The sequence below is a fragment of the Nonomuraea sp. NPDC049480 genome, from assembly GCF_044465905.1.
Lineage (GTDB): Bacteria > Actinomycetota > Actinomycetes > Streptosporangiales > Streptosporangiaceae > Nonomuraea.
Map to the genome: position 1 here is coordinate 451,820 of NZ_JBITMD010000004.1, position 56,101 is coordinate 507,920.

The 56,101-nt window shown below is 70.8% G+C and carries 53 protein-coding genes (2 of these 53 cut by a window edge); 25 read left to right on the forward strand and 28 right to left on the reverse strand.

What is annotated here, in order from left to right:
• The 6 genes in view from ACIBX3_RS15255 to ACIBX3_RS15280 are tightly spaced (at most 10 nt apart) and all read right to left on the reverse strand, a layout consistent with a single transcriptional unit that may run on beyond the window.
• Positions 1-133, reverse strand: partial view of an aldose 1-epimerase family protein gene (locus tag ACIBX3_RS15255; RefSeq protein ID WP_397117107.1) — the start only. Its footprint begins 908 nt before the window's first position; the window shows 133 of its 1,041 coding nt (coding positions 1-133); its start codon is at positions 131-133; the stop codon falls past the left edge of the window.
• Positions 130-828, reverse strand: a complete 699-nt coding sequence (locus ACIBX3_RS15260) for an SDR family NAD(P)-dependent oxidoreductase (RefSeq protein ID WP_397117109.1) — start codon at positions 826-828, stop codon at positions 130-132. Before ACIBX3_RS15260 ends, ACIBX3_RS15255 begins: the two co-directional genes overlap by 4 nt.
• Positions 825-1,904, reverse strand: a complete 1,080-nt coding sequence (locus ACIBX3_RS15265) for a hypothetical protein (RefSeq protein WP_397117111.1) — start codon at positions 1,902-1,904, stop codon at positions 825-827. Before ACIBX3_RS15265 ends, ACIBX3_RS15260 begins: the two co-directional genes overlap by 4 nt.
• A complete protein-coding gene (locus ACIBX3_RS15270) occupies positions 1,892-3,070 on the reverse strand; it encodes a CaiB/BaiF CoA transferase family protein (protein WP_397117113.1) in 1,179 nt (392 codons plus the stop codon). Before ACIBX3_RS15270 ends, ACIBX3_RS15265 begins: the two co-directional genes overlap by 13 nt.
• Positions 3,070-3,834 carry an enoyl-CoA hydratase/isomerase family protein gene (locus ACIBX3_RS15275; RefSeq protein WP_397117115.1) on the reverse strand — a complete coding sequence of 255 codons (765 nt, stop codon included), beginning with the start codon at positions 3,832-3,834 and terminating at the stop codon, positions 3,070-3,072. Before ACIBX3_RS15275 ends, ACIBX3_RS15270 begins: the two co-directional genes overlap by 1 nt.
• A gap of 10 nt (positions 3,835-3,844) precedes the next feature.
• Positions 3,845-4,561, reverse strand: a complete 717-nt coding sequence (locus ACIBX3_RS15280) for a FadR/GntR family transcriptional regulator (RefSeq protein ID WP_397117117.1) — start codon at positions 4,559-4,561, stop codon at positions 3,845-3,847.
• A gap of 91 nt (positions 4,562-4,652) precedes the next feature.
• Between ACIBX3_RS15280 and ACIBX3_RS15285 the strand changes: the two genes are divergently transcribed.
• The 8 genes from ACIBX3_RS15285 (at position 4,653) to ACIBX3_RS15320 (ending at position 14,766) form a co-directional block, all read left to right on the forward strand.
• Positions 4,653-5,300 carry an aspartate/glutamate racemase family protein gene (locus ACIBX3_RS15285; RefSeq protein WP_397117119.1) on the forward strand — a complete coding sequence of 216 codons (648 nt, stop codon included), beginning with the start codon at positions 4,653-4,655 and terminating at the stop codon, positions 5,298-5,300.
• Entirely contained in the window at positions 5,288-6,535 is a 1,248-nt protein-coding gene (locus ACIBX3_RS15290; protein ID WP_397117121.1) for a RuBisCO large subunit C-terminal-like domain-containing protein, read from the forward strand. Before ACIBX3_RS15285 ends, ACIBX3_RS15290 begins: the two co-directional genes overlap by 13 nt.
• 34 nt (positions 6,536-6,569) lie before the next feature.
• Positions 6,570-7,832, forward strand: coding sequence for a four-carbon acid sugar kinase family protein (locus ACIBX3_RS15295; RefSeq protein ID WP_397117123.1), 1,263 nt, complete (start codon positions 6,570-6,572; stop codon positions 7,830-7,832).
• A gap of 448 nt (positions 7,833-8,280) precedes the next feature.
• Complete coding sequence (locus tag ACIBX3_RS15300) at positions 8,281-9,258, forward strand: ABC transporter permease (RefSeq protein WP_397117125.1); 978 nt, start codon at positions 8,281-8,283, stop codon at positions 9,256-9,258.
• A 1-nt stretch (position 9,259) separates the two neighbouring features.
• Positions 9,260-10,099, forward strand: coding sequence for an ABC transporter permease (locus ACIBX3_RS15305; protein ID WP_397117127.1), 840 nt, complete (start codon positions 9,260-9,262; stop codon positions 10,097-10,099).
• Entirely contained in the window at positions 10,096-12,165 is a 2,070-nt protein-coding gene (locus ACIBX3_RS15310) for a dipeptide ABC transporter ATP-binding protein (protein ID WP_397117129.1), read from the forward strand. Before ACIBX3_RS15305 ends, ACIBX3_RS15310 begins: the two co-directional genes overlap by 4 nt.
• A complete protein-coding gene (locus ACIBX3_RS15315; RefSeq protein ID WP_397117130.1) occupies positions 12,162-13,874 on the forward strand; it encodes an ABC transporter family substrate-binding protein in 1,713 nt (570 codons plus the stop codon). The genes ACIBX3_RS15310 and ACIBX3_RS15315 overlap by 4 nt, the downstream gene beginning before the upstream one ends.
• Positions 13,875-14,259: 385 nt before the next feature.
• On the forward strand, positions 14,260-14,766 hold the full coding sequence (locus tag ACIBX3_RS15320) for a tetratricopeptide repeat protein (protein ID WP_397117132.1): 507 nt from the start codon (positions 14,260-14,262) through the stop codon (positions 14,764-14,766).
• A gap of 6 nt (positions 14,767-14,772) precedes the next feature.
• Here ACIBX3_RS15320 and ACIBX3_RS15325 read toward each other — a convergent pair whose 3' ends face one another.
• The 5 genes from ACIBX3_RS15325 to ACIBX3_RS15345 all read right to left on the reverse strand — a co-directional run bounded on the left by ACIBX3_RS15325 (position 14,773) and on the right by ACIBX3_RS15345 (position 17,832).
• A complete protein-coding gene (locus tag ACIBX3_RS15325; protein ID WP_397117134.1) occupies positions 14,773-15,042 on the reverse strand; it encodes a hypothetical protein in 270 nt (89 codons plus the stop codon).
• A gap of 29 nt (positions 15,043-15,071) precedes the next feature.
• Positions 15,072-15,464, reverse strand: a complete 393-nt coding sequence (locus tag ACIBX3_RS15330) for a type II toxin-antitoxin system VapC family toxin (RefSeq protein WP_397117136.1) — start codon at positions 15,462-15,464, stop codon at positions 15,072-15,074.
• Positions 15,461-15,721, reverse strand: a complete 261-nt coding sequence (locus tag ACIBX3_RS15335) for a type II toxin-antitoxin system VapB family antitoxin (protein ID WP_397117138.1) — start codon at positions 15,719-15,721, stop codon at positions 15,461-15,463. The genes ACIBX3_RS15330 and ACIBX3_RS15335 overlap by 4 nt, the downstream gene beginning before the upstream one ends.
• A gap of 213 nt (positions 15,722-15,934) precedes the next feature.
• Positions 15,935-16,789: an NAD(P)H-binding protein gene (locus ACIBX3_RS15340; RefSeq protein ID WP_397117140.1), complete on the reverse strand. Its 855-nt coding sequence runs from the start codon at positions 16,787-16,789 to the stop codon at positions 15,935-15,937.
• On the reverse strand, positions 16,786-17,832 hold the full coding sequence (locus tag ACIBX3_RS15345) for a saccharopine dehydrogenase NADP-binding domain-containing protein (protein WP_397117142.1): 1,047 nt from the start codon (positions 17,830-17,832) through the stop codon (positions 16,786-16,788). Before ACIBX3_RS15345 ends, ACIBX3_RS15340 begins: the two co-directional genes overlap by 4 nt.
• A gap of 83 nt (positions 17,833-17,915) precedes the next feature.
• On the opposite strand from ACIBX3_RS15345, the gene ACIBX3_RS15350 reads away from it, so the two are divergent.
• Entirely contained in the window at positions 17,916-18,500 is a 585-nt protein-coding gene (locus ACIBX3_RS15350; protein WP_397117144.1) for a TetR/AcrR family transcriptional regulator, read from the forward strand.
• 73 nt (positions 18,501-18,573) lie between these two features.
• On the opposite strand, the gene ACIBX3_RS15355 is transcribed toward ACIBX3_RS15350, so the two are convergent.
• Positions 18,574-19,575, reverse strand: coding sequence for a polysaccharide lyase family 1 protein (locus ACIBX3_RS15355; RefSeq protein ID WP_397117146.1), 1,002 nt, complete (start codon positions 19,573-19,575; stop codon positions 18,574-18,576).
• Between the two features lie 267 nt (positions 19,576-19,842).
• Here ACIBX3_RS15355 and ACIBX3_RS15360 point away from each other — a divergent pair, with 267 nt between their 5' ends.
• The gene (locus ACIBX3_RS15360; RefSeq protein ID WP_397117148.1) at positions 19,843-22,287 is read left to right on the forward strand and encodes a glycoside hydrolase family 3 N-terminal domain-containing protein; all 2,445 of its coding nucleotides are present in this window, start codon (positions 19,843-19,845) and stop codon (positions 22,285-22,287) included.
• A 523-nt stretch (positions 22,288-22,810) separates the two neighbouring features.
• On the opposite strand, the gene ACIBX3_RS15365 is transcribed toward ACIBX3_RS15360, so the two are convergent.
• Positions 22,811-23,332 (reverse strand): snapalysin family zinc-dependent metalloprotease, encoded by a 522-nt coding sequence (locus tag ACIBX3_RS15365; RefSeq protein ID WP_397117150.1) that lies wholly within the window; start codon positions 23,330-23,332, stop codon positions 22,811-22,813.
• A gap of 101 nt (positions 23,333-23,433) precedes the next feature.
• The gene (locus ACIBX3_RS15370; RefSeq protein ID WP_397117152.1) at positions 23,434-24,627 is read right to left on the reverse strand and encodes a hypothetical protein; all 1,194 of its coding nucleotides are present in this window, start codon (positions 24,625-24,627) and stop codon (positions 23,434-23,436) included.
• Positions 24,628-24,817: 190 nt separating this feature from the next.
• Between ACIBX3_RS15370 and ACIBX3_RS15375 the strand changes: the two genes are divergently transcribed.
• The 3 genes from ACIBX3_RS15375 to ACIBX3_RS15385 all read left to right on the forward strand — a co-directional run bounded on the left by ACIBX3_RS15375 (position 24,818) and on the right by ACIBX3_RS15385 (position 28,366).
• Positions 24,818-25,294, forward strand: a complete 477-nt coding sequence (locus ACIBX3_RS15375) for a GbsR/MarR family transcriptional regulator (protein WP_397117154.1) — start codon at positions 24,818-24,820, stop codon at positions 25,292-25,294.
• Positions 25,291-26,433, forward strand: coding sequence for an alpha/beta fold hydrolase (locus ACIBX3_RS15380; protein ID WP_397117156.1), 1,143 nt, complete (start codon positions 25,291-25,293; stop codon positions 26,431-26,433). The genes ACIBX3_RS15375 and ACIBX3_RS15380 overlap by 4 nt, the downstream gene beginning before the upstream one ends.
• 70 nt (positions 26,434-26,503) lie before the next feature.
• A complete protein-coding gene (locus tag ACIBX3_RS15385; protein WP_397117158.1) occupies positions 26,504-28,366 on the forward strand; it encodes an ABC transporter ATP-binding protein in 1,863 nt (620 codons plus the stop codon).
• Between the two features lie 183 nt (positions 28,367-28,549).
• Here the strand turns inward: ACIBX3_RS15385 and ACIBX3_RS15390 are convergent, their stop codons facing one another.
• Positions 28,550-29,734 (reverse strand): MFS transporter, encoded by a 1,185-nt coding sequence (locus ACIBX3_RS15390; protein ID WP_397117160.1) that lies wholly within the window; start codon positions 29,732-29,734, stop codon positions 28,550-28,552.
• 722 nt (positions 29,735-30,456) lie between these two features.
• On the opposite strand from ACIBX3_RS15390, the gene ACIBX3_RS15395 reads away from it, so the two are divergent.
• On the forward strand, positions 30,457-30,924 hold the full coding sequence (locus ACIBX3_RS15395; protein ID WP_397117162.1) for a hypothetical protein: 468 nt from the start codon (positions 30,457-30,459) through the stop codon (positions 30,922-30,924).
• Between the two features lie 3 nt (positions 30,925-30,927).
• Here ACIBX3_RS15395 and ACIBX3_RS15400 read toward each other — a convergent pair whose 3' ends face one another.
• From ACIBX3_RS15400 to ACIBX3_RS15410, 3 genes are read right to left on the reverse strand one after another with little or no spacing between them, the layout of a single operon-like run.
• Positions 30,928-31,818, reverse strand: coding sequence for a carbohydrate ABC transporter permease (locus tag ACIBX3_RS15400; protein ID WP_397117164.1), 891 nt, complete (start codon positions 31,816-31,818; stop codon positions 30,928-30,930).
• Position 31,819: 1 nt separating this feature from the next.
• On the reverse strand, positions 31,820-32,746 hold the full coding sequence (locus ACIBX3_RS15405; RefSeq protein ID WP_397117166.1) for a carbohydrate ABC transporter permease: 927 nt from the start codon (positions 32,744-32,746) through the stop codon (positions 31,820-31,822).
• Complete coding sequence (locus ACIBX3_RS15410; RefSeq protein WP_397117168.1) at positions 32,743-34,107, reverse strand: extracellular solute-binding protein; 1,365 nt, start codon at positions 34,105-34,107, stop codon at positions 32,743-32,745. Before ACIBX3_RS15410 ends, ACIBX3_RS15405 begins: the two co-directional genes overlap by 4 nt.
• 347 nt (positions 34,108-34,454) lie before the next feature.
• Here ACIBX3_RS15410 and ACIBX3_RS15415 point away from each other — a divergent pair, with 347 nt between their 5' ends.
• From ACIBX3_RS15415 to ACIBX3_RS15430, 4 genes are read left to right on the forward strand one after another with little or no spacing between them, the layout of a single operon-like run.
• Entirely contained in the window at positions 34,455-36,863 is a 2,409-nt protein-coding gene (locus tag ACIBX3_RS15415; RefSeq protein ID WP_397117170.1) for a glycoside hydrolase family 3 N-terminal domain-containing protein, read from the forward strand.
• A complete protein-coding gene (locus ACIBX3_RS15420; protein ID WP_397117172.1) occupies positions 36,847-37,881 on the forward strand; it encodes a LacI family DNA-binding transcriptional regulator in 1,035 nt (344 codons plus the stop codon). Before ACIBX3_RS15415 ends, ACIBX3_RS15420 begins: the two co-directional genes overlap by 17 nt.
• 42 nt (positions 37,882-37,923) lie before the next feature.
• The gene (locus ACIBX3_RS15425; protein WP_397117174.1) at positions 37,924-39,237 is read left to right on the forward strand and encodes a PP2C family protein-serine/threonine phosphatase; all 1,314 of its coding nucleotides are present in this window, start codon (positions 37,924-37,926) and stop codon (positions 39,235-39,237) included.
• 21 nt (positions 39,238-39,258) lie between these two features.
• Entirely contained in the window at positions 39,259-40,431 is a 1,173-nt protein-coding gene (locus tag ACIBX3_RS15430; RefSeq protein WP_397117176.1) for an ROK family protein, read from the forward strand.
• A gap of 62 nt (positions 40,432-40,493) precedes the next feature.
• Here ACIBX3_RS15430 and ACIBX3_RS15435 read toward each other — a convergent pair whose 3' ends face one another.
• From ACIBX3_RS15435 to ACIBX3_RS15450, 4 genes are all read right to left on the reverse strand, one after another.
• Positions 40,494-41,861: a hypothetical protein gene (locus ACIBX3_RS15435; RefSeq protein ID WP_397117178.1), complete on the reverse strand. Its 1,368-nt coding sequence runs from the start codon at positions 41,859-41,861 to the stop codon at positions 40,494-40,496.
• Positions 41,862-41,905: 44 nt separating this feature from the next.
• On the reverse strand, positions 41,906-42,091 hold the full coding sequence (locus ACIBX3_RS15440; protein ID WP_397117180.1) for a hypothetical protein: 186 nt from the start codon (positions 42,089-42,091) through the stop codon (positions 41,906-41,908).
• 284 nt (positions 42,092-42,375) lie between these two features.
• On the reverse strand, positions 42,376-43,734 hold the full coding sequence (locus ACIBX3_RS15445) for a xylan 1,4-beta-xylosidase (protein ID WP_397117182.1): 1,359 nt from the start codon (positions 43,732-43,734) through the stop codon (positions 42,376-42,378).
• A 122-nt stretch (positions 43,735-43,856) separates the two neighbouring features.
• Positions 43,857-44,849, reverse strand: a complete 993-nt coding sequence (locus tag ACIBX3_RS15450; RefSeq protein ID WP_397117184.1) for an endonuclease/exonuclease/phosphatase family protein — start codon at positions 44,847-44,849, stop codon at positions 43,857-43,859.
• A gap of 212 nt (positions 44,850-45,061) precedes the next feature.
• Between ACIBX3_RS15450 and ACIBX3_RS15455 the strand changes: the two genes are divergently transcribed.
• A complete protein-coding gene (locus ACIBX3_RS15455; RefSeq protein WP_397117186.1) occupies positions 45,062-46,000 on the forward strand; it encodes a ThuA domain-containing protein in 939 nt (312 codons plus the stop codon).
• On the opposite strand, the gene ACIBX3_RS15460 is transcribed toward ACIBX3_RS15455, so the two are convergent.
• On the reverse strand, positions 45,997-47,442 hold the full coding sequence (locus ACIBX3_RS15460) for an amidohydrolase family protein (RefSeq protein WP_397117188.1): 1,446 nt from the start codon (positions 47,440-47,442) through the stop codon (positions 45,997-45,999). The genes ACIBX3_RS15455 and ACIBX3_RS15460 overlap by 4 nt on opposite strands.
• Positions 47,443-47,634: 192 nt before the next feature.
• On the opposite strand from ACIBX3_RS15460, the gene ACIBX3_RS15465 reads away from it, so the two are divergent.
• The 6 genes from ACIBX3_RS15465 to ACIBX3_RS15490 all read left to right on the forward strand — a co-directional run bounded on the left by ACIBX3_RS15465 (position 47,635) and on the right by ACIBX3_RS15490 (position 51,836).
• Positions 47,635-48,861 (forward strand): CaiB/BaiF CoA transferase family protein, encoded by a 1,227-nt coding sequence (locus ACIBX3_RS15465; protein WP_397117190.1) that lies wholly within the window; start codon positions 47,635-47,637, stop codon positions 48,859-48,861.
• The gene (locus tag ACIBX3_RS15470) at positions 48,858-49,802 is read left to right on the forward strand and encodes a citryl-CoA lyase (protein WP_397117192.1); all 945 of its coding nucleotides are present in this window, start codon (positions 48,858-48,860) and stop codon (positions 49,800-49,802) included. Before ACIBX3_RS15465 ends, ACIBX3_RS15470 begins: the two co-directional genes overlap by 4 nt.
• Positions 49,795-50,661: an extradiol ring-cleavage dioxygenase gene (locus ACIBX3_RS15475; RefSeq protein WP_397117194.1), complete on the forward strand. Its 867-nt coding sequence runs from the start codon at positions 49,795-49,797 to the stop codon at positions 50,659-50,661. Before ACIBX3_RS15470 ends, ACIBX3_RS15475 begins: the two co-directional genes overlap by 8 nt.
• Positions 50,658-51,020 carry a hypothetical protein gene (locus tag ACIBX3_RS15480; protein WP_397117196.1) on the forward strand — a complete coding sequence of 121 codons (363 nt, stop codon included), beginning with the start codon at positions 50,658-50,660 and terminating at the stop codon, positions 51,018-51,020. Before ACIBX3_RS15475 ends, ACIBX3_RS15480 begins: the two co-directional genes overlap by 4 nt.
• Positions 51,021-51,303: 283 nt before the next feature.
• Entirely contained in the window at positions 51,304-51,666 is a 363-nt protein-coding gene (locus tag ACIBX3_RS15485; protein ID WP_397117198.1) for a hypothetical protein, read from the forward strand.
• Positions 51,639-51,836 (forward strand): hypothetical protein, encoded by a 198-nt coding sequence (locus tag ACIBX3_RS15490; protein WP_397117200.1) that lies wholly within the window; start codon positions 51,639-51,641, stop codon positions 51,834-51,836. Before ACIBX3_RS15485 ends, ACIBX3_RS15490 begins: the two co-directional genes overlap by 28 nt.
• A 58-nt stretch (positions 51,837-51,894) precedes the next feature.
• Here the strand turns inward: ACIBX3_RS15490 and ACIBX3_RS15495 are convergent, their stop codons facing one another.
• The 5 genes from ACIBX3_RS15495 to ACIBX3_RS15515 form a co-directional block, all read right to left on the reverse strand.
• Complete coding sequence (locus ACIBX3_RS15495) at positions 51,895-52,698, reverse strand: IclR family transcriptional regulator C-terminal domain-containing protein (protein ID WP_397117202.1); 804 nt, start codon at positions 52,696-52,698, stop codon at positions 51,895-51,897.
• A gap of 180 nt (positions 52,699-52,878) precedes the next feature.
• A complete protein-coding gene (locus ACIBX3_RS15500) occupies positions 52,879-53,340 on the reverse strand; it encodes a hypothetical protein (protein WP_397117204.1) in 462 nt (153 codons plus the stop codon).
• Between the two features lie 72 nt (positions 53,341-53,412).
• Positions 53,413-55,014 (reverse strand): GMC oxidoreductase, encoded by a 1,602-nt coding sequence (locus ACIBX3_RS15505; RefSeq protein WP_397117206.1) that lies wholly within the window; start codon positions 55,012-55,014, stop codon positions 53,413-53,415.
• A 13-nt stretch (positions 55,015-55,027) separates the two neighbouring features.
• Positions 55,028-55,531 carry a carboxymuconolactone decarboxylase family protein gene (locus ACIBX3_RS15510; protein ID WP_397117208.1) on the reverse strand — a complete coding sequence of 168 codons (504 nt, stop codon included), beginning with the start codon at positions 55,529-55,531 and terminating at the stop codon, positions 55,028-55,030.
• Positions 55,528-56,101: the 3' portion of a dihydrodipicolinate reductase gene (locus ACIBX3_RS15515; RefSeq protein ID WP_397117210.1), read on the reverse strand. Its footprint extends 509 nt past the window's final position; 574 of the gene's 1,083 nt are visible here — the last part of the coding sequence; the start codon falls outside the window, past its right edge — the gene reads right to left on this strand; its stop codon occupies positions 55,528-55,530. The genes ACIBX3_RS15510 and ACIBX3_RS15515 overlap by 4 nt, the downstream gene beginning before the upstream one ends.

The following is a 56,101-nucleotide window of genomic DNA, read 5'->3' on the forward strand; positions in this document are numbered from 1 at the left end:
GCCCCGACCCGGTCCTGAACTCCAGCGTCCGGATGCCGCGCTCCAGTCCGTCGCCGAGCGTCACCAGCCGGACCCCGCCGGCCGCGCTCAGGTCCCCGGTCAGCTCCGCCAGCCGCCTGCGGTCCGGCGTCATGCCATCACCCACCCTCCGTTGACTTCGATGGTCTGGCCCGTGACGAACGAGGCGTCCGGGCCGGCGAGGAACGACACCACGGCGGCCAGCTCCTCGGGGGTGCCGCGCCGCTGGAGCGACTGCCGCTCCAGGACGAACCGGTTGTACGCCTCCGGATCCGGATGGATCTCCTCGGCCGCCGTGGGGAACGCGCCCGGCGAGACGCAGTTGACCCGGATCTCGCGCGGCCCGAGCTCTCGGGCGAGCGCTCTGGTCAGCGCCGCCGCGGCGCCTTTCGTGGCGACGTAGGCGGCCAGGTCGGCCCAGCCGCCGTGCATGGTGATCGAGGCGATGTTGACGATCGCGCCGCCGCCGGTCATCTGCCTGGCGGCGTGCTGGGCGGCCAGCCAGTAGGCGCGCTGGTTGACCGCGTGCACCTCGTCGTACTCGGCCAGCGGCACCTCCAGGAACGGCCTGCTCGGGTAGATCGCCGCGTTGTTGACGAGGATGCCGACCGGGCCGAGCCGGGCCGCCGTCTCGGCGAACGCCTGCTCGACGGCGGCCGGGTCCCGTAGGTCGGCCTTGAGGTTGAGCGCGCCGTCGAGCGCGCCGGCGTCGAGGTCGAGCGCCGCGACCTGGTGGCCGTCGGCGGCCAGGCGGCGGACGATCGCCTTGCCGAGCGCTCCGGCGGCGCCGGTGACGAGCGCCGTGGTCATGCGTGCCTCCATTCGTCGTGCAGGTCCCTGAGCAGGTCGCGGGCCGGGACGCGGGCCAGCAGGCCCTCGCGGATCAGCGCCGACGACCGTTCCTGCAGGGCGATGTAGCCGGGGAAGCGCGGCCTGATCCAGGCGGCCTCCATGGTGGCGCGGGTGCCGCGGCAGAAGGCCGCGGAGGTGTGGGCGTCGCCCCCGGCCTCCCGGGCGGTGGGCGGCTCCCACGCGGCCCGCGCGGCCGGTTGCCCGCCGGTGGCCGGGAACAGCCGTGTCTGCACCGGCTCGGACAGAAGCCGCCGCAACTGGACGCGGACCGTGTCGCGGATCGCGCCGATGCGCCGCCCGGAGACGGCGAGGCCGGTGCCGCCGAGCACGCTCCCCGGCGGCCTCCCCGGCCAGGAGGGCGCGTCGGAGAAGGTCAGCGGGTAGGTGACGTAGCCGTAGACCAGCGGGCAGTACTCCGGTCCGCCCGCCGCCATGGCGTCCAGCACGCCGATCGGGTTGAGCGGCGACACCTTCCGGTCGGCCAGGCCGAGCAGCTCGGCCATGAGCTCCAGCGCGCGGATCCCTTCCTCGGCGTCGAGGAAGTCGCCCGAGCACAGCGCGCAGAACATGAGGAACGCGTGCGGCCCGCCCAGGCACAGCGCCGTCCGCGTGCCCTTCGCGAACTCCACCGTTTCCAGCCATGTCGCGGGCGTCTCGACGCCGGGGCGGGCGACCGCGACCTGGGTGGCCGCGTCGAGCGGCAGCGCCCACTGGCGTCCCTCCAGGTGGTAGCTGTCCCAGGTGCGGCCGACCGCGCCCGCCCTGAACCCGGCCAGCTCGTCCGGCTCGAACAGCTCCTCCATCGGCACCAGCGCGTCCACGGCCGCGCCCAGCCCGGGGTGGTCGATCACGAGCACGTCGTACGTCTCGCACAGCTTCGCGATCGGCTCCGACTCGAACCCTTCGAGCGGCTGACGGTCCCACACGATCGGCTCGGGCACGTCGCCGTACGGGTTGCTGCCGGCCAGGTCGAGCCGGGTCAGCTCGTCCAGCGGGGCGTACCCGCGCGGGTGGTCCCAGGTCAGTCCGCGCATGCCAGCACGCCTCTCGCCACCAGCTCGGCCGTGCGCTCGGCCGGGTAGCCGAGCTCGTCCAGCAGCTCGCGCGTGTGCTCGCCGACCAGCGGGGCGCCCGTGCGGACCGACGGCGGGCCGGCGCTCATGCGGTACGGGAAGCCGGGGGTGGTGACCGTGCCCTCGGTACGGTGCTCGTAGGTGACGAACGAGCCGTTGTGCGCGACCTGCGGATCGGCCACCAGCTCCGCGTAGCCGTACACGGGGCCCGCCCACAGGTCGTGGCGGGCGCAGATCTCCAGCCACTCGGCCGTGGTGCGGCCGGGCAGACGGCGGGCCACGGCCGTGGTGATCTCGTCCCGTTGGGCGTGGCCGTCCATGTCCGCGACTTCGGGCAGGTCGAGCGCCACGGCCAGCGCGTCGAGCCGGGGCATGCCGAGCGCGAGATGGCCGTCCTTCGTGGCGAACACGCCGTACGGCGCGCGGATGTAGGTGTGGCCGTGCGGCTCGCGCCCGCGCCGCTGCGGCACCTTGCCCACCGTGAAGACCGACAGCTCCTGCATCTGCACGGCGATGGCCGCGTCCAGCATGTTCACGCTCACCCGCTGGCCCTCGCCGGTGCGCTCGCGGTGCAGCAGCGCGGCCAGCGCGCCCTCGAACGCGCTGTAGGCGGTGATGGCGTCGATCGCGTACGTCCCCGCGGGCGCCGGCGGGTCGCCTTCGCGGCCCGTGCTGAACATGGCCCCGCTCATGGCCTGCAGCAGCAGATCCTGCCCCGGCCTCGACGCGTACGGGCCGCTCTCCCCGTATCCCGACATGGAGACGTAGACGATGGCGGGGTTGATGCCGCTGATCGTCGCGTAGTCCATGCCGAGCCGCTCGGCCACCCCGGGCCGGTAGTTCTGCAGGAAGACGTCCGCCGTCGCGGCCAGCCTGTGCACGATGTCGCGGCCCTCGCCGGACTTGAGGTTCACGGCGAGGCTGCGCTTGTTGCGGTTGAGCGACAGGAATGAGGCGTTGACCTGGTTGCCCGTGGCGCCGCCCGCGGGCGCGTGCCGCTGCCACTCGCCGGTCACCGGCTCCACCTTGACCACGTCCGCGCCCAGGTCGCCCAGCCGCATGGCGGCCAGCGGGCCGGCCATCGCGATGGACAGGTCGATGACGCGGTAGCCGTCCAGCGCGCCCATCAGCGCCCCTCGAAGACGGGCGTGCGGCGGGCGGCGAACGCGGCCCTGCCCTCGGCGGCGTCGGCGGTGGCGAAGCAGACGGTCTGCAGGTCGCGCTCGTACTGGATGGCCTGGTCGAGCGGCATCGAGTAGGCGGCCTTCAGGTTGGCCTTGGCGGTCTGCGCGGCGATGGGCGGGCGTTCGGCGATCTTCCCGGCCAGCTCGCGAGCGGCCGGCAGCAGCTCGTCCTGGGGATGGACGTCGGTGACCAGCCCCCACGCCTTCGCCCGGGTCGCGTCGATGGGGTCGCCGGTCAGCAGCATCGTGGCCGCGTTGCCCGGCCCGACCGCGTGGGCGAGCAGCGCGGACTGGCCGCTGCCGCCGATCCAGCCGAGCTTGATCTCGGGCGCGGCGAACGTCGCCGTCCCGGCGGCCAGCCGGATGTCGCAGGCCATGGCCAGCTCCAGGCCGCCGCCGTACGCGTAGCCGTTGACGGCCGCGATGATCGGCTTGCGCAGGGCGCGGACGGCGTCGCCGTAGTCGCCCCGGTTGCGGAACTCCCACGGCGTGTCGTACGCGTCCAGCTCGCTGATGTCGCTGCCGACGCAGAACGAGCGCTCGCCCGCGCCCGTGAGCACCGCCACCCGGATTGCCGGGTCGGCGTCGATCCGGTCCAGGCACGAACGCAGCGCGGCGGCCATGCCGGGGGTGATCGCGTTGAGCTTGGCGGGTCTGTTGAGGGTGACGACGGCCACCGGGCCGTCGACGTCGAGGAGGACGTCCAAGTGAGGGCTCCTAGCAGCAGAGACGGATGTGCTGCTCGGCGTCGGCGCGGGCGACCTCCACCACCTCGCGCATGGCCTCCTCGGCCTTGCGGTGGTGGCGGCGCCTGATCGCCACCGCCACGCGCTCGTGGCCGGGCAGCGTTTCCTTGTTGTGCGCCACCGAGCGGGTGTGCACCTGGCGCACGGACCGCAGGGCGATGCTGATCATGTCGTAGATGTAGAGCAGCAGGTCGTTGTCCGCCGCGGCGAACACCGCCTTGTGGAAGGCCAGGTCGGCCTCGATGAACGGCTCGGGGTCGTCGGCGGTGGCGTAGAGCGCGGCCAGGGCTTCGTCGACGCGTTGCACGGCGGTCGCGTCCGCCCGCTCGGCCGCCACCCTGGCGGCCCCCGGCTCCAGCGCGACCCGCAGGTCGGCCAGCACCCGGATGTCCTCAGGGCGCGGCTCCGGCTCGAACCGCCAGCTCAGCACGTCGGCGTCGAGCAGGTTCCAGGACGCGCGAGGGCGGACCCGGGTGCCGGCGCTCCTCCTGGTCTCCAGCAGGCCCTTGCCGGCCAGGACCTTGACGCCTTCCCGCACGGCCGAGCGGCCTATGCCCAGCTCGCCGACGAGGTCCTCCTCGATGGGGATGGACGTGCCGGGAGCCAGCTCGCCGCCGACGATGCGGGCGCCGAGGGCGTGCACCACCTGGACGTTCCGGGCGGCGTCCCTTTGAGGATCAGTTGCCACGCCTCCGCACGCTAGTAGGTGAGTCCGAATTTTCATAGTGCTTCATCAGATGAAACTGGAATTTCATCTGATGAAGTGATACGACCGGATCATGACAAAGACGCTGGGACTGATCCACACCTCGGCGACGCTGGTCGAGGTGTTCGCCCGGCTGTGCGGCGAGCACCTGCCGGGCGTCGAGACGTTCAACATCGTCGACGACAGTCTGATCAAGAACACGATCGCCGCCGGCCGTCTGACCCCGTCCACCGCGCGCCGCGTCAGCGGCCACATCGCCTCGGCCGAGGCCGCCGGGGCGGACCACATCCTGGTGACCTGCTCCTCCATCGGCGCCGCCGTCGAGGCGGCCGAGCCGCTGACCGGTGTCCCCGTGACCCGCGTGGACCGTCCCATGGCCGACCGGGCCGTCGCGCTGGGCCCCAGGATCGGCGTGCTCGCCACGCTGTCCACCACCCTCGAACCCACCGCCGACCTGGTACGCCGGCGCGCCCAGGCGGCCGGCCGGGAGATCGGGCTGACCGCCCGGGTGTGCGAGGGCGCGTTCGAGGCCCTGATGGGCGGCGACGCCGCGACCCACGACACACGCGTGGCCGGAGCGCTCGCCGAGCTGGGCGGCGAAGTGGACGTGATCGTGCTGGCCCAGGCGTCGATGGCGCGCGTGGCCGGAACGGCCGAGGCCGGGGTGCCGATCCTGGCCAGCCCGCCGCTCGCCATGGAGTACCTGGCATGCGCGATCTGACCGTCGCCACGTACCGGATCCTCACCCGGCTGCCGCTGGAGCAGGCGGCTAGCGCGATCGCTGGGGAGCAGAGCACCGGCACGTTCGTCAGCGTGCGCGGCGAGACCGACGACCTGCGCGCCCGGCACGGCGCCGTCGTGCTGGAGCTCACCGAGATCCCCGCCGCCGCCTCCGAGAGCCTGCCGGGGGCGCGCGGTGACGGGCCGCCGCGCGCCGCCCTGGTGAAGATCGGGTTTCCGCTGGAGAACACCGGGCCCTCGCTCACGAACCTGTTCCCCGTGGTCGCGGGCAACCTGTACGAGCTGCGGGAGTTGGCCGGACTGAAGCTGGTCGACCTGGATCTGCCCGCCGCGTTCGGGGAGGCGTACCTGCCGGCGCGGTTCGCGGTGGAGGGCACCCGGAGACTGGCGGGACGGCCCGGAGGCGTGCTGATCGGCACCATCGTCAAGCCGAACGTCGGCCTGCGCCCCGCCGACTACGTGGACCTGGTGCGGGAGCTCGGCCTGGCCGGCGCCGACTTCATCAAGGACGACGAGGTGAACGCCGACTGCCCGCCCGCGCCACTCCCGCAGCGGATACGCGCGGTGACCGCCGCGCTCGACGAGGTGGAGCGGCGGACCGGGCGGCGGCCCATGTACGCCTTCAACATCAGCGACGAGCCCGACCGCATGCTCCGCAACCACGACCTGGTGGTCGCCTCCGGCGGCACCTGCGTGATGGTCAACCTGAACGTCGTCGGCTTCCCCTCCGCCGCGATGCTGCGCCGTCACGCCCGGGTGCCGATCCACGCCCACGTCACCGGGCTCGGCGCGCTGGCCCGCCATCCGGGGATCGGCGTCGGCCACGTCGCGTACCAGAAGCTGGCCCGCCTGACCGGCATCGACCACCTGCACTGCGGCGGCTTCCACAGCAAGTTCTACGTCACCGACGACGAGGTGGCTCTTATGGTGCAGGCCGTGCGCGAGCCGCTGCTCGGCGGCTTCCCCTGCCTGCCCGTGTTGTCGTCCGCCCAGTGGGCCGGGACGGCTCCGGTGGCCTTTGAGCGGACCGGGACCACCGACCTGCTGGTGCTGGCCGGCGGGGGCGTGCTCGGTCACCCGGACGGGCCGGCTGCCGGGATCGCGAGCATCAGGCAGGCGTGGGCCGCGGCGACGGCGGGCGTCCCGCTGCACGAGGTGGACTCGCCGGAGCTGGTCAGGGCCCTGGAGCACTTCGGCGGGGTGGTGCCGCGGTGACGCGGCGGGGAGGGACGGCGCCGGAGGTGCGCTCGTGACGCTGTTCGCGTTCGTGGCCGACGACTTCACGGGCGCGACGGACGCCTTGTGGCAGTTCCGGCGGTTCGGGCTAACGGGGTCGCTGGTGATGGACGTGGCGCACCTGCACGGCGGCGGCGACGTGATCGGCCTGGCCACCACGGCGCGGGCGGCCGCGGACCCGGCCTCGGTGGTGATGCCGGCGTTCGAAGCCATGGCGGCGCTGGGGCCGCTGGTCGTCCAGTACAAGATCTGCTCGACCTTCGACTCCTCCCCTGAGGTGGGGAGCATCGGCGCGGTCGTCGCGGCCCTGCACCGGACGGGACTGGCGGGCCGCCGCCCGGTGCCCGTGCTGGCCGCACAGCCCGAACTCGGCCGCTACACATGGTTCGCCAACCACTTCGTACGGGCCGGGGGCCGGGTGCACCGGCTCGACCGGTACCCGCCGGCGCGCGACCACCCGGTCACCCCGGCGACGGAGGCCGACCTGCGGGTACGGCTCGCCGAGCAGGGCGCCGGGCGCGTCGGATGGCTGCCCGCCGAGCCATCGGAGGAGGCGTACCTGGCCAGGGCCGCGGACGCGGCATTCGTCGCCGACGTGCTGACCGACCGGCACCTCCGGACACTCGGCCGTCTCCTGCTCGCCGACGCCGAGCGCCGCGGCCCGTTGTACTGCGTGGGCTCCGGCGGCCTCAGCTACGCCCTGGCCTCGACCGGCCTCGGCGAACCCGGCGCGACGGAGAGCCGCGGGGAAGGATCGCCCAGGACGGAAGGCCCGCCGCTGAGCGGGCCGCTCGCGGTGGCCGGGCCGGTGCTGGTCGTGTCCGGGAGCCGATCGCCGATCACCGCCCGCCAGATCGACTCGGCCGAGCGGGCGGGATGGCCGGTGCTGGACACCTCCGAAACGGTCTTCGCCCAGGTGGAGGAGCACCTGCGCGCGGGCCGCCACACGATCGTCCAGTCCACCCGTGGCCCGGCCCGGGACCCGGCCGGGATCGGGGAACTGCTCGGCCGGATCGCCGCGGCCGCCGTGCGGGGCGGGCTGGCGCGGCGGCTGGTGGTCGCCGGCGGCGACACCTCGGGCGAGGTCGTGGCCGCCCTCGGCGCGCGTTCGCTGGACGTGGTCACCGTGCTCGCCCCCGGCGGCCCGGTGTGCGTGCTGGCCTCGGACGATCCCGCGTGCGACGGGCTGGAGGTGGCGTTGAAGGGCGGTCAGGTGGGCGGCGACGACTACTTTCTCCGCGCCTCCGGCGCGCACCCCGTACGCCGTCCGGAGTAGGACACGCCCCTGGATCACCGGGCTCACGATCGACGTCGCGGGAGGCGAGTGGATGCCCTGACCCGATGAGGACCAAAGTCCCCAGGCGCCGCGGGGGCCTCACAATCCGCAGATCCACCCCATGATGTGGATCACTTTGGCCGACCGTCAATTAATGTCCGGATTCTGTGACATAAGGGCTTCTCTGGCGGCGGTAGAAGACCCTAATTGGTCGCATTTATGCAGGTCGGAGCCCTATGTGTGGGCCATCTGGCGAATGTCACGATCTATTGCAAGTGATCTGACTGTTATATCGAGCAGTTTCTGACTGTTACATCTTTACATATATTCTGCGCCTTGATCGCCATCTCACGGGTCATCGGGATTTCCCGATGCGGGATGGCTTTACGTTGCGGGAGCCGCCTCTCCAGCCCGAGGCACTGCCCCCAGTCAGCGCGAACGGAGAGTAATGGGCAAGTACCTGCTTCGCAGGTTCGCAACAAATGTGATCTTGGTGGCGATCGCGGCCAGTCTCGCGTACATGCTCGCCGCCAGCACCATGAACCCGCGGGCCACGTACCAGGCGCGTCAGCCGCCCATCGCCGAGTCGGTGATCGACGCCACGCTCGACGCGTACAACCTGAACGACAAGACCCCTGTGCTCGTGCGCTACGGGACCTGGGCCAAGGGCGTCATCGCGGGAGACTTCGGCAAGACCTGGAACGGCGGCTCGGTCAACGCGGAGATGGGCCGGCGGATCTTCGTCAGCCTGCGCCTGCTGCTGATCGGCACGCTGGTGGGCTTCGCCCTCGGGGTGGCGTTCGGGGCACTCTCGGCGGTGCGGCAGTACAAGATCAGCGACCGGTTAATCGGTGTCAGCTCATTCGTGATCATGGCCCTTCCCGTCTTCCTCCTGGCCACGCTGCTGGCGATGGCGACGTACACCCTGAACGACGGGCTCGGGTTCACGCTGATCGAGTACACCGGTGAGTACAACCCGAAGCTGGAGGGCTGGGACCAGTTCGTCAACCGGCTCAACCACCTGATCCTGCCGACCATCTCCCTAGGCCTCGGCTCGATCGCCTTCTACAGTCGCATCCAGCGCAACATGATGCTCGACGTGCTCGGCCAGGACTTCGTCCGCACGGCCATGGCCAAGGGACTGCGACGCAGGACCGCGCTGATCAAGCACGCGCTCCGTACGGCGCTGATCCCGTCCGCCACCTACTTCGCTTTCGCGTTCGGAACGATGTTCACCGGAGCCATCTTCACCGAGAAGATCTTCGCCTGGCACGGCATGGGCGCCTGGCTGGTCGACGCGATCAACGCCAACGACGTCAACTCCGTGGCCGCGGTGACCCTCTTCACCGCCGTCTGTGTCCTGTTCGCCGCCTTCCTGTCGGATCTGCTGGTGGCGGCGCTCGATCCGCGGGTGAGGGTGAGCTGACATGCGCTCGAAAGTCGTCCTCAGGCGCCTGTTCCGCAACAGGCAGGCCCGCTACGGCATCACGGCCCTGGTCCTCCTGATCCTCCTGGCGTACATCGGCCCGTACGCCGGCGCGTACGAGTGGACCGACAAGGACTTCCTGGCCTTCATGTCGCCGCCCGACGGCGACCACTGGTGGGGCACCGGTGCCATCGGGCAGGACATGTACGCGGTCACGCTCCGCGGCATGCAGAAGTCCATCATCATCGGCCTGCTGGTGGCGCTGATCGCCACCGGCCTCGCCGCGGTGGTGGGCGCGTTCGCCGGATACTTCGGCGGCTGGTTGGACAGGGTGCTCATGTGGGGTGTGGACCTGCTGCTGGTCCTCCCCAGCTTCCTGATCATCGCGATCATCTCGCCGAGATTGAAGGGCGGCACCTGGCTCTGGTTCGTGGTGCTGCTCGCCGCGTTCACCTGGATGATCACCTCCAGGGTGGTCCGCAGCATGACGCTCTCGCTTCGTGAGCGCGAATACGTCCAGGCGGCCCTCTATATGGGCATCCCGCGCTGGAAGATCATCTTTCGGCACATCGTTCCCAACCTGTCCTCCTTGCTGATCATCGACGCGACGCTCAACGTCAGTGGCGCGATCATCGGCGAGGCGGCGCTGTCCTTCTTCGGGTTCGGCATCCAGCCGCCCGACGTCTCGCTCGGCACGCTCATCGCGGAGGGCTCGCGCAACGCCACCGGCTACCCGTGGCTGTTCGTTTTCCCCGCCGGTTTGCTGGTGCTCCTGGTACTGAGCATCAACCTGATCGGCGACGGCCTGCGTGACGCACTCGACCCGGGGAGCAACTCGTGAGCATCTTGGAGGTCAGCGACCTCACCGTCACCTTCTCCGGCGGCATCCAGGCGGTGCGCGGGGTCTCGTACGAGGTCGAGCGCGGCGAGGTGCTCGGCATCGTCGGCGAGTCCGGCTCCGGCAAGTCCGTCACCTCGCTCGCCATCATGGGCCTGCTGCCGAGGAACGCCGTGGTCAGCGGCTCGGTCAAGCTGCACGGTCGCGAGCTGCTCAGCATGGACGAAGACGAGCTGATCAAGGTGCGCGGCAAGGCGATCAGCATGATCTTCCAGGATCCGCTGTCGGCGTTCACGCCCGTCTACACCATCGGAGACCAGGTCGCCGAGGCCGTCCGCGTGCACCAGAAGATGCCCAAGGACAAGGCCGCCAAGCGCGCTGTGGAGCTGCTCGACCTGGTCGGCATCCCGAACCCGCACCTGCGCGCCAAGGCGTTCCCGCACGAGTTCTCCGGCGGCATGCGCCAGCGCGCGATGATCGCCATGGCCATCGCCAACGACCCCGACCTGCTGATCTGCGACGAGCCCACCACGGCGCTGGACGTGACCATCCAGGCGCAGGTTCTGGAGGTGCTCAAGACCGCGCAGCAGGAGACGGGCGCCGGCATCGTGATGATCACCCACGACCTGGGGGTCATCGCGGGCATCGCCGACCGCGTGCTCGTCATGTACGCGGGCCGGCCGGTCGAGCAGGGGTCGGTGGACGACATCTACTACCGGCCGCGGATGCCGTACACGATGGGCCTGCTCGCCTCGATCCCCAGGATCGACGGCGAGGAGGGGCCGCTGGTGCCCATCGAGGGCAACCCGCCTTCGCCGTCGGCGCTGCCGCCCGGCTGCCCGTTCGCGCCGCGCTGTCCGATGAAGGTCGACATGTGCGACGACGAGGAGCCGCCGCTCACGCCGTTCGCCGGCGGCAGGCACGTCGCCTGCATCCGCTCGCACGAGATCGAGCACAAGGGCCTGACCGGCGCCGACGTGTTCCCCGTCCCGGTCATCCCGCCGAGCGACGTGGTCCGCGTGCCGCGCGCAGAACGCTCCACGGTGCTGCAGCTGGACAACATGATCAGGCACTACCCGCTGATGAAGGGCGCGGTTTTCAAGCGCCGCGTCGGCACCGTGCACGCGGTCGACGGCATCAGCCTCGACATCGCGGAAGGCGAGACGCTGGCCCTGGTGGGCGAGTCCGGCTGCGGCAAGACCACCACCCTGCAGCAGATCATGCAGCTGGCCCCGCCACAGGGCGGCCGGGTCGTCGTGCTCGGCAAGGACAGCGCCAAGCTGGACAAGGCGGGACGCCGGGCGCTCCGGCGCGACCTGCAGATCGTCTTCCAGGACCCGATGGCCGCGCTCGACCCGCGCATGCCGGTCGGCGACATCATCGCCGAGCCGCTGCGCGCGCACGGCAGGACGAACGTGCCGTCCCGGGTCGCCGAGTTGCTGGAGCTGGTCGGGCTGTCGCCCGAGCACGCCGAGCGCTACCCGCAGCAGTTCTCCGGCGGGCAGCGCCAGCGCATCGGCATCGCCCGCGCACTCGCGCTGGAGCCGAAGCTGCTCGTCCTGGACGAGCCGGTGTCGGCACTCGACGTCTCCATCCAGGCAGGTGTGATCAACCTGCTGGAGGAGCTGAAGAACACGCTGGGGCTGTCGTATCTGTTCGTGGCCCACGACCTGGCGGTGGTCAGGCACCTGGCCGACCGGGTCGCCGTGATGTACCTCGGCAGGATCGCCGAGATCGGCACGGTCGAGAACGTCTACGACCACCCGGCGCACCCCTACACGCAGGCTCTGTTGTCGGCGATCCCGCTGCCGGACCCGGAGATGGAACGCACCCGGAAGCGGATCCTGCTCGAAGGCGACCTGCCCAGTCCGGCCGACCCGCCATCGGGTTGCCGGTTCCGTACCCGCTGTCCCAAGTTCGCCGTGCTCAGCGAGGCGGACCGGCAGCTCTGTGTGGACGAAGAGCCCTCGGTTGCTCGGCTCGCGAACGCCGTGGACCACGGCGCAGCCTGCCACTACGCGGAGGAGATCGAGGTCATCACGGCCTCGGACGATCAGGAGGAAAAGTGAAGGTTCGATACCGGGCAGCCGCGGGAATCGCGGTCCTGGCCATGGCTGTCGCGGCCTGCGGCGGGGGCGCCAGTGAGAGCAAGCAGCCCACTGCGCAGAAGTCGCAGCAGGCGCAGCAGCAGATGGCGGAGACCCCGGCCATCAGCATCAACCCGGTCGCCTATGAGCAGGTCAAGGACGGCGGCACCCTGACGCTCGCGATCGGCCAGTGGCCGAGCCAGTGGAACGGCAACCACGTCGACGGCAACCAGGCCGACACGGCCGACATGCTCGACGTGTTCATGCCCCAGCTGATGATGGCGGACGCGGACGCCAACTTCACGCCGAACAAGGACTACGTGACCGACGTCAAGAACGACATGTCGTCGGGCAAGCAGGTCGTCACCTACACGATCAACGACAAGGCCACGTGGTCGGACGGCACGCCGATGACGTGGGAGGACCTTGCGGCCGCGTGGAAGGCCAACAGCGGCAAGGACAAGAAGTTCAAGCCGGCCTCCACGGACGGCTGGGACAAGATCGAGTCGGTCGAGAAGGGCGACTCGGACAAGGTCGCCGTGATCACCTTCTCCAAGCCGTACCCGGAGTGGCAGGGCCTGTTCAACCGAGGCACCTCGCACCTCTTCCCGGGCAAGCACATCGAGACGCCCGAGGCGTACGACAAGGACTACCTGCAGAAGATCCCCGCCACCGCGGGTCCCTTCAAGGTGGAGAAGCTCGACGAGGGCACCAAGACGCTCACGCTCGTGCGTGACGACAAGTGGTGGGGCCAGAAGCCCAAGCTCGACAAGGTCATCTTCCGGGCCATCGAGTCGCCCGCCGCGCAGGTGAACGCCTTCGCCAACGGCGAGCTCGACGGCGTGGAGATCCCGTCGGGCGCCCCGGCGGAGCTGAAGCGGGCCAAGGAGGTCCCCGGCTCGGAGATCCGCAAGGCGCTCAGCCCGAACTGGCGGCACATCACCGTCAACAACCAGAGCGCGTTCCTGAAGGACAAGTCGGTCCGGCAGGCCGTCCAGTACGCGATCAACCGTGACGTGATCACGCAGTCCGACCTCAAGGACATGGAGTGGCCGCTGCAGACGCTCGGCAACCACGTCTTCATGAACAACCACAAGGGCTACGTCGACAACTCCGGCGACCTCGGCAAGTACAACCTGGAGAAGGCCAAGCAGCTCCTGGACGCGGCCGGCTGGAAGCAGGAGGGCGAATACCGCAAGAAGGACGGCAAGGAGTTCGCGCTGAGCTTCGTCATCCCCACCGGCACGCCGGTGGCGCAGACGGAGGGCGAGCTCACCCAGGCCATGCTCAAGGAGGCGGGGATCAAGATCAATATCCGCCCCGTTCCCCTTGACAAGTTCTTCAACGACTACATCATCAAGGGCGACTTCGACCTGGTGCCGTTCTCGTGGATCGGCACGCCGCTGCCGATCGGCAGCCTGAAGCAGATCTACTACACCGGCTCGGAGAGCAACTTCCCGAAGGCCAGCGACCCGGCCGTCGACGCCGCCGTCCAGGCCGCGGTGGACGAGATGGACCCGGCCAAGGCCGTCGAGCTGGCCAACGCCGCGGACAAGCTGATCTGGGACATGGTGCACACCATCCCGCTGTACCAGCGTCCTGACATCTGGGCGGTCAAGAAGACGCTCGCCAACTACGGCTCTCGCGGCTACGCGTACTACGACTGGACGGCGATCGGCTTCACCGGCTGATCCGCGCGTCACTCGACCCCCGGCCCGGGTGCGGGCCGGGGGTCTTGCCGTCTCGCGACCTTTATCGCCGCGGAGCCGTTCGCCCCGGCGGGCGCGGGGCGCGCTGATTGCGATGGCCTCGGAACGATGCCCCGTGCCCTCGGCGGCGGGATCTCGAACGCGGATATCGTCATTCCTGTTGATCGCTACCAGGTGGTGTACGGCACCTCCATCTGGGATGAGCCCGCGACGGAATAGCGCCTGGTCTGATGGCACGGGTCGCGGCGCTGGAAGAGATCGTCGCCGCCTGCTTGGCCGCCCTTCACACTCGCGATCTTGTGCGTTGAGGTGACATGAAGACGGCCACCACGCTGGCCCAGGCCCCTTACGCGCCTAATGTTTGGCTGTGCTCTTCCAAGAAATCAACCAGCTCATCACCTACGACGAACGGCAACGGATGGTCCCCAGCGACCGCGATCGGCTCACCGCGCTCGTCAACTCGGCCCGCGCTCAGGACCCCACCGACTACACCACGCTGCGCGCGCTCGGGATCGGGCTGCTGGTTCTGGGCGAGCACGGCGACGCGATCGACCACCTCAACCGTGCGCTCGACCTGGCGGACACAAGCGGCAGGCGGATCGCGGCGTCAATCAATCTGGCCGACGCCCATCGCTACTCAGGTGACGCGGCAGCCTCGGAAACTCTCTGCCGCGCGATGCTCACCCTGGCAAGGAAAGAAGTACCCGAAATGGTGTGCTTCCCGCTCCAGCATCTCGGCAAGACCCTCACTGACCTGGATCGCAAACAGGAGGCGCGCGAGGTGCTGCAGGAGGCCCTGGCTCTGCGCATGGCCGAAGGCGACCCCGAGTTGATCGCCAGAAGCCAAGCGGCCCTACGACTCCTCGACACTTGATGCTTGTCACATTTCGCGATCACGGTTGAGATCTGCGCTGGTAATGGCAGCGGGGGGCGGCGGCTTGGTGACGGCGGCGCCGGCGTGACCAGTGCGAGAGATGCCGGACGGGGTGGCGCGGGTGAGGATGAGTGCGGCCATCAGGCGGCGGATCTCGGGCATGGTCAGCGCGATGTGCTTCTCATCGCAGGGCGGTTGGAGCGCGGTGAGGGCGGCCAGTAAGGCCAGGGCGACCATGGCCAGGGCGACGTGCCGGTGCCGGCCGTCCAACTGCAAGGCGGGGAACTCTCACGTGCGCGGAAGTGTCACAGCACTGGTGTCACGTCGGTATGAGTGAAGTCGTCGCCCTTGAAGAGCAGTGGCTCACGACATTCTCGCGCCAACGCATACGAGAAGCAGTCGCCGAAGTTCAACCCGGCCTTATGACCGCTCCCCCTGCCATAGTCCCAGTAGGCCCGGCGGGCGATGTGCGCCTGCTCCAATGTGACAGGCATGATTTCGACCTTCATCCTGCTCAAGAAATCGTCCAAGAGCCGGGAAGCAGCCGGGTCGCGCGTACGCTCGACCACGGCGGCCATCTCCAGATATGTCGCGGCCGACATGCGTCGCACGGCGGCCTCTCGGATGGCTGTGGTAAAGGCGGCGGCATCCGGTTCGCCCTTGAGGATCGCGACGATCGCGCTGGTGTCGATGATCACGCGGGGAGCCCGGTCTCGGGGTCATACAAGAAGTCAGTCGACAGATCCGTACCACCCAACCTCGAACGGATCTTCGCGGCGAGCGCGAGTAGGTCTTCCGCCATCGTGGCGTCTTCCTCCTCCCGGCCCTTAGCGAGCAGACGCTCACGCCGCTCGCGCAGAGCAGAAATGACGGCGGCGGTCTTACTCTCTCCCGTGAGTGCGCCAATCTCGGCTGCCAGCCGCTCAGCCTCAGGATTTTTGATATTCAGGCTCATGACCTTGGCCTTTCTGCCCTGTCCTTACTCGGATTCTACTCCTTCTACCATCGTCCGTCCTCCTCATTGTCCCTAGGCAGAGCGCTTGGACGAGACGACGGCGGGCACTGGTGCGTGCCGGACTTTCGCGGTACAGGGCTGAACCATGGCATGAACACGGTCGGAAACGCCCCGGCGCTTGAAGGCCGGGGCGCGCCCCCGTGCCGCCATCGCCTACTGCGTACTGTGGGCGAACTCGGCCAGTGTCGTCGGCGGGCGGCCGCCGACGCGTTCGATGCTCTCGGTGACCTCGTAGAGCGGGTGGTGGCCCGGCCCGATGAAGCGGAAGAGCGCCCACAGGTGGGTGAGGTGCTCCACCGCCACCTCGTCCTGGTAGATCTCCTTCGCGCGGGCCTCCCATTCCTCGGGCGGCACGTCCACGTACGGGACGCCGAACGCGTCGGACACCTCGCCGATGGTCGCCATCTGCCCGTTCACCAGGCACACCGGGTCGACTGGGCCGGGGTCGAGCAGCAGCCCGGCCCCCACTCTGGCCACGTCGGCGGCGGCGACGAGCGGGATCAGCGTGTCCCGGCCGCCGAGCGGCAGCGCCAGCTCGCGGTTCCCGGACGCGGCCGCCACGACGGCCAGGTTCTCGAAGAACACCCCCGCGCGCAGGTGCACCGCGCCCACCCCGGCCCAGTCGAAGACCTGCTCCGACAGCCAGTGGCGGCGCATGCGCGGGGTGCCGGCCTCGGGGGAGGCGTCCAGCTGCGACACCTCGACGACCCGCTCGACCCCCTCCTCCCTGGCCGCGGCCGCGAACGCCGCTGTGGCGTCGAGGAGGCCGGCCGTCACCGGATAGGTGAAGTACGCCCGTCTGATCCCGCGCATGGCGGGCCGGACCGTGGTGATCTCGCACAGGTCTCCGACGACCACCTCGGCGCCGATCTTGCGTAGTTCCTCAGCCCGGTGGTCGTCCGAGTGCACGAACGCCCGCACCCGCTCGCCGCGCGCCAGCAGCAGGTCCACGACCTGCCGCCCGGTGCCTCCCTGCGGCCCGCCGGCCGCGCCCGTCACGAGGATCATGATTCCGCCTTTCCCGGAAGGGTGAGAGTGAAGAGGCCGAGCCGTTCCAGGTCGCGCAGGAACGGCCCCGGAGGGAACGCCTCGGCCGGGCCGTAGACGCCGGGGCGCCCGGGGCCGTGGCCGTCGGCCAGGCGGACCGCGGCCTCCACGGAGGCCAGGGCGCTCAGCCGCCACAGGTCGCGCCCGGCCACCTGCCCCGCGGCGCCGCCGCCCTCGACGATGACCTGGACGGCGACGGTGAAGCCGGAGCCCGCGCGGGTCTCGGCGTCGACGTGCTCGCTGGTGAACGCCTGCTCCTCCTCGAACGTGTGCGCCGTGAGCTGCGCCTCCACCCGCCTCGCCGGCACGTGCCGGGGAACGGTGACGACCTCGGAGAACGGCACCGGGGCGATCATCGTGCGCGGGCCGAGCGGCGGCGGGAACGGGAAGACGGCGTTGCGCGGCTCGACGTAACCGACGTGCTGGGCGCCGTCCTCGTACGTGATCCGCTGGGTGTCGGCGAACAGCAGCTCGGCCGTCTTCCTGGCCCCCGTCGTCAGCCGCCAGCCGGTGACCGCGTAGGCGGAGGTCACCCGCTCGATCCCGATCAGGCCCTCGGCCACGGCCCCGGCGAGCAGGTCGCCCATGCCGCCGTAGAAGCTCATCGCCGTGATCATGGTGATGCCGGCCTGCGCGGCCGGCTCCTGCATGGTGTCGAAGATCCACTTGGTGTGGTGCTGCTCGAGCGCGTGGTCGACGTAGTGGCAGCCGCCTTCGACGGCGGCCCGGGCGACCGCTTTGCCGGTGTGGGTGAACGGGCCGGCGCAGTGGATCAGCACGCCTGCCTGTTCGGCGAGCGCCCGTAAGGCCGCCGGGTCGTCCAGCGGGGCCTGGTGGACGCGTACCGCCGGCTCACCCCCGCCCAGTTCGCCGGCCAGGGCCTTGAGTGCGCCGCCGTCCCGTCCGGCCAGGATGACGCTCCGGCCGCGGGCGCGGAGCTCTGCCGCCGCCAGGCGGCCGGTGTGGCCGGTGGCGCCGTAGACGGCGATGTGCGATGAGGACATGCGCACCTCCATGAGACATACTTTCGGTACGTAACTAGGCTTATGAAGTTACGTACCGCGAGTATGTAAGTCAATGGAGAACGATGATCCGCCGTACTCAGGCAGAACGCACGGACGAGACGACGGCGGCGCTGGTGCGTGCCGCGCAGGAGCTGTTCGGCGGCAAAGGCTACGCGGGGACCTCGATCGACGCGATCGCCGCGGCGGCGGGCGTGACGAAGGGTGCCGCCTATCACCATTTCGGGGGGAAGGCGCTGCTGTTCCGGGCGGCGTTCGAGGCTGAGCTGGCGAAGGCCTCCGCCAAGCTGGAGCGCGTGGCCACAGAGGAGGGCGACCCGTGGGCGGCGTTGCGCCGGGGCGCCCGCACGTTCCTGGAGCACTGCCTCGATCCGGGATTCCGGCAGATCGTGATGCTGGACGCGCCGTCTGTGCTGGGCTGGGAGACCACGCGCGCGATCGAGCACCGTTGCCTGCTGCGCATCCTGCTCGCCGGGTTCACGCTGGCGGCCGAAGGGGAGGACTCCGCGGCCGTACCCGCCCGCGCGCAGCTCGTTTTCGGGGCGATGTGCGAGGGCGGCATGCTGCTGGCCCGCTCCCCGGACCCGTCCGCCGACCTGCCCCGCCTCGCCGCCGAGGCCGACCGCCTGCTGGAGTCCCTCCGCTCGTGACACGCTCGATCACGGGCGGCCGGCGTCCCGCCCGGCGGGCGGGACGGGCCGCTCGTGGTCAGGGGCGGGCGTGTTACCGCCGCGCCACCGTGGGGGTGATCTTGCCGACACCCGCGCCCGCGCGGACGGCCGATGGGACGCCCTGCGGCGGGTCGACCGTGTAGCCGTAGTAGGTGCGCGGCTCGACGACGGTCCCGTTGGTCTCCGGGGTGCCGGAGTTCACGAAGACGTTGTTGCGCTGCACCGCCCTGCCCGGGCCGCTGTCGCCGTAGCCGCTGGATGAGTAGAGCGGGTGCGGCACGTTCTCGAAGTAGTTGCCCTCGACGACGGCGCCGGCGTTCATCGTGGAGGCCACGCCGTACAGCTCGTTGCCCAGGTAGTAGTTGTTGTAGATGTGCACCGGCTCGCCGAACCTGATACGTGGGTGGCGCTGGCGGCTGTGGTCGAAGAAGTTGTGGTGGATGGTCGCCTTGAGGTGGCCGACGTCCGTTCCGGCGGCGCCGTCGGAGTGGCTGATCAGCATGGACTTGTCGGAGTGGTCGAAGTGGTTCCACGAGACCGTGACGTAGTCCGCGCCCCGCACGATGTCCACCGAGCCGTCCACCGCGCCGGAGAACGTGTTGTGGTCGATCCAGATGTGGTGCGAGTTCTGACCGATGTTGACGGCGTCGTCCTCGGCGTCGGTGAAGCGGAGGTTGCGCACGATCACGTTGTACGACCGGTAGAAGTCCAGGCCGCCGCCGGTGATGTGCCCGGACGTGCCGACACCGACGATGGTCTTGTTGGGACGCACCCCCTGCTTGCTCGTGATCGAGATCGTGCCCGACACCTGGATGATCAGGGGTTCGAGGCTGTCGATGTATTCCAGGAACTGATCGGCGTTGGTGGCGGTGACCGTCCGGCCGCCGGCGCCGCCGGTGGTGCCGTTCTGGCCGAGGGCATTGACGGCGGCGAACCCGGTGGGGCCGTCCGCCGCCGCGGCCGCCGCGGATCCGGCCGGGGTGGCGCCGATCGAGGGAAGGGCGAGGACGGCCGCCGCCGCGACGAGGACGGCGCGTAACGAGGTAAGGGGCATGGTTGCTCTCCGCTTGGCAGGTACCTCCAGAGGGGGTGGAAAGCGCTTTCCGATCCGTATTATCCGTACTGCTTCACAGGCGGTAAAGCGACGCTGAAAGTTTCATCGAGACGGGCGCGTGAAAGTTTCACCGTCGCCTGGCTTGTTTTGGCTGGTGCGGACGTGCGGTGCGGGAAGGGGCGGGAATTCGGCGGAGGGCTGGCCTAGAGTCGTGGGTGGGAGCGCTCCCAATGCTTCCTTCGACGTCCCTGACCAGGAGCGGCGGCCATGAGAGACATGGGCATGAAGTGGGTGACGCGGGCGGTCGTGATCCTGCTGACCGTCGCCGTGCTGAACACCCCGGGAATGACGAGCACGGCGGCGGCCGCGTTCCCCTACCAGGACCCGACCCTGCCCGTGCCGACCAGGGTGGCCGACCTGATGTCGCGGATGTCGCCGGACGAGAAACTGGGTCAGATGACGCAGGCGGAGCGAGGGTCGGTCAGCACTGCCGACATCACGGCGTACCGGCTCGGCTCGGTGCTGTCCGGCGGCGGCTCCGCCCCGTCCCCGAACACGGCCACGTCCTGGGCCGACATGTACGACCGGTTCCAGAACGCGGCGCTCGGTACCCCGCTGGGCATCCCCATCCTGTACGGCGTGGACGCCGTGCACGGCCACAACAACGTCGTCGGCGCCACGATCTTCCCGCACAACATCGGCCTGGGCGCGACCAGGGATCCGGCGCTGGTCCAGCGGATCGGCCGGGCCGTGGCCGAGGAGGTCTCCGGCACCGGCGTGGACTGGAACTTCGCGCCCTGCCTGTGCGTGGCCCGCAACGACCGATGGGGCCGCACGTACGAGTCGTTCGGCGAGACCCCCGAGCTGCCCTCCGCGATGGCCACGATCGTGACCGGCTTCCAGGGCACGGCGCTGAACGGACCGGCCTCCGTGCTGGCCACCGCCAAGCACTACGTCGGCGACGGCGGCACCACGGGCGGCGTCGACCAGGGCGACACCCAGCTGTCCGAGGCCGACCTCCGGGCGATCCACCTGCCGCCGTTCCGCGCGGCGGTGGAGCGCGGCGCCGGCTCGGTGATGATCTCGTTCAGCAGCTGGAACGGCACCAGGCTGCACGGACACCAGTACCTCATCACCACCGTGCTCAAGGGCGAGCTGGGCTTCTCCGGCCTCGTGGTCTCCGACTGGAACGGCATCGACCAGATCGACGGCGCTCCCGGGACCTCCGCGCTCGACGTGCGCACCGCCGTGAACGCCGGCATCGACATGGCCATGGTGCCGACCGCCTGGCGGCAGTTCATCGACCTGCTGCGGGCGGAGGTGCAGGCGGGCCGGGTGACGAACGCCCGGGTCGACGACGCGGTCCGGCGCATCCTGACGAAGAAGTTCGAGCTGGGGCTGTTCGAGAAGCCCCTGACGGATCGGTCGTACACCGCGACCGTGGGCAGCTCGGCGCACCGCGCCGTGGCCCGCGAGGCGGTGGCCAAGTCCCAGGTCGTGCTGAAGAACAGCGGGAACGTCCTGCCCCTCGCCCCGGGCGGCAAGATCTTCGTGGCGGGCAAGAGCGCGGACGACATCGGCCTCCAGAGCGGCGGCTGGACGATCTCCTGGCAGGGATCGCCAGGCGCCATCACGCCCGGCACCACGATCTTGCAGGGCATCAGGAACGCCGCCGGCTCCGGCACGACCGTCACCTACAGCCGCGACGGCAGCGGCGTCGACGGCTCGTACCGGGTGGCGATCGCCGTGGTCGGCGAGACGCCGTACGCCGAGAGAGAGGGCGACCGCCCCGGCGGCCTGGGCCTGGACACCACGGACCTGAACACCATCGCGACCCTGCGCGCCGCCGGGGTGCCGGTCGTGGTCGTGCTGGTGTCGGGACGGCCCCTCGACGTCGCCGCGCAGCTGCCCGGCTGGAACGCGCTGGTGGCCGCCTGGCTGCCCGGCACCGAGGGGCAGGGCGTGGCCGACGTGCTGTTCGGGACCGTGCCGCCCACCGGCAAGCTGCCCATGACCTGGATGAGCGGCGCCTCCCAGCAGCCGATCAACGAAGGGGACGGGAAGACCCCGCTGTTCCCGTACGGGTTCGGGCTGGCGTACGAGGAGCCGGATGACGACACCAGCCCGCCCACCGCGCCCGGCACGCCCGCCGCGTCCGGGGTCACCTCCTCGTCGGTGAGCCTGTCGTGGGCCGCCTCGTCCGACGACGTGGGCGTGACCGGTTACGACGTGGTGCGCGTTCAGGGCTCCTCCGAGACCACGGTCGCGACCTCGGCGACCGCCTCGGCCGGCGTCACGGGGCTCGCCGCGAACACGTCGTACACGTTCGCCGTCTACGCCAGGGACGCGGCCGGCAACCGGTCGGCGCGCTCCGCCACCGTGACCGTGACCACGCGCCCGGACGGCGGGACGGGCGGCTGCTCGGTCACCGCGACGGTGCAGAGCCAGTGGAGCACCGGGTACGTCGTCCAGCTGACCGTCAGCAACACCGGCACGACGGCCGTCAACGGCTGGACCGTCACCTTCACCCTGCCGTCCGGCCATCAGCTGACCGGCTCGTGGAACGCGTCCCTGACGGTGAGCGGCCAGAGCGTCGTCGCCCGCAACGTCGGGCACAACGGGACGCTGGGGCCGGGCGCCGGCACCTCCTTCGGCTTCCAGGCCGGCCGCCCGAACGGCGACACCCGCCTCCCGTCCGACTACAGCTGTTGACCCCATCCGGCACGTCGCCGTCACGGTCGCCTGGGCTTGTCACGGTCGCCTCGCCGTCACGGTCGCCTCGCCGTCACGGTCGCCTCGCCGTCGCGGTCGCCTCGTTGTCACGAGCGCCTCGGCCCGCCCGGCGAGCTGTCACGGGCTTTGGCCGCCTGACTGCTCAGTTGGCCCGCCGCGCCCGGGGGAGGAGCCCGGTCCGGGTGCGCGAACCCCGTGGGAGGCGTGCGACGGCGGCACTGTGGGTGCGTGCCGTCGGTGGGAAGCGCGTGCGCTGGACGGCTCAGCAGCGCGGTGCCGGCGGTGGGCGAGTGATGTGAAGAGGCCGTGCGCCTGGGTGCGCCGCGTGCCGTCCCTCCACCGCTCGGCGGCGCGGGTCGTGGGTTGAGGGTGGCACATGTGGCGGTGGGTCTTGCAGGTGTGGTGGCCTGCGGCATCCCGCCCTTCCTGGTGGAAGCGCGCGGGTGCCGGGTGGACGGCGGCGTGCCTTCCGGGGGGCGCGCCGCCGTCCGGTGGGCCGGCGTCAGCGGTCCTCGTGGAGCCGGCCGAACTCGACCAGCGGCGTGCCGCCGGCGAAGTTGCGGTCCACCTCGGCCCGTTCGGCCGCGTTCGGGTTCGCGTTCGTGCATGAAACCGGCGCGCTCGACCCGGACATCAGGTCCGAGCATCGGCCGGTACGGCGGTCCGGCAGGCCCAGGATGTGGCCGATCTCGTGGGTGGCGATGCGCAGCCGGTCGTAGCCCTGGGAGGTGGCCTGCCGGCCCATCCAGATCGTGCCGCGCCCGAGACTGGTGGGCAGGGCGCGCGGCCAGCCGTTGTCGGCCACCACGACGAAATGGGCGGGCGAGCCCTGAACGAGCCGGACGTTGGAGACGCTCGAATTCCAGATCTGCGCCGCCTGGTTCACCGTGGACTGGAACTCGGCGGCCCGGCTCGCGTCGTACCTGAGCACCGTGACCAGCGACGCGGCCTGGGCGGGTGCGGTGACCAGGAGTAAGGCGAGGCCGAGGACGAGGGACAGCAGGAGACGAAGGGGTCTTGCCATGAGGCGTCCTCCGACGATGGTGGGGGGTGGCTGTCACGGTATGCGCACCCCCGCGCCGGGGGATGTGTCAGATTGCCCCTATCGCCGTGATATGCCCCGGCTCAGCAGATGCTCTGAGTGCTGTTGACCAGGGTGTTGTTCCTGAACGTGGTGTTCACCCCGCACGGGCTCTCCCTGATGGCGGAGTTGGTCACGCGCAGGTTCTGGATGATGATGTCGGAGGTGTTGGGGAACTCCGAGCGGGCGGCGATCCGGATGTCGCCGGGACCGGTGACGCTGCCGCTCTGGGCGGCGATGTTCACGTTGTGGCAGTTCTCGATCAGGATGGCGTTGTTGCCGGTCTGCGCGATGTCCACCCGGTCGATGACGGCGCCGCCGCTCTCCGACACGCAGAAGACGCCGCGCCCGCCGCCACGGGCGATGACCTGGCCGACGCGGATGTTGGCGGGGTAGCCGCCGCCGATCCGGCCGTTCCTGTTCGCCATGCGGAAGGCCGCGTAGCCGGTGCCGGTGCCCGCGCCCTGCGCGTCCACCGTGTTCACGGTGGCGTTGATGGTGTCGTTCAGCAGCAGCCCGGAGTGGCCGGTGTTGCGGGCCACGACCGTGCCGACCGTGAGGCCGTCCACGCCGTACGTCTCCACGCCGTGCGTGCTCGTGCCCGAGACGTAGACGTTGTCGATCCTGACGTTCCTGGTGCGTACGCTGCGGTCGCCGTGGTTGTCGATGCGGATGCCAAGGCCGCCGGACAGGCGCATGTCGATCTGGCCGAGCGTGATGTTGACGCCGTTGCGCACGAAGATGCCGTACAACGGGGCGCCGGTGACGTTCAGGTGCTGGACCTCGACGTCCGTCACGCCCCTGGCGTACACGACGGCCTGGTCGCCCGACCCCGAGCCGGTCACGTTGACGGTGCCGCAGACGTCCAGCACCGTGTAGCTCGGCAGGGACAGCCGGGATCCGGCGCTGATCGTGCCCGAGCCGCGGACGACGACCCGCTGCTTGGCGGTGCGGCCGGCGGTGAGGCTGCTCACCGCGCTCTGCATGGCCGACAGCATGCTGGTGCCGGTGTAGACCGTCCTGCTGCCGTTGCGGGCGGTCCAGGTGCTGCCGCTGAGCACGGCTTCCGCGTTCGCTGTTCCGTCGCCGCAGGCCAGTGCGGCTTTCGCCGTGGAGGTGGCGGCGGACATCGCGGTGGCGGGTGCGGACATCGCGGTCGCGGCGAGGGCGAGTGCGGACAGTCCGGCGGCCAGGCCGATTCGTCGCCTGGCGATGGGTGTTGCCTTGCGGGTTTCCATACCTCGCTCCTGTGGTCGTGGCTGAATCGATTCATTGATCGCCGAGCATGTGACCTGTGCAAATGGAAGGCTTCAGGAGGGCTTGGAGGGGCTGTGCGGACGGAGTATTGCAACGTTCAAATCATCCCGTCAAACCTCTGTGAAACTTACAGAGGCCAGAACGGTTCGGTCTCGACTAAACTGACTGGTGATGGACGAACGAAGCAGCATGGACGAGCAGTTGCTGGCCTGGGTGGAGCGCGTGGCGGCGTTCTTCGCCAGGAACAACGGGCTGCCGCTGATCACAGGACGGGCGCTGGGCTGGCTGATGGTCTGCGACCCGCCGGAGCAGACCGCCGCCCAGATCGCGGCGGCGATCGGCGCCAGCAAGGCGTCGCTGAGCACGGCGGTGCGGGTGCTGGAGGCGAGCGGGTTCGTGCGCGCCGTGACCAGGCCCGCGGAGCGCGGCGTCCACCTGCGGGTCGTGGACGACGTCTGGGAGCGGGTGGCGCGGCGCAAGCTGGAGGCGCTGGGGCAGTTCAGCGAGATCACCGCCGAAGGGCTGGAGATCCTGGGCGACGACCCGGTGCGGGCCGAGCGGGTGCGTGATGCCCACCGGCTCTTCTCCTGGCTGGAGCGCGAGATCCCGCCGCTGTTCCAGCGTTATGAGGAGGAGGACTTGTCATGACCGGGGAGCGCAATCCGTACGAGGGCGGGCAGGCGCCCATCAGGATCGGGAAGGTGCGGCGGGCAGGCTTCGCCGAGCGGGAGTTCGACACAGGCCGGGAGCGGGACGGCGGCCCGGAGCGGAACAACCCGGAGCGGAACAACCCGGAGCGGAACAACCCGGAGCGGAACAACCCGGAGCGGAACAACCCGGAGCGGAACAACACGGTGCGGATCAACTATGTGATCGGTCCGCGCAACGGTCCGCCGCTGGTGCTGGTGCCCGCGCAGACGGGCACGTGGCAGAGCTACCAGCGGGTCCTGCCCGCGCTCGCGGGCCGGTTCCACGTGTACGCGGTCGACGTGCGCGGGCACGGCAAGTCCACCTGGACCCCGGGGGACTACTCGTGGCGGACTCTCGGCGAGGACATGCGTGCGTTCCTGCGTGATGTGGTGGGGCGGCCGGCGATCGTGGCGGGCAACTCCTCGGGCGGGCTCGTGGCGCTGTGGTGCGCGGCCAACGCGCCCGATCTCGTGGCCGCGGCCGTACTGGAGGACGCCCCCGTGTTCTCGGCCGAGATGCCCCGGTTCCGGGACCGCGATCGCTACGTCTACCGGGGCTTGCGGCATGCGGTGGAGGTGCTGGGGGACCTGCGAGGCCGGGACCTGGCCGACTACCTGAGGGGCGTCACCAAGCCGGAGCGCGACGGGTCCGAGCGCAAGGTGCCTGAATGGGTCCTGCGCCACCTCTCCCGGCGGATCGCGAAATTTCAGGACAAACGTCCTGGGGAGCCCGTCGACCTCCGGTTCCTGCCGCTGGCCGCCCGGGTCATGTTCATGTCGCTGTCGATGTTCGACCCGGACTTCGCGCGCGCGTTCGTCGACGGGCGCATGTACGCCGGCCTCGACCACGCCGAGGCGCTCTCCCGCGTACGCTGCCCGCTGCTGGTCCTGCACGCCGACTGGTTCCGCGACCCCCGCCACGGCCTGGTGGGCGCCATGGACGACCAGGACGCCGCCCGCGTCATGGACCTGGTCCCGCACGCCCGCTACCTGCGGGTCCGCGCCAACCACGTGATCCATTTCTTTGAGCCCGCACGCTACGTGCGGGCGCTCGGCGAGTTCGCGGACACGATCGAGACCCTTTCCGCGGCGAGCTAACTCCGTTCCCTCCCGCTACGGCGCGCCCGCGCGGTGAGAAACTGTCGGTGGCCGCGGGCACGCTCACGGTATGCCCGATGAGCCGCTCGAACTCGGCGAAATCGCCCTGCCCGACTGGTACGCCCACAACGACAAGATGGCCGAGGTCGGCTTCCTGACCATCGCCCGGCGCCTGCCCTCGCTCATCTCCCAGGCGATGCGCATGGCCTGGGAGGCCAGTCCCCGCGACACCGCGGCCACGATCTCGCTCAACCTGCTCGGCGGGGTGTTCACCGCGTTCGGGCTGCTGGCCACCACCGGTGTGCTCACCGCGCTCTTCAGCGAGGGCCCGACTCCCGACCGCGTGATGGCCGCGCTGCCCAGCCTGGCCCTGGTCGGCGTGGCCGCGGTGATCCGCACGATGCTGCAGGCCGGCGCCGGCTGGGCCGAGGCGCGGCTCACCCCGCAGATCGAGCGGGCGTCCGAGGAGCGCCTCTACGGCCTGACCAGCCGGGTGGAGCTGGTCTCCTACGACGACCCCGAATTCCACGACGCCCTGGAACGCGCCAAGGGCCGGGGCGTGGCCACGGCCGACATGGTGGTGTCGGCGGCCGTCGACGTGGTGACGGCCGTCGTCGGCATCGCCGCGGCCGCCGGCGTGCTGGGCATCCTGCACCCGGTGCTGCTCCCGCTCCTGCTGCTGGCGGTGCTGCCCGACGCGTGGGCCGCGGTGCGCAGCGCCCGCATGCGTTACTCGACGATGTACGGCCTCATCCCCGCCCGCCGCCGCAAGTGGATCATCAGTGAGCTGCTCGCCGACCGCGAGCCCGCCGCCGAGGTGCGCTCGTTCACCATGCGCCGCTTCCTGCTGCGCATGTACGACGCGGTGGCCAGGGCCGAGCAGGACGTCATGCTCAGGCTGGTCAAGCGCCAGACGATCACCAGGCTCGCCGGCGAGGCCCTGGGCGGCGTCGGCACCGCCCTCGTCTATCTGGCGCTGGGCGTCCTGCTGGCGGTCGGCGCGATCCCGCTGGCCGTGGCCGGCACCGCGGTCCTGGCCATCAGGTCGGGGCAGGGCTCGCTCAGCAGCCTCATGTTCGCCACCAACCGCCTCTACGAGCAGGGGCTCTACTTCACCGACTTCCTGGAGTTCTGCGCCGACGCCGAGCGCCGCCTGGTCGCTCCCCGCCCGGCCGCCGCGCCCGAGGGCTTCGAACGCATCGCCGCCGAGAGCGTGACGTTCACCTACCCCGGCGCCGACGAGCCCGCCCTGCGTGACGTGTCCATCGAGATCAAACACGGCGACGTGATCGCCTTCGTCGGCGAGAACGGCTCCGGCAAGACCACCCTCGCCAAGATCCTCTCCGGGCTGTACGAACCGGACGCCGGCGCGGTCCTGTGGGACGACACCGACCTCAAGCAGGTCAACCCGGAGGAGCTGCGCCGGCGTACGGCGGTGATCGCCCAGGACCACACCCGCTGGCCGCTGACCGCCCGCTACAACATCACCATGGGCACCGACAAAGGCGAGCCCGCCCTCCACTCAGCCGCCGCCGTGGCCGGCGCCGACGAGGTCATCGCCGACCTGCCGCACGGGTACCGCACTCTGCTGGACCGCCGCTTCAAGGACGGCCACGAGCTGTCCGGCGGCCAGTGGCAGCGCATCGCCGTGGCCCGCGGCTTCCACCGCGACGCCGACCTGCTCATCTGCGACGAGCCCACCGCCGCACTCGACGCCCGCGCCGAGCACGCCCTCTTCGAACGCATCCGCAGCCATTCGGACGGCCGCACCGTACTGCTCATCACCCACCGCCTGGCCAGCGTCCGCTACGCCGACCGCATCTATGTCCTCGACCACGGCAAGGTCGTCGAGCAGGGCGACCATGAGACGCTGATGTCCGTCAACGGGCTCTACGCCGACCTCTACACACTCCAGGCGAGCGCGTACCGATAGCCGGTTCGGCTGCAGGATCCGCGATTCCGCTTCGGGCGATCATGAGCACTGGTGGCGCTCAGTAATTCGGGAGTGTTCCTCGCACGTGGCCCCGCCGTCGTCCGCACTCGTGCTTCCTCGCCTCAGGTCGCAGTGATTATCCGCGCGGCGGTTACGGTTCGAACATGTCGGGGCCGGCTCACCTCAGTCGGACGGGAAGGGGCGGCGGATCGGGGTGAGGAGGCCGGACAATGAGACCAGGACACAGCCCGCTCCGGCGATGACCGCCACGGTGGCGACGCCCAGTTGGGAGGCGCCGAGGGTGAGGAGGGCGGCGCCGGCGGGGCCCAGTGCGTAGTGGATGGTCCAGAAGGCGGCGGTGACCCTGCCCAGGAGGTGGCTGGGGGTGACCTCTTGGCGGAAGGACTGGGAGCAGATTCCCGCGACAGCCGTACCGAACACGAACAGCGCCATGAGGACGGCCATCGAAGGCACGCCGGTGGCCAGCCCGATACAGCCCATCGCCAGGCCGGATAACGTGGTGGCGGTCACCCAGGTGTAACCGAATCCGATCGCCTTGCGGATGCGGGCGATCAGCGGGGCGCCCAGGATCGTGCCGACGGCCGCGCAGGCCAGGACCAGGCCGATGGCGTCGTCGTTCTGGGCGAGGTCGTGCTTGAGGTGGTAGATGACGATGTCGTCCACCCCTGCGGTCAGGAAGATGAAAAAGGTCAGCAGGATCGTCAGCGAACGCAGCACCGGCTGCCGCCACAGGAACCTGGCCCCTTCGAGCAGGCCGCCTCGGTCTTCTGGCGCTGTGGCGGGGCGTAGCCGGATCAGCAGGATGCCGAGCGCGGACACCACGAAGGTCACGGCGTCGATGCCGATCGCGACCACCGGGCCGTACGCCTTGGAGATCACCCCGACCAGTGCGGGACCACCGATGCTGCCCGCGGCGTAGATGGCGTACAGACGGCCGTTGGCCTGGGTGATTTGACCGGGTTCGACCAGGCTGGGCACAACGGTGACGTAGGTGACCTGGAACAACATGCCGAGGGCGGCGCCCAGGGGGACGATCACGTACAGCAGCCAGATCTGCGGGCCGGAGATCCAGACGATCGGGATGGCGCCGTAGAGCGCGGCGCGGGTGAGGTCGCAGCCGATGAGCAGGCGGCGACGGTCCAGGCGATCGGCGAGGTATCCGGCGAGCACCCCTGCCACGAGTGATGCGGCACCGGACAGACCGGTGAGGACGCCCATCTGCACGACGGAGCCGGTCGCGTGCAGGATCAGCAGCGGGATGGCGAGCGTCGAGAACGAGTCGCCGGCCACCGACAGGGCCTGCACGGACAGGAAGATATTGAAGTCACGGTTGCGAAAGAGGGTCATTCGGCTGCTGATCCTCTCGCATCCCAGCACTGGCCTCAACGGGATTTCCCGCGGTGGCGGGGAGGTTACGGTCACCAGGGGCCCGTGCGTGGCTCCTGCCCGGCCGGCCCGTTTACGATCAGCAGAAGCCCCGGTCCACGACGATCAACTGGAGGCCGCGGTGCCGGACGGCGTTTCGCGGTCGAAAGCGTTGGCGTTCCTCGGCATCCTTGCCCTCGCGGGGGCCGCGATGGTGGCGATCGTGGCTTTCCGCGTCCCCGAGGACGAGCGGTTCGTCCACGCGGCCCGGGAGATCGAAGCGTTCGCCCTCACGCTGAGGGAGGGCGACCGGCTCGGCCCCCGCACCATCGGGGGGATGGCGTTCGAGGAGGTCAGCCGTCGACCACACCTTCGAGCGCTTGCACGGCGCCTTCTACTCCTGGAAGGGGACGCACTGACGCCCGCGCCAGTCCACGGTACGGGCGCGGGCGCGGACGTCCGCCATGAGCAGATCGGGCACCGTGGCCAACGTCCGGCGCTCGGCGCGGCGGGGTCCGGGCCTGCCGGCCTCTGCTTTCGTCTTTGGACGAAAGTATCGGGTTCATCGACCTTCGGCGCTTTCCTCGCGGGCGAGCGCGCGGTGAGGTGGGGGAGTGCCTTTGGTCTCACGGACCTCGCGATCAGTGTCGATCTTGTTTGCTGCTACGGTCAGGCTCGGCCAGACCCCGAGAGAGGAAGCCCGCATGGCGGAAGAGAAGGGACACGAGGCTGACAAGCCGGATTTCATCGGCATGATCGAGGAGCTTCTCTCCTTCTGGATGTTCGGCTCGGTCGGCTCCACCTCCGAGCACAACCTTCGTTACCACCCGGCCAAGCTTGTCATCTGGACGCTCGTGGCGATCGCCGTGGCGGCCGCCGTCTCCTGGGTCAAGCTCGCCCTGTTCGGCGAGCCCAGGGCAGGGTGGGCCACCACGTTGCTCCCGCTGCTGCTGCCGCTGACCGGTGCCGTGGCGCACAGGCCGCCCCGCTACGTCGCCGCCCTGGCGTGGGGCCTGGCGGCCGGCGTGGTCACGGCGCTCCTGATCGGCATCGACATGGGGACCACGCTCAGCTCGTTCTGGGCCGGGTTCGCGGGGGTGTGCGCCGGCTTCCTGGTGTGCTCGGTGGTGTTCGCCGCGGTCACCTGGCCGCGTCCGGAGCCTCCTGAGTGATCGTCACTTGCTGAACCCGGCGGTCAGGCCGGCCAGCAGCTGGCGGCGGCCCACCACGTACAGGGCCAGGATGGGGACCGTGGTGAGGACGACGGAGGCGAGCACCGCCGGCACGTTGACGCTGTACTGGCCCTGGAAGGTCCACAGCGCCAGCGGCAGCGTGCGCTGCTCGGGGCTCTGCGTGAGGATCAGCGGCAGCAGGAAGCCGTTCCAGATCGACAGCGCGTTGTAGATGGTGACCGTCACCACGGCCGGCCTGGTCAGGGGGACCGCCAGGTGCCAGAGCGTGCCGAGCTCGCTGGCGCCGTCCAGCCGCATCGACTCGAACAGCTCCTTGGGCACGTCCCTGATGAAGTTCACCAGGATCAGCACCGACAGCGGGATCGCGAACGCGATGGACGGCAGGATCATCGCCATCGGCGTGTCGTAGAGGCCGAGCTTGATGATGATCAGATAGATGGGGATGATCGTGGCCTGGTGCGGGATGGCCAGGCCCATGAGGATCAGCGAGTTCGTCCCGCGCAGGAACCGCCCCCTGCCGTTGCGGACGATCGCGTAGGCCGCCATGAACGACACCACGACGGCGGGCACGACGGCGCCGACCGTGACGACGACGCTGTTGATGAAATAACGGATGAAGTCCGACTCGATGACCAGCTGGTAGTTGGCCAGCGTGGGCTCGGACGGCGGCATGAAGGGGTTCTCGGCGTAGTAGTCGCTCTGGGCTTTGAAGCTGGTGATGACGATCCAGTAGATCGGCACGATCACGATCGCCAGCCAGAGCCAGGAGACCGCGCCGGCGACCCAGTTGGGACGGCGGGTCACTCCTTTGGAGCGGGGAGCGGCGTGCTTCACAGGCGCCTGTGGGGAGTCCTTCGCGAGGGTCGTCGCCATGTCAGGCCCCTTCCAGCTGGCTGTGGCTCGAGTTCCGGCCGCCGAGTCGGCGCAGCAGCAGCGCCAGCGCCAGGCCCACCAGGACGAGGATGACGGCGATCGCGCTGGCCGGGCCCATCAGGTTGGCCTGGAAGCCACTCTTGTACATCGCCAGCGCCAGCACCCGGGTGGCGTCGCCGGGGCCGCCCGCGGTGAGCACGAAGATCAGGTCGAAGAAGACCAGCGAGCCCACCACGATGAGGGTCGACGACGTGATGATCGTGTACTTGAGCTGGGGCAGGGTGATGCTGAAGAACATGCGGATCCGGCCGGCGCCGTCGATCTCGGCGGCCTCGTACATCGAGCGCGGGATCTGGCGCACGCCGCCCTGGTAGATCAGCGAGTGGAACGGGATGAACTGCCACGACACCACGAAGATCACGACGCCGAGGGCGAGGACCGGTTCGCCGAGCCAGTCCTGTACGAGGATCGGGATCCCCAGCCCGGCGCCGAGCCCGAAGTTCGGATCGAGCAGCGCCTTGTACGTGATCGCGATGGCGGCCGAGCTGAGCAGCAGAGGGATGAAGTACACCACCGCGAGCGCCGCGCGGTAGCGCTGGAAGCCGGCCAGGAACGTGCCGAGCAGGATGCTCGCCGGCGTCTGCACCGCCCACGACAACGCGATGATCAGGAACGTCACCCAGAGCGCGTGCGGCAGGCCGGGATCGGTGAGCACGGCGCGCCAGCTGTCGAAGCCGGACGGGCGGATCTCACCGAGCCCGTCCCACGACGTGAAGCTGAGCGCGAAGACGCCGATGAGCGGGATGACGCCGAAGGCGATGAAGAGCAGCAGGGCCGGCACGGCCAGCCAGGCCAGACCGCGCCCCTGGCCGCCGGGAACGGCGGCCGGGGACGCGATTCCCCTGGCGGGGATCGGGGGAACAGTCACTTGCCGATGACCTCGTTGAGGCTCGTGGCGAACTGCTGCGGCGTGATCGACATCTGGAACAGCTTGGCGATGTTGTCCAGCAGGACCTCGGCCGCGGTCGGGCTGAGCGCCTGGTCCCAGGACTGCTGGAAGGACTTGGCGTTGCTGGCGGTGTCGTAGACGAACTTCTGCCACGGCGCGTCCGCACCGGAGCCGAACGTCGAGTCGATGCCCTTGACGATCGGCACCTGGGTGATGCCGACCCAGTCCTTGGCCTGCGCGTCGGAGTTCATCTCGGAGAGGAAGAACTTCTTGGCGATCTCCTTCTCCTCCGCCGTCGCCTTGGCGGAGATCGACATGTACTGGGCCGGGTTGCCCACGGTGTTGCCGGGGTCGCCCTTGCCGCCGGACACCGGCGGGAAGTTCATGTAGCCGAGGTTGCCGCCGGTGACGAAGTCGCCGCCGTCCTCCTTCATCGACCCGTACGTCCAGCCGCCGTGCAGCATCATCGCGGCCTTGCCGGTGTAGAGCAGCGCCTGGTCGGCGTTGGAGTCGGCGGTGATCGACGAGAAGCCCTTGACGAAGCCGTTCGCCTTGATGAGCTCCTGCATCTTGGTCAGGCCGTCGATGGCGGCCGGGTTGTTCCAGGCGTCCTTCTCCCCGTCGTAGATGGCCTGGAAGACCTCGGGGCCGCCGATGCGGTCGAAGAGGAACTCGAGCCACATCATGTTCGTCCAGCGCGACTGCCCGCCGAGGGAGAACGGCGCGATGCCGGCGGCGTTGAACTTCTTGACCAGGTCCATGATGTCGCCCCACTCCTGCGGGGGCTGGGCGCCGACCTTCTCGAAGAGCTTCTTGTTGTAGTAGAAGACGATCGGCGTCACGGCCTCTACCGGCACCGCGTAGATCTTGCCGTCGACCGTGGCCGCGTTGAACGAGGACGGGAACAGCCGGTCCTTGTAGGCCGCGTTCTGGTCGAACCACGAGGTGAGGTCGTCGACCTGGCCCGCCTGCACATAGCTGCGCAGACCGCCGCCGCCCCAGCCCCAGATGATGGTGGGGGCCTCGCCCGCGCCGATCGCCGTCTTGATCTTGGTCTTGAAGGCGTCGTTCTGGAAGGTCGTCGTCGCGAGCTGGGCGGTCGGGTTGGCCTTGTTGAAGCGCTGGACGGCGGCGGTGCGCACGCCTTCGTTCGGCTGCCCGGTGAGATACCAGTAGGTGGCCTTGCCGGCGCCGCCGCCCGTGCCGCCGGTGGCTCCGGTGCCGCCACCGGCGCCGGTCTGCGTCGGCCCGGAGCCGCCGCAGGCGGCCAAGGCGGCTCCCAGGGGAAGGCCCATGGAGAGGCTGAGGAAGGTACGGCGAGAGGTTGTCCTGGGCTCCACGCTGATCTCCGTAATTGAAACGCCGGGGGGTTGGCCGCGCGGCTCATTGATCGTCGGACGTGGTGGCGGGCGGCGTTGGGGGGCCGGCGCCTGCGCTTCTCCTTAGAGTGAGCTTGTCGAAACATTTGCGACATGCCGCGTGGCACGTCAATCTAGGTTTCGACCATGTGCCTGTCAAGACCGTGATGCCCGAGAATCTCCCTACCCGAGCAGGGCGTGTGTAAAGTACTCTGGCTCGGCGTTCAGCTGGTCCTCTGGTCTCGAGGAGGTCACGCCCGCGGGTCGCTCGCGACGTCGAAACATTTCGAAAATCTCACGGCGGGAAATCGTCTTTAGGGAGCATGCACATGACGGCTGTAGATCGGACGCCCGCGGTGGACGGCGTTCTCCGTCCGTGGCAGGATCCGGCGCTCCCCGCGGCCGACCGCGTCGACGCCCTCCTTGAGGAGATGACCCTTGCGGAGAAGGTCGGCCAGCTCGGGAGCCGGTGGATCGGCAACGACATGCGGGACGAGGTGCCGTCGGAGGACGAGGCGGCGCTGAACGTGGCGCCGATGCAGGACGTGTTCGCCGCCTCCGGGACGGTCCCCTTCGACGAGGCGATCCGCCACGGCCTCGGCCACCTGACCCGCGTGCACGGCAGTGCTCCCGTGACCGCGCAGGAGGGCGCCGCCGAGGTGGTCAGGCTGCAGCGGCAGATCATGGAGCAGTCCAGGTTCGGGATCCCGGCCATCGTCCACGAGGAGTGCCTGACCGGGTTCACGACGTACGGGGCGACGGTCTACCCCGCGGCCATCGCGTGGGCGGCGACGTTCGACCCGGGCCTGGTGGAGCGGATGGGGGCCGCGATCGGGCGGGACATGCGGGCCGTGGGCGTCCACCAGGGGTTGTCGCCGGTCATGGACGTGGTGCGCGACTACCGGTGGGGACGGGTCGAGGAGACGATGGGCGAGGACCCGTACCTCGTCTCGATGCTCGGCGCCGCCTACGTGCGCGGCCTGGAGAGCGCGGGGATCATCGCCACGCTCAAGCACTTCGCCGGCTACTCGGCCTCGCGGGCGGCCCGCAACCACGGCCCGGTCCCCATGGGGCGGCGCGAGCTGATGGACATGATCCTGCCGCCGTTCGAGACGGCCATCGCCATCGGCGGGGCGCGGTCGGTGATGAACTCCTACTCCGACGTGGACGGTGTGCCGGCCGGAGCGGACCCCTGGCTGCTGACCGAGGTGCTGCGCGAGGAATGGGGCTTCACCGGGACCGTCGTGTCGGACTACTGGTCGGTCCCGTTCCTGGCGACCATGCACAAGATCGCCGCCGACACCGGCGAGGCCGGCGTGCGGGCGCTGGACGCCGGCATCGACGTCGAGCTGCCCGACACGCTCGGCTTCGGCCAGCACCTGGTCGAGCGGGTGCGCAGGGGCGAGATCCCCGAATCGCTGATCGACCGCGCGGCCCGCCGCCTGCTCACCCAGAAGATCGAGCTGGGGCTGCTCGACCCCGGCTGGTCGCCCGAGAAGTCGGTGGCCGGGGCCGCCGCCGTGGACCTCGACTCGCCTGGCAACCGGGCACTGGCGCGCGAACTGGCCGAGCGGTCGATCGTGCTGCTCGACGCCGGGGAGGCCCTCCCGCTGCGTCCGGGGCTGCGGCGAGTGGCGGTCGTCGGGCCGTGCGCCGACGAGCCGCGGACGTTCATGGGCTGCTACTCCTACCCCAACCACGTGCTCACCCGCCATCCTGGCCTCGGGCTCGGCGTCGAGGCGCCCAGCCTTCTCGACGCCCTGCGTGCCGAACTGCCGGACGCCGAACTCGTTTACGAGCGCGGCTGTGACGTGCGGGGCGACGACCGCTCGGGATTCGCCGCCGCGGCGGCCGCGGCGCGTGGGGCGGACCTTTGCGTGGTGGCCGTGGGCGACCTCGCCGGGATGTTCGGCCACGGGACGTCGGGGGAGGGCTGCGACGCCGACGACCTGCGGCTGCCCGGGGTGCAGGAGGACCTGCTGGCCGAGCTCGCCGCCACCGGCACGCCGGTCGTCGTGGTCGTCGTGTCCGGCCGCCCGTACGCCCTGGGCGACGTGCACGGCGGCGCCGCCGCGCTGGTGCAGGCGTTCATGCCCGGGGAAGAGGGCGGCGCGGCCCTCGCCGGCGTGCTGTCCGGCCGGGTCCAGCCTTCGGGCAAGCTGCCGGTGCAGATCCCGCGCGGGCACGGCGGCCAGCCGGGCACCTACCTGCAGCCGCCGCTGGGCGCCGACAGCCACGGCATCAGCAACCTCGACCCGACGCCGCTGTTCCCCTTCGGCTACGGCGCCTCCTACACCACCTTCGAGGTCGGCGACCTGCGCGTCAGCGACGCCGAGGTGCGCACGGACGGCGAGTTCAGGGTGACCGTGCGAGTGCGCAACACCGGCGGGCGGGCCGGCGAGGAGGTCGTCCAGCTCTACCTGCACGACGTCGTCGCCCAGGTCACCCGGCCGGTCAGGCAGCTGGCCGGATTCGGCAGGGTCCGGCTGGAGCCCGGGGCGGCCGCGGACGTGACCTTCCGCGTGCACGCGGACCGCACGGCCTTCACCGGACGCGATCTGAGGCGCATCGTGGAGCCCGGGGACATCGAGGTGCTCGTCGGCACGTCGGCCGCCGACCTGCCGTGCCAGGGCACGGTGCGCCTGACGGGACCGGTGCGGGCCGTCGGCCACGACCGGCGCCTGGTGACCCCGCTATCGGTTGTGGAGCAGGAGGGAATCGATGCCGGTCAGTCCTAGACGTGCCACACTGGCCACCGTCGCGGCCTCGGCCGGCGTGTCGGTGGCGACCGTGTCGAAGGTGCTCAACGGCCGCAGCGACGTCGCGCCGGCCACCCGCTCCCTGGTGGAGTCGCTGCTGCGGCAGCACGAATACGTCGCCCCGGCGCCGCGCCGGGGTGAGGCCGCCGGGATCGACACGGTCGAGGTGCAGTTCGACAGCGACTTCAACGCCTACTGCACGGAGATCATCCAGGGCGTGGTGGAGGCCGGGGCCGAGGCCGGCGTCGGCGTCGTCGTCAGCGTCAGGAAGAAGATCGACCACGCCGCGGAGTGGGCCCGCGACCTGGTGGCCGCCGGGCGCCGGGCGTTGATCGCCGTCACCTGCGATCAGCTGACCGGCAGGCAGCTGACCGCTCTGGCCCGCGTCGAGCTGCCGCTGGTCGTGATCGACCCGCTCAACCTGCCGCACGCCCGCGTCACCAGCATCGGGTCGACCAACTTCGCCGGCGGGCTGGCCGCGACCCAGCACCTGCTGTCCCTCGGGCACCGGCGCATCGCCTACATCGGCGGCCCCGCCACCGCGGCCTGCAACCAGGCCCGGCTGCACGGCTACCGCGCCGCCATGGAGGCCGAAGGGGCGCCCGTGCTGCCCGGCTACACCCGCACCGGGCACTTCCGCTACCAGGACGGCCTGGAGCACGGCGCGTCCGTGCTCGCCCTGCCGGAACCGCCGACGGCGATCTTCGTGGGCTGCGACGAGTCGGCGCTGGGCGTCATGGAGGCGGCCAGGGCGCGAGGCCTGCGCATCCCCGAGGACCTGAGCATCGTGGGCTTCGACGACACCCAGATCGCCCGGATGGCCTCGCCGCCGCTGACCACCGTACGCCAGCCGCTGCGTGAGATGGGCGGCGTCGCCCTGCGTACGGCGCTGCGCCTGGCTGCCGGGGAGAAGATCGACTCCCACCACGTCGAGCTGGCGACCGAGCTGGTCGTCCGCGGTTCCACGGCGGACGTGACCTGCTCGGAGCATGCCTGAGAGACGTCCGCGCCGGGTAGGACCCCCTTGATCGGGGGTGTCATGCGGGGCGAAGAGCCGCTACGGGACGGGGCCGCCGGCGTGCTGCCGGGTGACGGTGAGGGCATGCTCGGCGGGCTGCTGCGCTCCGGCCACCTGGCCTCGCTTGAGGACCTCCCCGCGCTGGTCACCGAGCACGCCGCGCGCGCGGGGCTCGCGCACGCCATGCTGTACGTCGCCGACCTGCAACAGCAGTTCCTCGTGCCGCTGCCCGGCCAGCGTGACGAGGCCGGCAACCCGCTGGAGCGGATCCCCATCGACACCACCGTCGCCGGGCTGGCCTTCCGCGGCGTCGAGCCGGTCCACGCCCGCACCGCCATCCCCTCGGGCGCGACCGCCGAGCCCTTCACCGGGGAGGGGCCGCGGCGGCTGTGGGTGGCGCTGCGGGACTGCACGGAGCGGATCGGCGTTCTCGGCGTGATCGTCTCCCACGCCGACGAGGCCGTGTTGACGCGGCTGAGCCGGCTGGCCGCCCTTGTCTCCCTGCTGGTGGAGAGCAAGCGCGCCTTCAGCGACGTGTACGCGCAGCTCGTACGCACCCGGCCGATGGCCTTGTCCGCCGAGGTGTTGTGGAACCTGATGCCGGGCGCCATGTTCGCCAACGACCGCGTGGTGGTCAGCGCGGCGCTGGAACCCGCGTACGAGGTGGGCGGGGACGCCTTCGACTTCGCGCTGAACGGCGACCTGCTGCGGCTGTCGATCTTCGACGCCATGGGCCACGACACCTCCGCCGGGCTCACCGCCACCATCGCCGTGGGCTGCGGCCGCAAGCATCGCCGCGAGGGCGCCGACGTCCTGGCGGCCGGCGAGGCCATCGACGAGGCGATCGCCGACCAGTTCGCCACCGACCGCTTCGCCACCGGCATCCTGGCCGATCTGGACACTCGTACCGGGTGGCTGGTCTGGGCCAACCGGGGGCATCCCCCGCCGGTGGTGCTGCGCCGGGGACGGTCGGTCGCCACGCTGGACGGCGCGTTCGGCACGCCGATGGGGCTCCGGCTGGGCTTGCCCACCGAGATCGGGCGCTACCAGCTGGAGCCGGGGGACCGGCTGCTGCTCTACACCGACGGCGTCATCGAGGCGCAGGACCCCCAGGGGGAGTTGTTCGGGCTGGAGCGGTTCATCGACTTCGTCATCCGGCGGGAGGCCGACGGCGTGCCGGCACCCGAGACCCTGCGGCGGTTGATCAACACCATCCTGGACCACCAGCACGGGTGGCTGCAGGACGACGCCACGGTGCTGCTGGTGGAGTGGTTCGCCGAGCCGGGCGAGGACCCCGCGCCCCAGCCGGATTCTTGTCCATCGGAAGCAGGGTGAGACCCGAAGTAAGGTAGCCGCATGCCGAGCGGACCGAACGGCCAGGCCCCGGGGACGGGCGCGCTCCTGGCCATCCTCAGGGACGGGCAGGCCCGTACCCGCGGGGAGCTCGCCCAGCTCACCGGGCTGTCCAGGTCCACGGTGTCACAGCGGCTGGACGGGCTGATCGACCGCCGCTGGGTGGTGGCCGGCGAGGACTCGATCTCCTCGGGGGGCCGGCCCGCCACGGTGTTCGCGTTCAACGGGGGAGCGCGGGTCGTGCTCGCGGCCGACCTCGGCGCCACGCACGCCCGCCTGGCCGTGATCGACCTCGGCCTGAGCGTGCTCGCCGAGCGGGCCGTGGAGCTGCCCGTCGACGAGGGGCCCGAGCGTACGCTGGGCCGGGTCGTGGACGCCTTCCAGGAGCTGCTGGCCGAGGCCGGCCGCGACCTGGCGAGCGTGTGCGGGGTCGGGCTCGGCCTGCCCGGGCCGGTCGAGCACGCCTCGGGACGGCCGGCGAACCCGCCGATCATGCCCGGCTGGGACGGCTTCGCGGTGCCGGAGTGGCTCGGCGCCCGGCTCGGCGCGCCCGTCCTGGTCGACAACGACGTCAACATCATGGCGCTCGGCGAGCACTGGGCCGCGCGGCCCGAGGCCGATCACCTGATCTTCGTCAAGATGGGCACCGGCATCGGCTGCGGGATCATCTCCGGCCGCCGGCTGCACCGCGGCGCGCAGGGCGCGGCGGGGGACGTCGGCCACGTACGGGTGCCGGCCTCGGAGGCGCCGTGCCGGTGCGGCAACGTCGGCTGCCTGGAGGCGGTGGCAGGCGGCGCGTCGATGGCGGCGGCGTTGCATGCCGCCGGGATCGAGGCGCGGAGCAGCAGGGACGTGGTGGCGCTCATGCGCGCGGGCGACCTGCGGGCGACGCGGCTCGTCCGGCAGGCGGGGCGCGAGGTAGGCGCCGTGATGGCGTCGATCGTCAACTTCTTCAACCCGTCCGTCATCGTGATCGGCGGCGACCTCGCGGAGGCGGGCGAGCAGGTGCTCGCCGGGGTGCGTGAGACGATCTACACCCGGTCGCTCCCGCTGGCCACGCAGCATCTCAGCATCCGGGTGAGCGAGCTGGGCGACCGCGCCGGCGTCATCGGGGCAGCCGTCATGGTGGTCGAGCACGTGCTCTCACCCGGCACCATCGACCAGATCGTCACCTGATGAGCACCGTCGCCCCGTGACCGGGCGTCGTTCCACGGGGACCGGGCGCGCGTAGACGCCTCTCACACGGGCCGGCGCCGGGCCCGGCGCCGGCGCAGCAGCGCGGGCAGCCACGGCGCCGCGCCGATCACCGCCAGCACCGCGAGCAGCGGCACCCGCCACCACCACGAGACGCTCGCCGGGGGCGGGGCCGGCGTCGGCGCGACCCATGGCCGCGCCGTCTTCGACCAGGCCAGGAACGCGTCGCCGATCGGGAGCAGGCCGAACGCGTACCGCTTGGTCGCGGGCGTGTCCAGGGGCAGGCCGGCCAGCTCGCCGTAGTTCGCCAGCGCGGCGGCGAGCGGGGCGTCGCCTTGCGCCTGGGCCGCGCCCAGGGTGACCGCGGTCGCCGACAGGCTCACGCCGAGCGGGAGCGGGCCGGAGTCGACGTCGGCCGGTCCTTCCGCGCCGGCGGGATACTCGCGTACGGCCGGTCCGAGGCCCAGCGGGGTGACGACGTAGCGCTCGCGGAAGCGCGCGTACTGCTCGCGGGCGAAGGCCGGGTCGATGTCGACGAGGAAGCGCTGGATGATGCTCTGCGAGGTGCCTCTGGCCACCTCGGCCGGCTCGCCGGTGGCGGGGTCCGCCCGGTGCGGGAGCAGCCCGGTACGCGGATCGAGCCGGCGGCGCGCCTCCCGCAGCCACCGCCCGGTGGTGGCGCCGAACCGGGGCGGCAGCAGCGCGTCGTGCAGCCGCAGCGACGCCACCGCCACCGTGGAGTCCACCGGCCAGGCCTGGCCCGGGTACGCCTCCAGGAACGGCGTCCCGGAGGCGTCGAACGTCCTGCCGAGCGCGGCCGAGCCGGTGGCGAAGCGGCGCACCTCGGCGGGGTCGCGCTGTCCCGGCGGCTGCAGGGCGAGCACGCCGCCGCGCAGCCAGTTGCACCAGCCCTGGTAGAAGACGCCGTACGGCGGGGTGAGCCCGGGACTGAACGGGGCGCGGCCGTCGGGAGAGTCCAGGCGTCCCAGCGCCCATCGCGCCTCCCGTGACGCCGTCGCCCGCCGCTCGCCCGGGGGTTCGCGCATTCCCAGCTCGACCCAGCTCAGGCCGTACAGGGCGTGCAGGAAGAAGTATCCCTCGGGGAAGAGCTGCTGCGCCTCATGTCCCGCGCCCGTGTCCAGTGCCTCGCGTAGGAACGCGAGCTGCCGCCGCACGCCCGGCGGCTCCCCGTCCGGCCCGGCGGTGGCAGGCGCGACCAGGCGAAACGCCCCCGCCACGGCGAGAAGGCCGATCACGAGAGCGACCGCCCGCCGTGCCACGCGCAACGCGCGCCACACTGAGCCGGATGACCGTGACGCCACGACCGGGGCACCACCGCCCGGTCCGCCGGGGCTCATACTCGCCTGCCCGTGCGGGGTCCGGTTCTCGGCGGGCGGCGGTGGCACGGGCATCCGCCGATGGTAGCCCCATGCTCGGGCGGACGCGGGCGCGCCGCTCAGGATCCGCCGTCGTCCTTCCTCCGCCCGCTGAAGGCGGCGCCGAAGGCCACACCCAGGGCGATGCCCAGCGAGATGCCGATGGCGAGGTTGTCCAAGGCGATCCCGAAGACGACGGCGAAGACCAAGCCGAGGCTGATCCCGAAGCCGAACCCGGCGCCCGGGGGCATATTCTTGCTCGTCATCGCGTCCCTCCCGGGGACGTGGGCAGAAGGGCCGACGCTCCGGCGGCCCACCACGGCGCATGCGCGGTCATGTCCCTCCCCAACGTAGGACCTGACACCAAGGTTCCCGGCACCGCGTCAGGACGCCGGCGCATCCCCGGAGGCATGACTGTCCACGCTGATCCACGCCTGATGGCATGGGTCGGCTTGGCTTTTGACACGAGGTCACGATTCACGGCTCCGGAGCCGGAGAACCCGATCGCGCCGGTGGTGGTCTTCGTCATGGTCCTGGCCGCCGTGGGACCCTAGCGATCGCTCCACTTGATCTCGTACGGCTTGAGTGTGTACTCCGTGCCGTCCACCGTCGTGGCCGCCTGCGCGTCCGTGGTGTTGACCAGCAGCAGCCGCTCCGGCTGGGCCAGCACCCGGACCTTCGGGTCGGAGGAGGAGACGTCCTCCTGCGCGGCCCCGGCCGGGAACCACTTGGCGAACTCGCTCACCAGCTCCTCGGTCGGGAGCGGCGCGCCGGTCTTCGGATTCCACATGCAGCCCCGGCAGGCGCCTTCCTTGGCCTGCGGGTTCCAGTACAGCGCGGTGGCGGCGCCGCTCCTGACGAACTCCATCATCGAGACGGCCTGCACGGCCAGGCGCTTGCTCTCGGGCCAGGTGGTGCCGTCCTCGGGGACGACGTACCACTCCGACCACCAGATCGGCATGTCGTCCGTCTTCTTCCGCAGCCACGTGGTGACCGCGCTGAACTTGCTCAGCGCGCCGAACTCGTCGGGCAGCAGCTTGTGGGAGTCGGTCGGCGAGGCGCCGTCGACGACGATGAAGTCGGCGCCCTTCTTGTTCGCGTACCAGTAGTCGAAGGCGTCCAGGACGTTCTGGTTGACCACACCCCACTCGCCGCGCAGCTCGGAGTCGCCTCCTTCGTTGCTGTCGAAGCCGAGGTACGGCCCGCCGATCTTGGCGTCGGGACGGACCGCCTTCACCGCGTCGTAGACCTTGTTGTACAGCTCCGTGTAGCCCTTGTAGTCCGCGGGCTTGGAGTGGTCCTTCCAGAAGCCCTTGAACTCGTTCCAGACCATGAAGTACTCGACGTCCCGATATCTCTTGGCGACGGTCGCCGCCAGCTTGGCGAAGTCGTCGAAGTGCTGCGGGTACGGGGCGTCCTCCAGGTGCTCCTTCCAGCCCTCCTCCGAGGTCATGCCCTCGGGGCCGCCCTTCATCCAGTCGGGGGCGCAGCACAGGGTGATGACCGGGGTGCCGCCGGACTGCTTCATGAAGTTCGTGCGGCTGTCGAGGTCCTCCCAGAAGTAGTCGTGCCGGGTGGGCTGGGGGTTGAGCGCGCCGAAGCCCATGATGTGCTGGTTCTGCAGCATGGGGGTGCGGGCCAGCCGCTTGACCACGGTCTGCTCGAACTGCGGGGTGATGTTGTTGGCGCTGGTCCCCGTATGCGTGAATCCCCAGCGCGGCCAGTCCGGGTCCACGGCGGGCGGCTTCTGCGGCGCGGGCTCCGTCGGCCCGGAGGACCCCGGCGCCCCGGAGGAGCTGGGGGTGGTGGTGGGCCCCGCGGCGCAGCTCGCGACGGCCAGTGCCAGGGCGGCTGCGGCGATCGCCGGGGTCGCCCGCCCCCACATCGATTTCCCGCTATCCGAAGACACGCGTACCCCACCTGTTCCTCTGGTTCACATGGTTGAGAGCATCGCACGGGCAGGCTGCCCGGGCAGCTGCGGGGACATGATTGCCGGCCAAGTGTTACCGCGGTCCCCGCCTGGTCGAGGGCTCATGGCCGCACCCGCAGGTCGGCGAAGAGCGCCCGGTGGTCGGAGCCGGGTACGTCGTGAATCTGCACGCCGACCGCCCCCGCGCGGCCGTCCGTGAGCACATGGTCGATGGCCACCAGCGGCGGCAGCCTGCGCATCGGCCACGTCGGCACCAGCCCCTGGCCGGTGGCCGCCGCCGCGTCGGTGTAGCCGGTGTCCAGCAGCCGGCGGAACACGGCGTGGTCGAGCGTGGCGTTGAAGTCGCCCGCCAGGATCCGCGGCGCCCCGGACGCGGGCGCGGGCGGCAGCGCCGACACCCCCGCCTCCCATTCAGGCACCGTCCTCGGCACCGGCGCCACCGGGTGCACGACCACGACCTCCACGGCCTGCCCGCCGGGCAGCTCCACCTCCACGACCGGCATGTGGTGCCCGACCGGCTGGAACACCCCGATGCGCTCGCGCAGCGGATGGCGCGCGTACACGCCGCTGCCCACCGGCCCCCAGGTCTCCGGCTTGGACACCTGGTACGGCAGCAGTCCATCCAGCCCGGCGGCCTTCAGCCGGTCGCGCGCCGACCAGGTCAGCTCCTGCAGGCTGAGCACGTCCACGTTCAGCCTGCGCACCAGATCGACGATCGCCTGGGCGTCGCCGCGGCCGCCGTTGAGGTTGGCGGTCAGCACCCGCAGCGGCCGCCCCTCGACGGAGCCGGGACTCGCGACCGCCCGCGGCACGACGCACCAGGCCAGGCAGACGCACACGGCCAGCATCACCGCGATCGCGGACCTGTTGCGCGTGACGACCGCCACCCCCAGCACGACCAGCGCGGCGACCGCGAAGTACGGCGTGAAGGAGACCAGCGGCACCAGCAGCGGCCCCGACTCCAGTCCGCCGAGCCGCACGGCCGTCCCCGCCGCGAACAGCACCGCGAGCCCCACCATCAGCCGCGCCGCCCACCTGCGCCACGACCGTCCCCGCGCCGTGTGGCGGGGGGCGGTCACCTCCTGTACAAGCACGGTCACGAACCTAACCGGCAATCATGAGATTTCTATGATTGCCACCGGCGCCCGACCAGCCCCGGGACCGTCCCGTCCCCACCGACGCCGCCCCGATCCGGCCTCGCCTCGCCGGCGCGGTCTTGGGAAACGCTTTCCTTGTCTTCCGCCTCTGGTTACGCTCGAAGCGACTTGTGGATCACACATAGCGGATCGAAGCACGTGAGGTGCTCATGCGCGTCCCGTCGATCGCCGCCCTCGCCGGTGCGGCCGCCCTCCTGTTCACCGCCACCGCCCCCAGCTCCGCCGCCCTGCCCGGCGGGGCCCAGAACCTCGGCGACCCCGACTATGGCGTCTGCCGGGGCACCGATCCCCGCTGCTACCACGACTGGGGCAACTTCGACCCGGCCAAGGGCTACAGGCTGCTCGTCTACAGCCGCACCGCCGCCTCCCGCCACGCCCACCTCGGCACCCCGCTCGGTCCCGGCCTGAACCCGCCGCTCAACGACGACAACGTCGCCATCAAGGCGGTGCTCAAGCTGGGTCAGGAGAACGGGTTCGCCGTCGACTACACCGAGGACGTCACCCAGTTGTCGGCCGCCGGCCGGTTACTGCGCTACAACGCCGTGATGTTCCTCAGCACCACCCGTGACACGCTCGACGACGCCGCGCAGACCGCGCTGCGGCAGTACATCCGCGCCGGCGGCGGCTTCGCCGGCGTGCACAACGCCTTCGGCACCGAGTACAACTGGCCCTGGTACGAAGGCCTGCTGGGCAACGCCAACTTCTACGACCACGGCCCCAACCAGCCCGGCACCGTCGTCACCGTCGACCGGCGCGACGCCTCCACCCAAGGCCTGCCGCAGCGCTGGGCCTTCACCGACGAGTGGTACAACCTCGTCCCGTATCCGAACCGCGTCCGCGTGCTGGCCGAGGTGGACGAGAGCACGCTGCCCAACGGCGTGCGCGGCAGCCTGGGCCATCCCGGGCACGGCGACGACCACCCGGTCAGCTGGTGCCACTACTACGACGGCGGCAAGGCCTGGCTCACCACCCTCGGCCACGACGTCAAGACGTGGACCGACGAGCCCCTGGAAGGGGACCAGCATTTCCTGCGGCATCTGCTGGGCGGCGTCAAGTCGGTGCTCGGCATGGCCCCCTTCTGCCGTTAGAGGCGGTGCGTCGCGTCGCTGCGGTAGTCGGTGTACGTGTACGGGTTGTCGAGGATCTTCGTGGCGGGGATGTCCGGGTTCATGCCTTGCTGCCAGGCCTCCTCGCCCATCTCCGAGCGGAGGTAGTCGACCGTGCGCTCGACCTGGCGGCGCGCCGCGGCCAGGTCGACGCCGACCAGCTCGTGCTCGTGCTTGACCACGCGCCCGTTGACCAGGACGGTGTGCACGTCGCCGCGCTGCGCCTGGAACGCGACGTGCCCGTACGGGTGGAGCAGCGGGAACGAGACGGGCGAGCGGTCGTTCTTGATGAGCACCAGGTCGGCCTTCTTGCCCTCGGCGATCACGCCCAGGTCGTCGCGGCCGATCGCGCGGGCGCCGCCGCGGGTGGCCCACTCGACGACCTGGTCGGCACGCAGGCCGCAGTGCGTGACGGTGTCGCCCTTGGCGTGCGCCTCCAGGTGCTCGCGGGAGCGGTCGGCGCCGAGGGTCGTGCGCATGGCGGAGAACAGGTCGCCGCTCCACCACACGCTGGTGTCCATGGACAGCGACACGGGGATGCCGTGGGCGCGTACCGCCCAGGTGGGCGGGTAACCCTGGCCGGCGCTCTGCTCGCTCTCGGTGGAGACCGAGATGGAGCCGCCGGTGGCGGCGATGCGGTGGTAGGAGTCGGCCGACAGCGACGCGGCGTGCACGTAGATGGTCTCGGGGGTCATGAAGCCGTGCTCGTACATGAGCCGGATGCCGTCGTCGCTGGTCGCGCCCCACACGCCGGCGTGCGTGGTGACCGGCGCGCCCAGCTCGCGCGCCACCTCGAACGCGGGCTTCTCCGGGAAGGCCGGGTCGCCCAGCACGTCGAAGGCGAGCTGGAAGCCGAGCAGGTCGTCGCCGGTGATCCGGCGGCTGACGAAGTCGCGGAACTCGGGCGCGGCCGTCCACTCCGCGGGCGGCTGCTGGATGTTGCCGTACGCGAGCACGTGCCGTCCCGGCACCGACTGCAGCGCGTCCACCGCGGCGTCGGCGTGGTCCACCGTCCGCAGGCCGTGCGACCAGTCCACGACGGTGGTGACGCCGGCGTCGACGGCCTCGATCGCGGCGAGGGTGTTGCCCGCGTGCACGTCCTCCGGCCGGAACAGTTTGCCGTGCTCCAGGTAGAACCAGACGAAGTACTGCGTGAGCGTCCAGTCGGCGCCGTAGCCGCGCAGCGCGGTCTGCCACATGTGCCGGTGGGTGTCGATCATGCCGGGCATGACGATGCCGCCGGACGCGTCGATCTCCGCCGTGCCCTCCGGCACCTCCAGGCCGGGGCCGACGGCGGCGATCCGGTCCCCGGTGACCAGCACGTCGGTGTGTTCCAGCACCGTGCGTCCGCCGTCGATCGGCAGCACCGTGCCGCCGCGCAGCACCACAGGCCGTCCGGCCTCGAACTCGGTCCGCTCGCTCATCGATGGACTCCTCACCGCGCGGGGGCAGCGGATCTTCCGAACGATTGTCCGCTACACGGTCATGCTGTTCGCCGTAACTCTACGAGCGCCCGCAGCGGTGTCAAGCCTTGGTTCTCCTGCACGGATATGCCAGGATCACGATTACGGACAACTGTCCGTTGCGCGAACGCATCTGGTATGTGAGGAACCCTGATGACAGACGACGCCGTAGGGAACGGGCCGGCGGGGTGCGGGCCGCTGTCCGGCGTGCTGGTGGCCGACTTCTCCCGGATCCTGGCCGGGCCCTACGCCACGATGCTGCTGGCGGACCTGGGCGCCGACGTGGTCAAGGTCGAGGGCCCCCAAGGGGACGACACACGCGGCTGGATGCCGCCGGTGCGGGGCGAGGTGTCCACGTACTATCTCGGGGTCAACCGGGGGAAACGGTCGATCGCGCTCGACCTGCGGGACGCGGGCGACGCGGAGGCGGCCAGGGAACTGGCCCGGCGCGCTGACGTGCTGATCGAGAACTTCAGGCCCGGCGGGCTGACCAAGTACGGCCTGGACTACGCCTCGGTCCACGCCGCCAACCCGGGCGTCGTGTACGCCTCCATCAGCGGGTTCGGGTCCGGGGCCGGGGCGCGGGTGCCGGGCTACGACCTGATGGTGCAGGCGATGTCCGGGCTGATGAGCCTCACCGGCGATCCGGACGGGCCGGCGTACCGGGCCGGGATCTCGGTGTTCGACGTGATGGCCGGCAACCACGCCGTCATCGGCATCCTCGCCGCCCTGCGTCACCGCGACGCCACCGGGCAGGGACAGCAGGTCGAGGTCAACCTGCTGTCGTCGGCGCTGACGGGGCTCGTCAACCACAGTTCCGCGTACGTGGCGGGCGGGGTGGTGCCGTACCGGATGGGGAACGCGCATCCGAGCGTGTTCCCGTACGAGCCGCTGCCGACCGCCGACAACGACCTGATCGTCACCGCCGCCAACGACGGGCAGTTCAGGAAACTGTGCGAGGTGCTCGGCATCCCCGAGATCGCCGACGACCCGCGCTTCGCCCGCAACGCCGACCGCACGGCGCGCCGCGACGAACTGCGGCCGATCCTGGTCGAGCGGCTGGCCGCGCGGGGGGCCGTCGAGTGGTTCGAGCTGCTGGTGGAGGCCGGGGTGCCGAGCGGGCCGATCAACACGATCGACGGCGGGTTCGCCATGGCCGAGCGGTTCGGGCTGGATCCCGTCGTCGAGGTGGGCGAGGGGGAACGGGCGGTGCCGACGACGCGGCACCCCATCCGGTTCTCAGAGACGCCGGTCGGCTATACGCTGCCGCCACCGGAGCTCGACGAGCACGGCGCCGAGCTCCGCAAGTGGCTCGCCGGGCCACCCGGCCCGCCCACCGGACCCACCGGGGACGGCGACGCGGAAGGAGACCGGGCATGACGGAATCCCATGAGCCCGGGGCCGGCACGGGCTCCCCTGTGCCCGGGGCCGGCACGGGCTCCCCTGTGCCCGGGTCCGGCACGGGCTCCCCTGTGCCCGGGTCCGGCACGGGCTCCCCTGTGCCCGGGTCCGGCACGGAGCGGGAGTATCCGACGGCGCTCGGGGCGTCGTCACTGAAGACGATCACGTTGCTCGGGCAGGACCTGGCCGAGGACGTCATGGGCCACGTGGGCTTCGGGGAGCTGGCGTTCTGGCTGGCCACGCAGCGCCGCCCGGCCGCGGGCGAGATCCGCGTGTTCGAGGCGGTCCTGGCGGCCCTCGCCGACCACGGGTTCACCCCGACCGCGATCGTGACGCGGCTGACGTACCTTTCGGCCCCGGACTCGGTGCAGGGCGCGCTCGCGGCCGGGCTGCTCGGCGGCGGCTCGCGCTTCCTCGGCGTCACCGAGGACTGCGGCCGCTTCCTCAACGACGTCCTGCGCGAGCACCCGCTTCCCCAGGACGACGCCGGCTGGGACGCCCTCGCGCTGGAGACCGTGCGTGCCTGTCGCGAGCAGCGCAAGCTCATCCCCGGCCTCGGCCACCACGTGCACAAGGACGGCGACCCGCGCACGGCGCGGCTGTTCCGGATCGCCGCCGAGGAAGGCCTGTACGGGCCCCACCTGTCGTTGTTCGCCGCCGTCGGCCGCGTCCACCCGCAGGTGCTGGGCCGGACGCTGCCGCTCAACGGGGCCGGAGTGTGCGGGGCGGCGCTCGCCGACCTCGGCCTGCCGCTGGAGCTGCTGCGCGCGTTCGCGCTGCTGGCGAGGACCGCCGGTCTGATCGGCCAGCTGGCCGAGGAGCTGCGCCGTCCCGTGGCCAACGACATCTTCCTGTCGGTGGACCTCAACAACCGGTCCATCGCGCCCGAGCCATATACCGACGGAGGTCTTGATGGCTGAACTCGTCGCGGTCATCGCGTCCACCCACCACCCCTTCTACTACCGCGCCTCCACCAGCACCGGCGAGGACCGGCCGCCGTTCGCCGACGAGTGGGTGCGCAAGGTCGAGGCGTTCCGCGAGACCCTGGCCAAGGCCAGGCCCGACGTGCTGGTCATGGTCGGCTCCGACCACTTCCACCAGCTCTGGCTGGACAACATGCCGCAGTTCCTGGTCGGCAAGGCGCCCTTCTACGACGCGAACTTCCACAACGAGGAACGCGAGTTCGGCCTGCCCAGGATGCTCTTCAAAGGCCAGGAGGACCTGTCGGCCCACCTCCTGCGCGGCGGCCTGGACCTGGGCTTCGACCTGGCCTTCTCCAACGAGCTCCGGATCGACCACTCCATCACGTGCCCGATCATCACCCTGCGCCCGCAGAACGACCTGCCCATCGTCCCCGTCTACACCAACATCTTCGCCCCGCCGCTGCCGCAGCCGAAACGGTTCGTCCAGCTCGGCAAGGCCATCCGCGAGCTGGTGGAGTCCTGGCCGGGCGACCAGCGGGTCGCGGTCATCGGCACCGGCCACCTGTCGCTCGAGCTCGGCGGGCCGCGCCAGTTCGGGCCGCACGGCCCCGACCCGGAGTTCGACCGCAAGGCCGTCGAATGGATCTCCACCGGGGACCTCGAGGGCTGCCTGTCCGAGGTCACCCTGGACAGCCTGTGGAACCCCGGCAACGCCACGCACGGCTTCATGGACTTCATGCTGATGATGGGCGTCGCGGGCGAGGGCAGGAAGGTCGACTACGCCGACACGTACGACCTGTTCCACACCATGGAGGCGTACTTCACCTGGTACCCGAACGGAGGCGGCCGCCCATGAGCAAATATCTGCTGAACAAGTTCCTGTTCACTGTCGACCGCGACCCCGAGCTGGTCGAACGCTACCGCGAGGAGCCCCGCGCCACCGTCGATCGCTGGGAGGCCGAGTACGCCAACCGCATCCTCGGCTGCCACAGCGGCGAGTCGTCCACCTGGCTGCGCTTCGACGACACCGAGCGGGAGGCGCTCGCCACACACGACTACCCGAAGCTGTTCGAGCTGGGCGCGCATCCGTTCCTGACGCTCACGCTCTTCATCGCGATGTTCGAGCGCGACCACGCCGAGCCGCTCGGGTTCCAGCTGGAGTACGCCCGGCGGCTGTCCCACCACAGCCTGCCGTACCCGGACATCGCCACCTGATGCGGGCCGCGCTGATCGAGACCTGCGGCCGGCCGCCCGTGGTGGCCGACCGGCCGGCGCCCGAACCGAGGGCGGGCGAGCTTCTGGTACGGGTGCTCGCCGCGCCCATCACCCCTCTCGACCTGCTGTGCGCCGGCGGCACCTCGTACTTCGGCACGCCGGCCACCCCGTACGTGCCGGGCGTCCAGGGCGTCGGGACGGTCGGCGACGGCACTCTCGTGTGGTTCCCCACGGCCGCCGGGATGGCCCCGGGTGAGCGGCGTGGGGAGGTGGGCGGGGGGGCATGGCGGAGCTGGCCTGCGTGCCCGCCCGCGACCTCGTGGAGCTGCCCACCGGGGCCGACCCGGTGGCCGTCGCCGCGCTGGGGATGTCCGCCGTCGCCGCCCACATGGCGCTGACCTGGCGCGGCGAGCTGGCGGCCGGCGAGCAGGTGCTGGTGCTGGGCGCCGGAGGTGTGGTCGGGCAGGCCGCCGTGCAACTGGCCCGGGTCGCGGGCGCGCCCCGGCCGCCGCGGCCGCCCGCACCCTGCGGCCGTCCGGACGGCTGGTCAACCTGGGGAGCGCGGCGGGCGAGACGTGCCCGCTGGACTCCGCGACCCTGCGCAGCCGGTCGCTCCGGGTGCTCGGCTACACCAACAACGAGCTGACCGGGGAACAGCGTGCCACGGCCATCGGGCGGATCGCGGAACTGGCCACGCTCGGACGGCTCGGCGTCGCCCGGGAGGTGGTGCCTCTCGACGAGATCGCGTCGGCCTGGCACCGCCAATCCACCGGCACCGCCTCCGGCCGTCTCGTCATGACACCCCACCCGGTCTGACGGCGCCGTGTCCGGCGCTCGGCCCCGGTCAACGCATGCGGGGAGGCGCGGCGGCGGGTCAGGACGTCATCGTGACGTGAGGGACCGTTTCGTAGATCGCCCAGTCGGCGCTGATGGCGCTCGCGGTCTTCAGCAGCAGCGGCAGGTGCTCCTCGGCCAGCCGGTCCACCGAGGTCTCCGCCGCGTGCGCGTTGACGTTGACGGCGGCGATCACGTTGCCGAGCCCGTCCCGCAGCGGCGCGGCCACGCTGCGGATGCCCAGGGCGAGCTCCTCGTCCGTCAGCGCCCACCCCTTCGCGCGGACCTCGCGCAGCGCCGCGTCGCGCTCGGCCACGTCCGGCCGCCAGCGCGGCCGCACGCCGGACCGGCTCGGCTCCGCCAGCACCCGGTCCACCTCGTCCGGTGGCAGCGCGGCCAGCAGCACCTTTCCCAGGGACGTCTGCAGGGCCGGGAACCGGGTCCCGATCTGCACCGACAGAGTGACGATCTTGGGGACGGCCACGCGGGCGACGTACACGATGTCGGAGCCGTCGAGCTGGGCGATGGACGACGACTCGTGCGTCTGCGCCACCAGCCGCTCCATGTGCGGCCGGGCCACCTCCCACAATCCCATCGACCGCACGTACGACACCCCCAGCTCCAGCACCCGGGGCGTGAGCGCGTAGCCACCCGGCTCGCTCCTGGCGTAGCCCAGCTCCTGGAGGGTGAGCAGGATGCGGCGGGCCGTCGGCCGGGCCAGGCCGGCCGCGGTCGCCACCTCGGTCAGGGACATGACGGGCCGGCCCGGCCGGAACACCCTGATCACATCGAGGCCGCGGGCCAGCGCCTCGATGAAATCGGGGCCGGTGTCAGCACGTGCCATGGAACGCCTCCCTGCTCGGATCCCGCCGATCCGACTCTAGACCGTGATGGCCTGGTGTCCGCACAGCGGGCGGCCGGGACGGGCACGGCGGTGCCCGCCCCAGCCGCGGATACGAGGGTTCAGCGGGCGGGGGACGTTACGACGACGATTCCTGCGATCGATCAGCGGACGAATGTCCGCTCAAGGCGTCTTGTACTCCACGGGCGGGCCGCAATAGCTGATTCCGATCGGGGAGGTGCTGAAGCGGCACACCCCCACGACCACGCGGTCAATGGCGGTGACCCCCGTCGGATCGGACAGCGCGAAAGAGAACTTGACCAGCTCGTCGTCCGCCTTGTACGTCTCGAACTCGACGATCTTGGTGCCGTTGTAGGCGGTGAAGGTGGCGGTGGAGTACATTCCGTCCCTCCTCTGGCAGGTCGAGGGAAGGGCCTCATCGGCCAGGTAGCCCTCGACCTTGACGGTCGGCCGGACGACCGGCCCCTCCACCCAGTCCAGGGTCCCCTCCGTGACCCCGCGCCGGCAGGAATCCCCCGAGTCGGCGTAGAACTCCACCGCCGCCTGGGCCGCCGCCGCGGGCTGAGCCGTGAACAGGCCGGCGGCGATCATGATCACCAACGCCGGCCAGGCACGTAAACGCATGGGCTTCGACCTTCCTGTGATGGTTGATCTGGCCCCTGCATCGTGAACGCCCGACCCGGGATGTGCCAGCCCTCACAGGTCGGTTGCAATGATTTTCTCGATGTTGCGCTCGGCCAGCGCCGTGATCGTGACGAACGGGTTGACGGTGGTGTTGCCGGGGATCAGCGACCCGTCGATGACGTACAGGCCGGGGTGGCCGGTCAGGCGGCCGTAATTGTCGGTGGCCCTGTTCAGGACCGCGCCGCCGAGCGGGTGGTATGTCAGGTGGTCGCCCCAGACCTTGTAGACGCCGAAGAGGTCGGTACGGTAGATCGTCCCCTCCTTGGCGTTGATCGGGTCGAAGATCGTCTTGGCCATGTCGATGGACGGCTGCTTCCAGGCGGTCTGCCAGTTCAGCTCCACCTTGCCCGCCGCCGCGTTCCAGGTGAACTGGGCGCGGTTCGGGTTCTTGGTGATCGACAGGTAGAACGACGCGTACGTCTCGATCCCGGTCGGCAGCGGCGCGACCTCGGCGAACGCGCCCCCGGCCGCCCAGTTGTCGATGCCGCAGCACGGGATGGACGACTGGAGGCTGCCGGTCGGGTCCCACATGTGGTTGGCGCGGCCGACCATGACGTTGCCGTTGTCGCCCCAGCCCTTGCCGACCTCGCCGTTCAGGTTCGGCAGCGCGCCGGTGGCCCTCAGCCTGACCAGCAGCTTGCTGGTGCCGACGCTGCCCGCGGCGAAGAACACCCGGTCCGCGGTCACGGTCTTGGTCGCCGTGACGTTTCCGGTGGTGTCGATCTGCTCGATGACCACCGCGTACCGGCCGCCGCCCGCCGGGGCGACGGAGGTGACCTTGTGCAGCGGCGAGACGGCGACCCTGCCGGTGGCCCTGGCGCGGGCGAGGTAGGTCTGCTGCAGCGACTTCTTGCCGTGGTTGTTGCCGTAGAGGATCTCCCCGGCCAACGCGGACTTGGGGACGGTGCCGGCCTCCTCTTTCTTCATGTAGTCCCAGTCGTACACGTCCGGCACGAACACGAACGGGAAGCCGGAGCGCTGGGCGTGCTTGCGGCCGACCCGTGCGTACTGGTAGGCGGCGGTGGTCTCGAACCAGGCCGGGTCGATGGAGGCGACGCCGAGCCCGGCGTTGGCGCGCGGGTAGTAGACGTTGTACATCTCGTCGGCGTTCACCGACGGGAGCACGAAGCCGAAGTTCTCGCGCTTGGGCGTGACCGCCATGCCGCCGTTGACCAGCGACCCGCCGCCGACGCCGCGGCCCTGGTAGACCGTGATCCCGGCGAACTCCTCGGCGTCCAGGACGCCGGTGTGGCGCGGGATGTTCCGGTCGATCGGGAAGCCGAGGAAGTAGTTGAGCGGTGCCTTCGTCCGGGTGCGCAGCCAGTACGACCGGTAGTCCGGCTCCCGCGTGTTGCAGAAGATCTTGCCGTCGGAGCCGGGGGTGTCCCAGGCCATGCCCATCTCGACCATGTGGACGTCCACACCCGCCTGGGCCAGGCGCAACGCGGCCACGGCGCCGCCGTACCCGGTGCCGATCACCAGGGCCGGGACGTGCGCCCCGTTCGCGATCGGGGCGGCGGCGTGCGCCGGGGCGGCATGGGCGCCGAGGGCCGCGACGCCCAGGACGGAGCCGGCTCCGGCGATGAAGCCACGCCGAGAGATGGTGTCACTCATGGGTTCCTCGCTCTCATCGACGTTCGCCGGCGGGGGACCGGCCGGCGGGCAGCACGCAGGCCGTGTCCAGGCCCAGTACGCGGTTGAGCCGGCCGAACGCCCACCAGGAGCCGATGCTCATGCTCAGCTCCACGATCTCGGCCTGGTTGTAGTGCGTGGTCATCCGCGCCCAGAACTCCTCGTCGAGACCGTGGTGGTCCAGGGCGTACCGCTCGGCGTACTCGGCGGCCAGGCGGGTGCGCTCGTCGAAGGCGTCCGTGGTGCGCCACTCGGCCACCGCGTCGGCGAAGCCGTCCTCGACCTTCCGCCCGTCTCGCTCGGTACGCCAGCCGAGGCAGAACACGCACCCGTTGAGCTGCGCGATCCGCAGCCGCGCGGCCTCGAACTCGCGCAGGCCCAGCGTCGTGTGGGCGTACACCGCCAGGGAGAACCCCGACGCGGCGGTCCCGATGCCGGGGACCAGTTCGCCCCACACGTACGCGATGGGGTCCTTGCCTTCGGGGATGTCGATGATCACGGGCGGTTCCCTCCTGCGAATCTGCCGGTCGCCGGGCGCAGCGGTACGTCGAGCGCGTCGTACAGTCCTGGCTCCGCCTCCACGAGCCAGTCGATGGCGTTCACCAGCCGGCCCGCCGCGGTGGCGTTCCCGCCCGCGGAGCGGTTGCCGCCCTCGTCCGTCGCCTCGACGGTGACCTCGATGCGCGGACGGCCCTCGATGATCACCCGGTGCGCCCCGTCGCCTTGGAGGGGTGACGGCCAGTCGGGCGCGCAGGACGGGTGGATGCGGGTGACGTGCTCGACGACGATGCGCGGTTCGCCGGCGACTACGCCCTGCACCTCGAAGCGCACCGCGCCCTGCGTGCCGGCCTCGAACGCGCCCATCGACGCCGTGGTCACCGTGGCGTCGAGCGGGCGGCGCTCCACGCTCTCGCGGATCTCGTCGAGCTCGACGCCGAGGGCCCTGGCCATCAGCCGTACCTGGCCGCCCCACACCATGGCGGGAACCGTCGGCGCGATCATCGGCGGCTCGTAGTCCATCGGCTGTCCCATGCCGACGAGGTAGCGGACCGAATCGGGCTGGTCGTAC

Coding starts and splice junctions, on each gene's coding strand:
- ACIBX3_RS15260 (WP_397117109.1), bottom strand. CDS start 828: ATGACCACGGCGCTCGTCACCGGCGCCGCCGGAGCGCTCGGCAAGGCG.
- ACIBX3_RS15265 (WP_397117111.1), bottom strand. CDS start 1,904: ATGCGCGGACTGACCTGGGACCACCCGCGCGGGTACGCCCCGCTGGAC.
- ACIBX3_RS15270 (WP_397117113.1), bottom strand. CDS start 3,070: ATGGGCGCGCTGGACGGCTACCGCGTCATCGACCTGTCCATCGCGATG.
- ACIBX3_RS15285 (WP_397117119.1), top strand. CDS start 4,653: ATGACAAAGACGCTGGGACTGATCCACACCTCGGCGACGCTGGTCGAG.
- ACIBX3_RS15290 (WP_397117121.1), top strand. CDS start 5,288: ATGCGCGATCTGACCGTCGCCACGTACCGGATCCTCACCCGGCTGCCG.
- ACIBX3_RS15300 (WP_397117125.1), top strand. CDS start 8,281: ATGGGCAAGTACCTGCTTCGCAGGTTCGCAACAAATGTGATCTTGGTG.
- ACIBX3_RS15305 (WP_397117127.1), top strand. CDS start 9,260: ATGCGCTCGAAAGTCGTCCTCAGGCGCCTGTTCCGCAACAGGCAGGCC.
- ACIBX3_RS15335 (WP_397117138.1), bottom strand. CDS start 15,721: ATGAGCCTGAATATCAAAAATCCTGAGGCTGAGCGGCTGGCAGCCGAG.
- ACIBX3_RS15340 (WP_397117140.1), bottom strand. CDS start 16,789: ATGATCCTCGTGACGGGCGCGGCCGGCGGGCCGCAGGGAGGCACCGGG.
- ACIBX3_RS15345 (WP_397117142.1), bottom strand. CDS start 17,832: ATGTCCTCATCGCACATCGCCGTCTACGGCGCCACCGGCCACACCGGC.
- ACIBX3_RS15350 (WP_397117144.1), top strand. CDS start 17,916: ATGATCCGCCGTACTCAGGCAGAACGCACGGACGAGACGACGGCGGCG.
- ACIBX3_RS15355 (WP_397117146.1), bottom strand. CDS start 19,575: ATGCCCCTTACCTCGTTACGCGCCGTCCTCGTCGCGGCGGCGGCCGTC.
- ACIBX3_RS15360 (WP_397117148.1), top strand. CDS start 19,843: ATGAGAGACATGGGCATGAAGTGGGTGACGCGGGCGGTCGTGATCCTG.
- ACIBX3_RS15365 (WP_397117150.1), bottom strand. CDS start 23,332: ATGGCAAGACCCCTTCGTCTCCTGCTGTCCCTCGTCCTCGGCCTCGCC.
- ACIBX3_RS15370 (WP_397117152.1), bottom strand. CDS start 24,627: ATGGAAACCCGCAAGGCAACACCCATCGCCAGGCGACGAATCGGCCTG.
- ACIBX3_RS15375 (WP_397117154.1), top strand. CDS start 24,818: ATGGACGAACGAAGCAGCATGGACGAGCAGTTGCTGGCCTGGGTGGAG.
- ACIBX3_RS15380 (WP_397117156.1), top strand. CDS start 25,291: ATGACCGGGGAGCGCAATCCGTACGAGGGCGGGCAGGCGCCCATCAGG.
- ACIBX3_RS15385 (WP_397117158.1), top strand. CDS start 26,504: ATGCCCGATGAGCCGCTCGAACTCGGCGAAATCGCCCTGCCCGACTGG.
- ACIBX3_RS15390 (WP_397117160.1), bottom strand. CDS start 29,734: ATGACCCTCTTTCGCAACCGTGACTTCAATATCTTCCTGTCCGTGCAG.
- ACIBX3_RS15395 (WP_397117162.1), top strand. CDS start 30,457: ATGGCGGAAGAGAAGGGACACGAGGCTGACAAGCCGGATTTCATCGGC.
- ACIBX3_RS15400 (WP_397117164.1), bottom strand. CDS start 31,818: ATGGCGACGACCCTCGCGAAGGACTCCCCACAGGCGCCTGTGAAGCAC.
- ACIBX3_RS15415 (WP_397117170.1), top strand. CDS start 34,455: ATGACGGCTGTAGATCGGACGCCCGCGGTGGACGGCGTTCTCCGTCCG.
- ACIBX3_RS15420 (WP_397117172.1), top strand. CDS start 36,847: ATGCCGGTCAGTCCTAGACGTGCCACACTGGCCACCGTCGCGGCCTCG.
- ACIBX3_RS15425 (WP_397117174.1), top strand. CDS start 37,924: ATGCGGGGCGAAGAGCCGCTACGGGACGGGGCCGCCGGCGTGCTGCCG.
- ACIBX3_RS15430 (WP_397117176.1), top strand. CDS start 39,259: ATGCCGAGCGGACCGAACGGCCAGGCCCCGGGGACGGGCGCGCTCCTG.
- ACIBX3_RS15435 (WP_397117178.1), bottom strand. CDS start 41,861: ATGCCCGTGCCACCGCCGCCCGCCGAGAACCGGACCCCGCACGGGCAG.
- ACIBX3_RS15440 (WP_397117180.1), bottom strand. CDS start 42,091: ATGACGAGCAAGAATATGCCCCCGGGCGCCGGGTTCGGCTTCGGGATC.
- ACIBX3_RS15455 (WP_397117186.1), top strand. CDS start 45,062: ATGCGCGTCCCGTCGATCGCCGCCCTCGCCGGTGCGGCCGCCCTCCTG.
- ACIBX3_RS15460 (WP_397117188.1), bottom strand. CDS start 47,442: ATGAGCGAGCGGACCGAGTTCGAGGCCGGACGGCCTGTGGTGCTGCGC.
- ACIBX3_RS15465 (WP_397117190.1), top strand. CDS start 47,635: ATGACAGACGACGCCGTAGGGAACGGGCCGGCGGGGTGCGGGCCGCTG.
- ACIBX3_RS15470 (WP_397117192.1), top strand. CDS start 48,858: ATGACGGAATCCCATGAGCCCGGGGCCGGCACGGGCTCCCCTGTGCCC.
- ACIBX3_RS15475 (WP_397117194.1), top strand. CDS start 49,795: ATGGCTGAACTCGTCGCGGTCATCGCGTCCACCCACCACCCCTTCTAC.
- ACIBX3_RS15480 (WP_397117196.1), top strand. CDS start 50,658: ATGAGCAAATATCTGCTGAACAAGTTCCTGTTCACTGTCGACCGCGAC.
- ACIBX3_RS15485 (WP_397117198.1), top strand. CDS start 51,304: ATGGCGGAGCTGGCCTGCGTGCCCGCCCGCGACCTCGTGGAGCTGCCC.
- ACIBX3_RS15495 (WP_397117202.1), bottom strand. CDS start 52,698: ATGGCACGTGCTGACACCGGCCCCGATTTCATCGAGGCGCTGGCCCGC.
- ACIBX3_RS15500 (WP_397117204.1), bottom strand. CDS start 53,340: ATGCGTTTACGTGCCTGGCCGGCGTTGGTGATCATGATCGCCGCCGGC.
- ACIBX3_RS15505 (WP_397117206.1), bottom strand. CDS start 55,014: ATGAGTGACACCATCTCTCGGCGTGGCTTCATCGCCGGAGCCGGCTCC.